Origin of the sequence: Brevibacillus sp. AY1, assembly GCF_029870785.1 — a bacterium.
GTDB lineage: Bacteria > Bacillota > Bacilli > Brevibacillales > Brevibacillaceae > Brevibacillus > Brevibacillus invocatus.
The window spans coordinates 1-56,858 of sequence record NZ_JAFLPN010000025.1; the positions used below are offsets into that span (position 1 = coordinate 1).

At 50.0% G+C, this 56,858-nt stretch carries 61 protein-coding genes and 3 pseudogenes (1 of these 64 running past the window's edge); 11 read left to right on the forward strand and 53 right to left on the reverse strand.

The genetic code is table 11. The features are described 5' to 3' along the window. Positions 1-323 (reverse strand): IS110 family transposase (locus JZI27_RS17760; protein WP_280208487.1); only part of this gene is annotated, 323 nt, incomplete at its 3' end. Between the two features lie 198 nt (positions 324-521). Between JZI27_RS17760 and JZI27_RS17765 the strand changes: the two genes are divergently transcribed. Continuing rightward, positions 522-893, forward strand: a complete 372-nt coding sequence (locus tag JZI27_RS17765; protein WP_251244367.1) for a hypothetical protein — start codon at positions 522-524, stop codon at positions 891-893. Between the two features lie 380 nt (positions 894-1,273). Here JZI27_RS17765 and JZI27_RS17770 read toward each other — a convergent pair whose 3' ends face one another. The 3 genes from JZI27_RS17770 to JZI27_RS17780 all read right to left on the reverse strand — a co-directional run bounded on the left by JZI27_RS17770 (position 1,274) and on the right by JZI27_RS17780 (position 2,856). Continuing rightward, complete coding sequence (locus JZI27_RS17770; protein WP_280208488.1) at positions 1,274-1,618, reverse strand: DUF3139 domain-containing protein; 345 nt, start codon at positions 1,616-1,618, stop codon at positions 1,274-1,276. Positions 1,619-2,007: 389 nt separating this feature from the next. After that, entirely contained in the window at positions 2,008-2,352 is a 345-nt protein-coding gene (locus JZI27_RS17775) for a hypothetical protein (protein ID WP_251244365.1), read from the reverse strand. A 129-nt stretch (positions 2,353-2,481) separates the two neighbouring features. After that, the gene (locus JZI27_RS17780) at positions 2,482-2,856 is read right to left on the reverse strand and encodes a hypothetical protein (RefSeq protein ID WP_251244364.1); all 375 of its coding nucleotides are present in this window, start codon (positions 2,854-2,856) and stop codon (positions 2,482-2,484) included. Positions 2,857-3,028: 172 nt separating this feature from the next. On the opposite strand from JZI27_RS17780, the gene JZI27_RS17785 reads away from it, so the two are divergent. After that, positions 3,029-3,166, forward strand: a complete 138-nt coding sequence (locus JZI27_RS17785; RefSeq protein ID WP_251244363.1) for a hypothetical protein — start codon at positions 3,029-3,031, stop codon at positions 3,164-3,166. A 917-nt stretch (positions 3,167-4,083) separates the two neighbouring features. After that, entirely contained in the window at positions 4,084-4,299 is a 216-nt protein-coding gene (locus JZI27_RS17790) for a hypothetical protein (protein WP_251244362.1), read from the forward strand. A 161-nt stretch (positions 4,300-4,460) separates the two neighbouring features. Here JZI27_RS17790 and nagA read toward each other — a convergent pair whose 3' ends face one another. The 7 genes from nagA to JZI27_RS17825 all read right to left on the reverse strand — a co-directional run bounded on the left by nagA (position 4,461) and on the right by JZI27_RS17825 (position 11,208). Beyond that, positions 4,461-5,624, reverse strand: a complete 1,164-nt coding sequence (nagA, locus tag JZI27_RS17795; RefSeq protein ID WP_251244361.1) for an N-acetylglucosamine-6-phosphate deacetylase — start codon at positions 5,622-5,624, stop codon at positions 4,461-4,463. 58 nt (positions 5,625-5,682) lie between these two features. Next, positions 5,683-6,750, reverse strand: coding sequence for an NAD(P)H-dependent flavin oxidoreductase (locus tag JZI27_RS17800; protein WP_280208550.1), 1,068 nt, complete (start codon positions 6,748-6,750; stop codon positions 5,683-5,685). Between the two features lie 2 nt (positions 6,751-6,752). Continuing rightward, positions 6,753-7,805 carry a VOC family protein gene (locus tag JZI27_RS17805; protein WP_280208489.1) on the reverse strand — a complete coding sequence of 351 codons (1,053 nt, stop codon included), beginning with the start codon at positions 7,803-7,805 and terminating at the stop codon, positions 6,753-6,755. A 75-nt stretch (positions 7,806-7,880) separates the two neighbouring features. Next, positions 7,881-8,588 (reverse strand): aspartate/glutamate racemase family protein, encoded by a 708-nt coding sequence (locus tag JZI27_RS17810; protein WP_251244359.1) that lies wholly within the window; start codon positions 8,586-8,588, stop codon positions 7,881-7,883. A gap of 20 nt (positions 8,589-8,608) precedes the next feature. Continuing rightward, complete coding sequence (locus tag JZI27_RS17815; RefSeq protein ID WP_280208490.1) at positions 8,609-9,076, reverse strand: SDR family oxidoreductase; 468 nt, start codon at positions 9,074-9,076, stop codon at positions 8,609-8,611. A gap of 3 nt (positions 9,077-9,079) precedes the next feature. After that, positions 9,080-10,795: an ABC transporter ATP-binding protein gene (locus tag JZI27_RS17820; protein ID WP_280208491.1), complete on the reverse strand. Its 1,716-nt coding sequence runs from the start codon at positions 10,793-10,795 to the stop codon at positions 9,080-9,082. A gap of 38 nt (positions 10,796-10,833) precedes the next feature. Continuing rightward, positions 10,834-11,208 carry a stalk domain-containing protein gene (locus JZI27_RS17825; protein ID WP_280208493.1) on the reverse strand — a complete coding sequence of 125 codons (375 nt, stop codon included), beginning with the start codon at positions 11,206-11,208 and terminating at the stop codon, positions 10,834-10,836. A gap of 61 nt (positions 11,209-11,269) precedes the next feature. On the opposite strand from JZI27_RS17825, the gene JZI27_RS17830 reads away from it, so the two are divergent. After that, the gene (locus JZI27_RS17830) at positions 11,270-11,455 is read left to right on the forward strand and encodes a hypothetical protein (RefSeq protein ID WP_251244356.1); all 186 of its coding nucleotides are present in this window, start codon (positions 11,270-11,272) and stop codon (positions 11,453-11,455) included. Positions 11,456-11,512: 57 nt separating this feature from the next. On the opposite strand, the gene JZI27_RS17835 is transcribed toward JZI27_RS17830, so the two are convergent. From JZI27_RS17835 to JZI27_RS17910, 16 genes and pseudogenes are all read right to left on the reverse strand, one after another. After that, complete coding sequence (locus JZI27_RS17835) at positions 11,513-11,758, reverse strand: hypothetical protein (protein WP_122908778.1); 246 nt, start codon at positions 11,756-11,758, stop codon at positions 11,513-11,515. 12 nt (positions 11,759-11,770) lie between these two features. Continuing rightward, positions 11,771-12,517: a PIG-L deacetylase family protein gene (locus JZI27_RS17840; protein WP_251244355.1), complete on the reverse strand. Its 747-nt coding sequence runs from the start codon at positions 12,515-12,517 to the stop codon at positions 11,771-11,773. A 21-nt stretch (positions 12,518-12,538) separates the two neighbouring features. Further along, complete coding sequence (locus tag JZI27_RS17845; RefSeq protein WP_280208498.1) at positions 12,539-13,528, reverse strand: N-acetylglucosamine kinase; 990 nt, start codon at positions 13,526-13,528, stop codon at positions 12,539-12,541. Further along, positions 13,525-15,036 carry an argininosuccinate lyase gene (argH, locus tag JZI27_RS17850; RefSeq protein WP_280208499.1) on the reverse strand — a complete coding sequence of 504 codons (1,512 nt, stop codon included), beginning with the start codon at positions 15,034-15,036 and terminating at the stop codon, positions 13,525-13,527. Before argH ends, JZI27_RS17845 begins: the two co-directional genes overlap by 4 nt. A 145-nt stretch (positions 15,037-15,181) precedes the next feature. Beyond that, positions 15,182-17,713, reverse strand: coding sequence for an NEW3 domain-containing protein (locus tag JZI27_RS17855; protein WP_280208502.1), 2,532 nt, complete (start codon positions 17,711-17,713; stop codon positions 15,182-15,184). A gap of 113 nt (positions 17,714-17,826) precedes the next feature. Next, positions 17,827-19,560: an ABC transporter permease gene (locus tag JZI27_RS17860; protein WP_280208504.1), complete on the reverse strand. Its 1,734-nt coding sequence runs from the start codon at positions 19,558-19,560 to the stop codon at positions 17,827-17,829. A gap of 12 nt (positions 19,561-19,572) precedes the next feature. After that, positions 19,573-20,649: an ABC transporter ATP-binding protein gene (locus JZI27_RS17865; protein WP_280208506.1), complete on the reverse strand. Its 1,077-nt coding sequence runs from the start codon at positions 20,647-20,649 to the stop codon at positions 19,573-19,575. Between the two features lie 103 nt (positions 20,650-20,752). Next, a complete protein-coding gene (locus JZI27_RS17870; RefSeq protein WP_481752824.1) occupies positions 20,753-21,916 on the reverse strand; it encodes an extracellular solute-binding protein in 1,164 nt (387 codons plus the stop codon). A 1-nt stretch (position 21,917) separates the two neighbouring features. Further along, positions 21,918-23,099 carry an ROK family protein gene (locus JZI27_RS17875; protein WP_280208508.1) on the reverse strand — a complete coding sequence of 394 codons (1,182 nt, stop codon included), beginning with the start codon at positions 23,097-23,099 and terminating at the stop codon, positions 21,918-21,920. Between the two features lie 297 nt (positions 23,100-23,396). Beyond that, the gene (locus JZI27_RS17880; RefSeq protein WP_338068341.1) at positions 23,397-24,467 is read right to left on the reverse strand and encodes an aromatic acid exporter family protein; all 1,071 of its coding nucleotides are present in this window, start codon (positions 24,465-24,467) and stop codon (positions 23,397-23,399) included. A 48-nt stretch (positions 24,468-24,515) separates the two neighbouring features. Continuing rightward, complete coding sequence (locus JZI27_RS17885; protein WP_280208510.1) at positions 24,516-26,753, reverse strand: S-layer homology domain-containing protein; 2,238 nt, start codon at positions 26,751-26,753, stop codon at positions 24,516-24,518. A 77-nt stretch (positions 26,754-26,830) separates the two neighbouring features. After that, entirely contained in the window at positions 26,831-27,043 is a 213-nt protein-coding gene (locus JZI27_RS17890) for a hypothetical protein (protein ID WP_280208511.1), read from the reverse strand. Between the two features lie 228 nt (positions 27,044-27,271). Beyond that, complete coding sequence (gene hemQ, locus JZI27_RS17895; protein ID WP_122911199.1) at positions 27,272-28,024, reverse strand: hydrogen peroxide-dependent heme synthase; 753 nt, start codon at positions 28,022-28,024, stop codon at positions 27,272-27,274. A 107-nt stretch (positions 28,025-28,131) separates the two neighbouring features. Next, positions 28,132-28,896 (reverse strand): glucosamine-6-phosphate deaminase, encoded by a 765-nt coding sequence (gene nagB, locus JZI27_RS17900; RefSeq protein WP_280208513.1) that lies wholly within the window; start codon positions 28,894-28,896, stop codon positions 28,132-28,134. A gap of 15 nt (positions 28,897-28,911) precedes the next feature. Further along, on the reverse strand, positions 28,912-29,757 hold the full coding sequence (locus JZI27_RS17905; RefSeq protein ID WP_280208515.1) for a MurR/RpiR family transcriptional regulator: 846 nt from the start codon (positions 29,755-29,757) through the stop codon (positions 28,912-28,914). Between the two features lie 227 nt (positions 29,758-29,984). Further along, a pseudogene (locus JZI27_RS17910) lies at positions 29,985-30,384 on the reverse strand (SDR family NAD(P)-dependent oxidoreductase). On the opposite strand from JZI27_RS17910, the gene JZI27_RS17915 reads away from it, so the two are divergent. Continuing rightward, a complete protein-coding gene (locus JZI27_RS17915) occupies positions 30,383-30,778 on the forward strand; it encodes a 2,4'-dihydroxyacetophenone dioxygenase family protein (protein ID WP_280208520.1) in 396 nt (131 codons plus the stop codon). The pseudogene JZI27_RS17910 and the gene JZI27_RS17915 overlap by 2 nt on opposite strands. A 121-nt stretch (positions 30,779-30,899) precedes the next feature. On the opposite strand, the gene JZI27_RS17920 is transcribed toward JZI27_RS17915, so the two are convergent. After that, a complete protein-coding gene (locus tag JZI27_RS17920) occupies positions 30,900-31,253 on the reverse strand; it encodes a DUF1516 family protein (protein ID WP_122911204.1) in 354 nt (117 codons plus the stop codon). A 220-nt stretch (positions 31,254-31,473) separates the two neighbouring features. Between JZI27_RS17920 and JZI27_RS17925 the strand changes: the two genes are divergently transcribed. Together JZI27_RS17925 and JZI27_RS17930 are read left to right on the forward strand one after the other, a co-directional pair. Next, on the forward strand, positions 31,474-31,914 hold the full coding sequence (locus JZI27_RS17925) for an MCP four helix bundle domain-containing protein (RefSeq protein ID WP_280208522.1): 441 nt from the start codon (positions 31,474-31,476) through the stop codon (positions 31,912-31,914). Then, entirely contained in the window at positions 31,893-32,273 is a 381-nt protein-coding gene (locus JZI27_RS17930) for a methyl-accepting chemotaxis protein (RefSeq protein ID WP_245997331.1), read from the forward strand. Before JZI27_RS17925 ends, JZI27_RS17930 begins: the two co-directional genes overlap by 22 nt. Before the next feature lie 57 nt (positions 32,274-32,330). On the opposite strand, the gene JZI27_RS17935 is transcribed toward JZI27_RS17930, so the two are convergent. Then, positions 32,331-33,197, reverse strand: a complete 867-nt coding sequence (locus tag JZI27_RS17935) for a YitT family protein (protein ID WP_122911207.1) — start codon at positions 33,195-33,197, stop codon at positions 32,331-32,333. 166 nt (positions 33,198-33,363) lie between these two features. Here JZI27_RS17935 and JZI27_RS17940 point away from each other — a divergent pair, with 166 nt between their 5' ends. After that, on the forward strand, positions 33,364-33,663 hold the full coding sequence (locus tag JZI27_RS17940; protein WP_280208525.1) for a Fur family transcriptional regulator: 300 nt from the start codon (positions 33,364-33,366) through the stop codon (positions 33,661-33,663). A 67-nt stretch (positions 33,664-33,730) separates the two neighbouring features. Here JZI27_RS17940 and JZI27_RS17945 read toward each other — a convergent pair whose 3' ends face one another. The 14 genes and pseudogenes from JZI27_RS17945 to speB all read right to left on the reverse strand — a co-directional run bounded on the left by JZI27_RS17945 (position 33,731) and on the right by speB (position 46,626). Continuing rightward, positions 33,731-34,570 (reverse strand): serine hydrolase, encoded by an 840-nt coding sequence (locus JZI27_RS17945; RefSeq protein ID WP_280208526.1) that lies wholly within the window; start codon positions 34,568-34,570, stop codon positions 33,731-33,733. Positions 34,571-34,652: 82 nt separating this feature from the next. Then, a pseudogene (locus JZI27_RS17950) lies at positions 34,653-34,924 on the reverse strand (cupin domain-containing protein). Positions 34,925-35,024: 100 nt separating this feature from the next. Next, positions 35,025-35,636: an alpha/beta hydrolase gene (locus JZI27_RS17955; RefSeq protein WP_122911209.1), complete on the reverse strand. Its 612-nt coding sequence runs from the start codon at positions 35,634-35,636 to the stop codon at positions 35,025-35,027. Then, on the reverse strand, positions 35,633-36,583 hold the full coding sequence (locus JZI27_RS17960) for a ring-cleaving dioxygenase (protein ID WP_280208528.1): 951 nt from the start codon (positions 36,581-36,583) through the stop codon (positions 35,633-35,635). The genes JZI27_RS17955 and JZI27_RS17960 overlap by 4 nt, the downstream gene beginning before the upstream one ends. A 30-nt stretch (positions 36,584-36,613) precedes the next feature. Next, positions 36,614-37,240, reverse strand: a complete 627-nt coding sequence (locus JZI27_RS17965; protein ID WP_280208530.1) for a nitroreductase family protein — start codon at positions 37,238-37,240, stop codon at positions 36,614-36,616. Positions 37,241-37,486: 246 nt separating this feature from the next. Beyond that, the gene (locus JZI27_RS17970; RefSeq protein ID WP_280208532.1) at positions 37,487-37,819 is read right to left on the reverse strand and encodes a hypothetical protein; all 333 of its coding nucleotides are present in this window, start codon (positions 37,817-37,819) and stop codon (positions 37,487-37,489) included. Positions 37,820-37,834: 15 nt separating this feature from the next. Beyond that, positions 37,835-38,320, reverse strand: coding sequence for a pirin family protein (locus tag JZI27_RS17975; protein WP_280208533.1), 486 nt, complete (start codon positions 38,318-38,320; stop codon positions 37,835-37,837). 168 nt (positions 38,321-38,488) lie between these two features. Continuing rightward, a complete protein-coding gene (gene nadR / locus JZI27_RS17980) occupies positions 38,489-39,526 on the reverse strand; it encodes a multifunctional transcriptional regulator/nicotinamide-nucleotide adenylyltransferase/ribosylnicotinamide kinase NadR (RefSeq protein ID WP_122911214.1) in 1,038 nt (345 codons plus the stop codon). Then, entirely contained in the window at positions 39,523-40,212 is a 690-nt protein-coding gene (pnuC, locus tag JZI27_RS17985) for a nicotinamide riboside transporter PnuC (protein ID WP_280208535.1), read from the reverse strand. The genes nadR and pnuC overlap by 4 nt, the downstream gene beginning before the upstream one ends. Positions 40,213-40,245: 33 nt before the next feature. After that, a complete protein-coding gene (locus JZI27_RS17990; RefSeq protein WP_280208537.1) occupies positions 40,246-41,136 on the reverse strand; it encodes an NUDIX hydrolase in 891 nt (296 codons plus the stop codon). A 444-nt stretch (positions 41,137-41,580) separates the two neighbouring features. Further along, complete coding sequence (locus JZI27_RS17995; RefSeq protein ID WP_280208538.1) at positions 41,581-41,820, reverse strand: biotin/lipoyl attachment domain-containing protein; 240 nt, start codon at positions 41,818-41,820, stop codon at positions 41,581-41,583. Next, positions 41,795-43,930, reverse strand: a complete 2,136-nt coding sequence (locus JZI27_RS18000; RefSeq protein ID WP_251245120.1) for a sigma 54-interacting transcriptional regulator — start codon at positions 43,928-43,930, stop codon at positions 41,795-41,797. The genes JZI27_RS17995 and JZI27_RS18000 overlap by 26 nt, the downstream gene beginning before the upstream one ends. A 105-nt stretch (positions 43,931-44,035) precedes the next feature. Then, the gene (locus JZI27_RS18005) at positions 44,036-45,508 is read right to left on the reverse strand and encodes an aldehyde dehydrogenase family protein (RefSeq protein WP_122911219.1); all 1,473 of its coding nucleotides are present in this window, start codon (positions 45,506-45,508) and stop codon (positions 44,036-44,038) included. Between the two features lie 185 nt (positions 45,509-45,693). Next, a complete protein-coding gene (speB, locus tag JZI27_RS18010) occupies positions 45,694-46,626 on the reverse strand; it encodes an agmatinase (RefSeq protein ID WP_251245119.1) in 933 nt (310 codons plus the stop codon). Between the two features lie 334 nt (positions 46,627-46,960). Here speB and JZI27_RS18015 point away from each other — a divergent pair, with 334 nt between their 5' ends. Beyond that, positions 46,961-47,137: a hypothetical protein gene (locus JZI27_RS18015; RefSeq protein WP_412850243.1), complete on the forward strand. Its 177-nt coding sequence runs from the start codon at positions 46,961-46,963 to the stop codon at positions 47,135-47,137. 3 nt (positions 47,138-47,140) lie between these two features. Here JZI27_RS18015 and JZI27_RS18020 read toward each other — a convergent pair whose 3' ends face one another. The 6 genes from JZI27_RS18020 to JZI27_RS18045 all read right to left on the reverse strand — a co-directional run bounded on the left by JZI27_RS18020 (position 47,141) and on the right by JZI27_RS18045 (position 52,794). Further along, a complete protein-coding gene (locus JZI27_RS18020) occupies positions 47,141-48,133 on the reverse strand; it encodes an ROK family protein (RefSeq protein WP_280208539.1) in 993 nt (330 codons plus the stop codon). Between the two features lie 2 nt (positions 48,134-48,135). Beyond that, positions 48,136-49,107 (reverse strand): 1-phosphofructokinase family hexose kinase, encoded by a 972-nt coding sequence (locus tag JZI27_RS18025; RefSeq protein ID WP_280208540.1) that lies wholly within the window; start codon positions 49,105-49,107, stop codon positions 48,136-48,138. Beyond that, complete coding sequence (locus JZI27_RS18030; RefSeq protein WP_280208541.1) at positions 49,107-50,201, reverse strand: bifunctional phosphoglucose/phosphomannose isomerase; 1,095 nt, start codon at positions 50,199-50,201, stop codon at positions 49,107-49,109. Before JZI27_RS18030 ends, JZI27_RS18025 begins: the two co-directional genes overlap by 1 nt. Positions 50,202-50,224: 23 nt before the next feature. Then, positions 50,225-51,088, reverse strand: coding sequence for a class II fructose-1,6-bisphosphate aldolase (gene fba, locus JZI27_RS18035; RefSeq protein ID WP_280208543.1), 864 nt, complete (start codon positions 51,086-51,088; stop codon positions 50,225-50,227). Between the two features lie 21 nt (positions 51,089-51,109). Further along, on the reverse strand, positions 51,110-51,874 hold the full coding sequence (locus tag JZI27_RS18040; protein WP_251245115.1) for a DeoR/GlpR family DNA-binding transcription regulator: 765 nt from the start codon (positions 51,872-51,874) through the stop codon (positions 51,110-51,112). Positions 51,875-52,245: 371 nt separating this feature from the next. Continuing rightward, positions 52,246-52,794, reverse strand: a complete 549-nt coding sequence (locus JZI27_RS18045; protein ID WP_280208546.1) for an MFS transporter — start codon at positions 52,792-52,794, stop codon at positions 52,246-52,248. Here JZI27_RS18045 and JZI27_RS18050 point away from each other — a divergent pair. After that, positions 52,725-53,282 carry a hypothetical protein gene (locus JZI27_RS18050; RefSeq protein WP_280208555.1) on the forward strand — a complete coding sequence of 186 codons (558 nt, stop codon included), beginning with the start codon at positions 52,725-52,727 and terminating at the stop codon, positions 53,280-53,282. The two genes, JZI27_RS18045 and JZI27_RS18050, sit on opposite strands and share 70 nt — an antisense overlap. A gap of 626 nt (positions 53,283-53,908) precedes the next feature. Then, entirely contained in the window at positions 53,909-54,307 is a 399-nt protein-coding gene (locus tag JZI27_RS18055; protein WP_148038808.1) for a hypothetical protein, read from the forward strand. A gap of 86 nt (positions 54,308-54,393) precedes the next feature. Here the strand turns inward: JZI27_RS18055 and JZI27_RS18060 are convergent, their stop codons facing one another. The 4 genes and pseudogenes from JZI27_RS18060 to JZI27_RS18080 all read right to left on the reverse strand — a co-directional run. Then, a complete protein-coding gene (locus JZI27_RS18060) occupies positions 54,394-54,888 on the reverse strand; it encodes a hypothetical protein (protein WP_122911396.1) in 495 nt (164 codons plus the stop codon). 184 nt (positions 54,889-55,072) lie between these two features. Then, a pseudogene (locus tag JZI27_RS18065) lies at positions 55,073-56,117 on the reverse strand (Tn3 family transposase). A 471-nt stretch (positions 56,118-56,588) separates the two neighbouring features. After that, on the reverse strand, positions 56,589-56,777 hold the full coding sequence (locus JZI27_RS18075) for a hypothetical protein (RefSeq protein WP_122911398.1): 189 nt from the start codon (positions 56,775-56,777) through the stop codon (positions 56,589-56,591). Positions 56,778-56,799: 22 nt separating this feature from the next. After that, positions 56,800-56,858 carry the 3' portion of a hypothetical protein gene (locus JZI27_RS18080; protein WP_122911399.1) on the reverse strand. 127 nt of this gene lie beyond the right edge of the window, so the window shows 59 of its 186 coding nt (coding positions 128-186); the start codon falls outside the window, past its right edge; it ends in the stop codon at positions 56,800-56,802.

Consider the following 56,858-nt stretch of genomic DNA (forward strand, 5'->3'; position numbering starts at 1 on the left):
TGATGAGGATTCACGATAACGACTTTGATGTTTTCTCGATGCAGAAATTCGGCCAGTGGAAACCAGTAGTGTCCAGTTGGCTCAATGCCCAAGATGATGTCCGTCTTGGCGTATTGCCGCTGAAGCTCCTTCATCCACGAAACGAGTTTCGTCAGGCCAGAATGGTCATTGCCGAACACGCAGTCCTTACCAATCTCGATTCCGCGGAAATCGACAGCTCTGGCAACATGCGTTTTCTTGGCAATATCTGCACCGACAACAAGGGTTAATTCGGTAATTTGTTGAATACGTTGATTCTGCTTTTTCGATTGCCTATACTTCATTGTGGAGTGCCTCCTGTACGGGTAATTGTTCTTTGGGCGGAACGTTTCCCAGTTTACAGAAGGTGCTTTTTTTATTCAAACCCCAAATTCATTCATTACAGGAATGGCTCCTTTATGGACTAAATATTACCATCTAAAACCGTAGGAGGAAAGAAAACGAGCTCAATCGCTTTACAAAATGTGTAGGAGGTAAAGAAAATGTCTAAAAAACCAGTAGCGATAGAAAGTCCGTTTGCAGCGATGCGCGAGGTGAAGTCCCTGCTTGCAGATAATGACGAGGCATTCCTTGTTTATTCTGGCTATAGTGAAGAGTTTTACGTTTTAGAAGATGAATATGATGTCGGTGAATTGATCGGTAATCATTTCGACCGATCTGGCTATGACATCGAGGCCGAAAAGTTTATGAAAGAATACAAAATCTTGCAATATGTCGATTCCGATAGGGTTTCAAAATATCCAATCCTCTTTGAAAAAGCTGAGCAATCGAAATTGCACGGTGGCAAGAGTTATCACAGAAGCCCGAAAGAGGCAGGCTGCGAATACAGTGTGAGTTTTCACATCGCAACTTAACACGATAGTTAATGTGATAGACATAGTTACTCTCCGATTAGGTCAAGCAACGGCTCAATTTGCGACTTGTACAGCCAAATACTTATTGCTAAACACGTACAGAATGAAATCAGCAGGAAAATACTACTCTTCACAAACCTCTTCTCGAAAAAAGCAATGATTAATAAAGGAGCTCCTATCATAAAACAAACGAGTCCCAGCAAAACAGATGCAAAGAAGAAAAAAATTATCAACTTTTGATTTCCTTTCATAAATGGATAACAAAATAATAGCAAATTTGAAGATACTGGGGAACTGAGCGCCACTTATCTCATCGGTAAAATGAAAGACCGCCCCTCGTAGTTTTTGGGCGGCTTGAGACGACATTATTTGCTGTTAGTTTATTCCTTCTCTTCGTGTATAAACTGTCTCAATGGTTTATCAGTAATATCAAAAGCATATACCTGCTTAACGGTATTACCTCTCTTCTCATAATGGTATATAACATCAGGTTCATCTTGAAAAGTGACCTCAGCAACATAACGACCAGTAGCCTTAGAAAAATGTGTATTAATCGTCTTAATTTCATTTACACCATATTCTTTCTGGAGGAACAAGTAATCTTTTACAGAGGCATCAACAAAATATGATGAGATAGGGTTTCCCGTAAAGTTGTTCCATATGGCACCAACTATGATTAATAGCAGTGCGAGACAAAGCAATAAAACTTTTCTACTTCTTTTCATTAAATCCATTTCTCCCCTTGAATTTAGTAATTATTTACAGATAGTAGTTAAGACGGCAATTTAAATGAAAGGTTTCACAAAACACACGATTTGTTAAATGGGGGGCATGAAATGTTTAACGTTTACGATATCGACGGCTGTGAATTTGTAAAATGCTCAAGTGCCGGATACATGCTAGTTTCTTTCGATAGTGACGATTTTGGATGTCTAACGGGCAAGATTCGCGTTGTATACGCCGACGGTTCAAGCACAGCAATTAGTCTCGAAGAAGCCCAAGAGAAATTTAACTCGGGACATTGGAAAGTCATCCGTTGAACAAAACAATCGATTTGATAAGTGCCATAGATTGTTGTTAGCGAAAGGAAAAGATGAGATTGGTTCACTGGATATTAATCGACATTAATCATAGATCTAATTTCATCTGCTAGAGCTAACAATGTAGTCCATCTTGTAGAGGTTCTGAAAGCCTTTAAACTCCATTCATTTTCTTTCTGTAATTCCAAAGCCAACCGTCTTAATTCAGAACTTCTTTGCATCGTTTCGATATTGATAAACCCAGCATTCAATAGTCGTAGTAGGCTGCTTTCATGAAAAAAAGAAACTACACCAATATCGAACTGCTCAAATATTTCATACCCAACAACATCATCAGATGAATTGCGTAGATAGGAACCACAACTTTCAAGGGTATCAAGATAGAGATGAAAAAGTGCTTCAGTAGTTATTTCTCTCATCGTAATGTTACCTCCAAGATCTCTAACAGATAGTTTAGGTTTCTGTAAGAAATTTAATATTCCTCTGTTAACGATCAACATGTGAATCTTTTGAAAGGAAAATGTACACAAGGATTGTTTAACACAACATTACTTGTGGTAATTGAACCACAGCTCTTGATTAACCCAAATATCGTTTTGCTTGATCACCTTAGCAGTGGCAGCGCATTTAATCCCACTGTATTCATATGTAGCGATAACAGTATAGCTGCCGTCACTATTGTGAGTCACAGTTACGATATTGAAATTTTTGAGCCATTTATGGCCGCGAGGAATTTTCCATGATTCGTGTGCCTCACATTCATGCCTAACATGTTGCTCAAGTGTCCAACCTTTTCGGATCCAGTGATCGATCGAGTTGATGATGTCCCTGACTGGTGGCTTGGGAGGTAACACTATTGCATAAGTGTTTGTGGTAAAAAACGAAAACAAAAAGATGCCCAATAAGATAATCAATTTCCGCATCGAAAAGTCACTCCTTCATCAGTAACTTTTCCGGCTGCAAAGGAAAATATCAACAAAATCATTTAACAAAAGAGAAATTGTGATGAGGAGGATTTATTTCACCGTATCATTTTCGATGTAATTATGATTTGTTGTTCATAATAATCGATTGATTGGAAGGAGGAAACGATTCGTGGCATTAGACGAGCTAGGTAATGTACTGCGGGCAAAGGAATTGACAGGAATCGGTTCAGTTAACCCAAGGCGAATGCGAACGCTAATCCAGGTAGTAAAAGACCCTATTCACCCTGGAGAAAAGATTTTGCATTGAAGGATTCGGTTTCGCTTCTTAGCAAGCAGTTCAGAAAGGCGGGAATGACTGGGGAAAGCGAATGATGCTTGATGCTCGTGGGTTACAGTAGTATGAGCCTGCGCCAAACTTGATCAAGGAGGTCGTAGGAGTGGCATGTTGGGCAGGAGAGAAAGGAACAAGCGCCGTTTACAGGGCAAGGAGAAAAAAGATGGGGTCAAAAAAGCTGTGCGACAACTATATACCTTCTGCCATCCGAGCGACAACGTATAACGATGCGTAATTAAACTTCTGCTGACAAATGCAGAAGTGCTTTTTGAAAAACTTCAATTTTTGTATGGGCTGTCGCGAGCCAATGTGAACCATACTTCTAGGGATGATATTGGCTCTTACTGGCCGAAAATGGAGAACAATCGACACAATCATAAAATAGCCTTTTGCAGCGCTCTCACAAGAATAACTCGGAGTCCAGGATAAAATTTTGTTTATGATTTCTTGATCAGATTTCTTGGACCTGTGTGTTTCGAGAGATACAATAATATCCATAATTTCATTGTAATTAGTGGACAAACTTCCACCCCCTAGGACAGATATTCACATAATAATCAAAAAAGAATTTAACATCTGAGTGGGGAAGAGGAAATTTAAGGTATCATGCTCACTTTGGGTTATATAAACTTACCTCTTCAAGTTCTGACCAAAGTCCCTTTAAGCCAAAGGGTTGCATGTACTTTTTGAAATTAAGGCAATTCTCAGCAATTATCTCATGAGTGTTCCACATCGTGTCACATTCGTCACATATTAAAATCACTGAGCTTGTTGAAATTACCTTGGCTTTGTAAATAACACCTTGACCATCACAAAAAGGGCAATAAACCATTTGCAAAGCTCCTGATCTTATCACAATAGTTAGGGTGGAAAATGGATGCGTATCTTGAGTGAAGATTTTTCCCGAAAAAGATAGATGGTGTGTTGATCTGAAACCATTGCAGGGCACCATGGGAGCCGATCAAACTGCTGTCCCAATTTTAGAAGAGTTTCTCTCTTTTCAATATCATGACGGGTTACCCATATCAGATGAATTAGATGAAAAAGAGATAGAACATTTAGCTGAGCAACCACTGATGGTGTTTGTATATCACATCGTGAAATGAGTGTTACGCTAACGGATTCAAAAACAACAGCGGCAGTCTAAGACTTTTTTTCAGATCTTAGGTCACCGCTGTTTCATTTTTAGGTTTCAGTCTGCACCTTTATTTTCATAGAACACCCTTTACTCTACTTCGCCTTCCACTTCTTAATCTCTTGTATTTCTCTACCTACGATAGACTTCTTGCCCAGCCACAATCGTCAGGGTACTCTCAAATCGGTCATTCAGGACGGTTACATCTGCATCGTACCCCGCAGCCAGACGCCCTTTTTTTCCATCGATTCCGAGGATGCTTGCCGGGGTTTGCGAGGCCATCCGCACCGCTTCTGCCAATGGAACACCGCTTTTCTCAACCATATTGCCGACGGCCTGATTCAGTGTCAAGATACTGCCAGCCAGCGTCCCATCTGCCAGCTTGGCTTCCCCGTCACTGACATGCACCTCCTGGCCGCCCAAGTCGTACGTGCCTGCTCCGAGTGCAGCCGCCCGCATCGAGTCACTGATCAGCGCCAGCCGCTCCGCCGATTTGATCCGGTACAGAATCCGCATCACGGCAGGGTGGACATGAATACCATCCGCGATCAGCTCGGTGCTGAGCTGTTCATGAAACATCGCTGCCCCCACTACACCCGGTTCGCGATGATGGAGGCCAGTCATGGCATTGAAGCAGTGAGTAAAATGTCGGACGCCTGCATCAACGGCCTGCTTTGCCTGATCAAAGCTCGCCCCGGTATGACCAGCCGAGACGATCACTCCCTGCTCTCTGAGCCAGGAAATCGCCTCCAACGCGCCAGGTTGTTCCGGTGCTATCGTTACAACCTTGATCAGACCGCGCGCGATTTCATACAGATGTCTGACTTCTGCCAGGCTGGGCGCAGCAATATCCTTTTCATTTTGCGCACCTTTGTAGCGAGGATTGATCCAGGGTCCTTCCAAATGAATGCCTACGACCTCTGCCCCGTCCAGTCCCTTTTCGTTTACCGTGACGATATTTTGTAAAGCTCGCTCCAACTGATCATACGAAGCCGTCATCGTTGTAGCCAAAAATGATGTCACCCCGTAGCCCGTCAAAGCCTTCGAGATGGCCTGCAGGGACTCAGGTGTCGCATCCATCGTATCGTGACCTGCTATTCCATGCATGTGGATATCGATGAAGCCGGGACAAATCCATCCTTCTGCCACGTCAATGATCGAATCCGGCATTTCTCCCACGTAGTCGTCAGCAGTCCCTGCATATTGAATACTTTTTCCATGTACAAGTACCAAACCGTCCAGAATCTCTTTTCCGTCGGTTACGACCTTGCCCCTGAGCGCGTATATTACGTTCATTCTCCAACCCTTCCTCTCGCTGCCCATCTATCTATTCCGTTCAGCTGGATGTTGTTAACTACAATCGACTCCGTACCTGCTCAGTCTCTTCCACCAATCGCTGGATCAGTTCTTTGGCCGTGCAAGCCTTTGCCAGCGATGCTGCTTGCCCCGCCCACATCGACAAATACTCGCTTTTCTGCTGCTTGCTCGCGGCGGCACGAATGTCGCGGGTCAACGCGTTTTGTACTGGATAAGAAGGGAGCTCCTTCTCCAAAGGGGCCAACAGTTTCATAAAATGGTTCGAAACGCCCCTCGCTGCTTTTCCTGAAAAAGCGCGTGTGATCACTACGCTCTCATCGCTGGCTTCGAGGACTGCTCGCTTATGCAACGAATGGGCACCGCTCTCGGTACAGGTCAAAAAGACAGTACCCAGTTGAACGGCCTGTGCTCCCAATGCAAACGCAGCAGCGATTCCACGACCATCCATGATTCCTCCAGCTGCAATGACTGGAACGTTCACCCGATCCACGATCTGCGGCACCAACGCCATCGTCCCGATCATATTACTGGGAGCATCCGGCAAAAAGGAACCGCGATGTCCGCCTGCTTCACTTCCTTGTGCAGTCAGCATATCGACTCCGCTTTCCTCCAGCGCCACTGCTTCGCGCACAGTCGTTGCTGTTCCGATCACGGTCACGCCCTGCTCCTTCAGCTTTTTCATCCAGGCCTGATCCAGCATGCCAAAGGTGAAGCTGAACACAGGAACACGCTCTTCCAAAACGATGGCCATCTGCTTCTCGAACGGTTCCGTGAAGCTAGCCACGTCCGGATCCAGGGGAATGTCCAATTGGCTGCGGACTTCGTTCATGACACGGGATACCGACTCGGCGACCTTCTGATGGGCGTCAAATGGTTCGGGAATAAACAGGTTAACACCAAATGGTTTGTCCGTCTGTTCGCGAATGGCCCGAATGGCCGCGCGTATCTGCTCGGCATTCATATAGGCCGCGCCCAGGGTTCCTAGTCCACCGGCCTGTGAGACGGCAGCAACCAGCTCAGGAGTCGTCGTCCCTCCGGCCATGCCAGCCTGGATGATCGGCCATTGTATGTGCAAACGCTTTGCCAGTTCACTGTTCGACCACATGCTCATTCCACTCTTTTCCCCCATTCATGCGGCAATTCGTACTCCTCAATCAGTTCTATGAAATGGGCGAGCACCCGAGCTGTCATGCCCCAGATCACTCGTCCGTCGATTTCGTAAAAGAGATGCTCCAACTGGCCTGTACGCCACGGCGAGCGTCTCCCGCCAGGAATCAGATGAAACGGGAAATCCTTCTCTGGTTCCATGAACATCGTCACCCGATGTCTGGCTGGCTGCATGGAGCGGAACGTATCCAGCGGGATGATAAACACCTCTCCGACTTCATCGGGATTGGGATTCATCCCCTCGATCTGTTTCAAATATCCGACAAATGGATAGACACAGGAAGATCCTGGTCCCAGCAAGATATCCAAAGCTCCTATATATTCAATCTGATCCATCGGCAGACCAAGCTCTTCACTTGTCTCCCTCCGGGCAGTCGCCCAATTGGATTCGTCATCCTCTTCCTTGCGCCCTCCCGGAAAGCATATCTCATCTGCTTGTCTGCGCATCGTACTCGCCCGTTTTTCAAACAAAATACCCAGACGACCATCGTCCATCGTTACTAGGGGTAGCAGGACACTGAAAAAGCCCAGGCGCTGTTCTCCCATGATGCCTTGCTCGCGGTCTTTGAAGAGCTGGGCGATTGCCGTAGCCTCGCCACCTACTGCCGAAAAAGAATCCAGCTGATTTGCGATTTCGATGAGATTCTCATCCGGGTCGCGCAGATAGATCGAGAGCAGCGGCGCTTTTGCTCCCGTGCGCTGTACAGGTCCTTCGACGATTTCGACTCCGCATGCCGTTAGGTGCTGGAGCAGCTTCTCCATCGGCCATGAGGAGAGCAAGCACAGGTCAGCCGAGCCTGGTACAGGATGCTGAGCTTTTGGCTCCCATTCCTTGCCTGCCTGATGAAGGTTGATTTTTTGATTGCCGAACAGTAAAGCCTTTCTGTTTTCACCAAACGTGATCGATGTCATGCCCAGGACCCGTTCGTAGAATTGACAGGTAGCTTCGATATCTCGGACCGTGAGAACCAAGTGATCCAGACTGTCGATCATGTCATCATCTCCCATTTCCACCTACTGATCCTATTATAGCAGAGTTAGAGAATGAATCAGGTGCGATGACGTACCTTATCTCACGTTCTCAACAGTCAAAGCAGCTTCCACAGCCAGCTCCGCATGAATCGTCGTCGAATCAAAGACAGGAACAGGACAATCCTCCTGCGAGATCAAAAGCCCGATTTCCGTACAGCCGAGAATGATGGCTTGCGCTCCCTCGTCGATCAGTCGACGGATGATGGCTTCATACTTTTTCTTGGAGTCTTCCTTGATCACACCTTGGCACAATTCGTCATAAATAATCGCATGCACTGTCTGTCTTTCCTGTCCATTCGGCAGCAAGACCTCCAGTCCATGCTTGTCACGAAGCCTTCCTGTATAAAAATCCTGCTCCATCGTAAATCGGGTGGCGAGAAGACCGACTCGCTGATGCCCATCTCTCAAGATAGCGGCAGCTGTCGCATCCCCGATGTGCAAAAACGGAAGAGGAGTCGCCCCCTGAATAAAGGAAGCCAGCTTATGCATGGTGTTGGTGCAAAGCACGATGAAGTCGGCACCTGCCGCCTCCAGGCTTCGTGCAGCTTCCGCCATGCGCTCTCCAGCCTCGTCCCATCTTCCCTCTTTCTGCATGACTTCAATTTCGGCAAAATCAACGGAAAACAAAATACACTTGGCCGAGTGCAGTCCGCCCAGCTTTTCTCTGACAGCACGGTTTACCAGTTGATAGTACAATTGCGAGGATTCCCAACTCATGCCACCGATCAATCCTATTGTTTTCATTGTTTTCCCTCCCGACTGTTTTATCTCGATGTCTGACGAAATGAACGCGTCAGCATTCGCCGTGCTTTCGTGGTATCCAGGGATGTGTCCAAAGGTATTCCCAGCTTGCGCGCTTCGTCGGGCGCAAGTTGATTGTTTTTTATCAGTTCTTGATTCAAGCCTAGCATCCCTGCCATTTTCCAGTGAAACGAGTAGTAGCTTTCTTTTTCAGATGGGCCCAGATGGATCGTCCCGGTATACTCGCTATCAACCAACTCGTGCAAGGCCGCTGCCAAATCCTCTACATGGATAAAGCTTTTATACAGATTGCTTGTCCGCACTATTTCCTTGCCTTCCCCCAATAGCTGCATCATGGCTGACGTACGCTTGTCCCACAGTCCATTGCTGTTTTTCCCATAAATAGGCCCAAAACGCACGATAATATGATTTATATGCAGCTCGCGCATGAATTTCGTCTGTATAGGAAGCAAATCCTGCCTGAATCCCATCCCTTAACTCGAGTACTGCGCTTCATGGAGTCTACTGTAGATTCCACCGGAAGTGATCAGCTCCTGATGGTTGCCCTGCTCCGCAATTCCTTCCTTGTTGACAACGATGATTCGGTCAGCATTTTTGATCGTGGTCAGACGATGAGCAATCACAAGTGTCGTACGTCCTTCCGACAGCTCCGAGAGAGACTGCTGAATGAGGGCTTCAGTCTCGGTATCCAGAGCAGAGGTCGCCTCATCCAGTATCAGAATCGGCGGGTTCTTGAGAAACATTCGGGCAATGGACAAGCGCTGCTTCTGACCGCCAGAAAGCTTGACTCCGCGCTCACCGATGACCGTATCCATGCCATTTGGCAAACTGCGGATGATGTCCTCCAAAGATGCTCGTCTCGCGGCTTCCCAGATCTGCTCCTCGCTGGCGCTCAGATCGCCATAAGCGATGTTTTCTCGAATCGTTCCGGAGAACAAGAAGACATCCTGCTGGACGATGCCGATGTGCTTGCGCAGCGATTGCAGCTTCATATCGCGAATGTCGATGCCGTCGATGGTAATTCTGCCTCCTGTCACTTCATAAAACCGCGGCAGCAAACTGCAGATCGTCGTCTTCCCTGCACCAGAAGGACCGACGAATGCAACCGTCTCACCTGCATAGATCCTCAGGTTGATTCCCTTCAAGATGTCTCTTCCTTCATCGTAGCTGAAGGAAACGCCCTCGTATCGGATTTCACCTTTTACCGCATCCACATCCTTCGCATACGGGGCATCTGCGATCTCCGGCTCCGTATCCATGATTTCCAGATAGCGTTTGAAACCGGCAATTCCTTTGGGGTAGCTTTCAATGACGGCATTGATCTTTTCAATCGGACGGAAGAAGATATTGGACAAGAGCAGGAAGGCCATGAACTCTCCCATTTCCAATTTGCCCTGAATGAAGAACCATGCGCCGCAGATCATGACAAAGACCGTGATGAGGCGCATCATCATGTAGCTGACGGACATGCTTTTCGCCATGATTTTGTACGCCAACAGCTTGGTGTGACGAAATTGTTGGTTGTCGGTAGCAAACAGCTTCGCTTCGTGGGCTTCGTTGGCGAAGGATTGCACGACCCGAATGCCGCCTACGTTGTCTTCGATTCGTGCATTGAAGTTTCCGATATTGTCAAACAGCCTTCTGTAGGTCTTGGTCATGCGTCCGCCAAAAACGATGATCAGCCAGCCCATGACCGGGACGATGATGAAGGTCAGCAAAGCCAGCTCCAAATTGATATACGCCATGAGCGAGAACGAGCCGATCAAGGTCATGACGGCGATGAACACATCCTCTGGTCCGTGGTGGGCCAGCTCACCGATATCGTTCAGATCGTTGGTCATGCGCCCGATCAAATGTCCGGTCTTGTTGTTGTCAAAGAAGCGAAAGCTCAGCTTCTGAATATGCGCAAACAGCTTTCGCCGCATGTCGGTTTCGATGTTTACACCCAGCATGTGGCCCCAATACGTCACGATATAATTCAGTGCGGTATTAAACGCATAGATGGCGAGCAATGCCAGGCAGGCCAGCACGATGAGCGGCCAATTCTGACCCGGCAGCAGCTCATCGATAAATTTGCTGACGGCAATAGGAAAAGCCAGCTCTAACAGCCCGGCCACAATCGCACAACAAAAATCCAGTAGAAAAAGTCCTTTGTACGGTCTGTAGTAAGCAAAAAAGCGGCGCAGCATGTTGATTCACTCTCCCATTCGTTTCGACGCAGCCGTCCTTACTTGTCTATGATTCTTGCCTTGCTCGTCTGCGGGTCCCATTCGACCTGCATGCCCAGTGCTTCAGCGATGGCACGCAACGAAACCATTTGTTTTCCTGCAATCATTCGCGTAGGCAGCCTCGTGGTAATTCCTTCAGCAGTCATCTGCTCAGCCCCCTGCCGGGCAACGTCAGCATTTTTCCATGAGCGTACAGCCCGGATGATGCTCCACCATCCATATTCCCAAGGCGGCTTGTACGCCATAAGAAAACCTTTATCGGGGCGAAATTCAAGTCGTACATCGTTCAGGTTGATGCGGACGAATTGTACCGTTCTTTTTCCCGATGTGGTCGCAAAAGTTTGGAATCTTCCCACTTCAATAAACCAAACCATCTTAACACATTTTTCCACATATGATAATATGTCAGAAAAGGTTTAAAAAGGGGGGCTTACCATGCCCATGTGGGTGTTCCTCGTCTCAGTCATCGGTGGCATTTTGATTTTTGCTGTCAGCTACGATTGGTTTGCCCGACGATCGAAAAAAAGACCAAAGCTTCCTCCAGGAAAGTATGATCACGTATACACGGAACAATTGCTCCATGATTCCCGAGAGCAGATCAACAGAAATGAACTGATCTGATAAAACGTAAACGGCTGCCTTTTCACGGGCAGCCATTTCTTTTTGTATGTGCAGCGCTTAGCTTTCAAAAATCGCTGAAAGTGCTTTGTGTTCATCTTCTGCTTTCACGTAAATATCGTACTGAATGTGATCGGTCAGTGGAAAAAATTCTCTGTTATGCCCTCCGTAATCGCTAATCGTTCGCGTTCGAAAGCTCACCCCTGCTGCTTTTAGGCGGTATGCGACACGAAAATACGCCTCACTCCCCATTGCCGTATAAATCAGGCATTTATGCGAGGAGAAAAAACGAGCAAACAGACTCATTCATTCACCTCCTTAAAACTCGATCAGCGGAATGGCTTCCTTCCCTCTCTTCGGGTTCACGGGTTGGCCTTTGGAGCGGACGAGTGTATAGTACTCATAGCAGCCGATGACCCCGAAATCCCCATCGATTACGCCTGGATAAGCGCGATTGACCGAATAGACCTGACTCAGATGTGCGCGCAGCGCTTCCCCTTTTTGAAGGCGGAAACCAGAAATATCCACCTTGCCTGTAATTGGAACAGCAGGCTGCGGTCCTTTATCCGAACAATGATCATAGTAATGAGGAATAGAAACGTAATACAGATCGGGATACTCCTCTGCGGTCAACCTCCGCTCGGCCCGTTCTACCGCCAGCGTCGTGGCATGACAGGTAGCGATATGGTCTGGATGCCCAGTCACACCATCAGGTGGAAACGTAATGATCACCCCTGGTTTCCAGTCAAGTATGACATGCTCTATTTTCTCCGACAGCTCTTGAGGATCTACCGTAGCAAGTGAACCGTCTGGATAGCGAAAAAGCTCCAGCCTGCTGATTCCCAATACTTCGGCTGCGCGTCCCAGCTCCTGCTCACGATGTCGCGCAAGCTTCTCTCGGCAGGAGATGTCGTATGTCCCTGAACGCCCTCTGCAGCCAGATGTTACACAGATTAGACAGGTTTCCTGACCACGCTCGCGACACAGGGCCAACGTCCCTCCGCAGGCAAAAGACTCGTCATCCGGATGAGGAAAAATCATCATAATCTTCTTACATGCTGACATCGTTAACACCTCTCACACGATTCAAGGCTGGCGATCCAAGTACGCCCATCCTTGTGCAATTACCCCATAAATCGGATCATGCTGTGCATCTTCATACACGACTTCAGGCGCATAGCTGCTCATTTTTGCCATGATGCTGCTCCGTACACGCTCGTCATTTTGCAAGACGCCCCCCTGCAGGATCATCTGGAAACGCTCTTCTTTCATCCCCAACTGATCGATGACGGCCGTGGCTGCCAGATACAGCTCATCCCCCGCGCTTTGCAAAATGGCGATAGCCACCTCATCACCTGCATCTGCCGCCTGACTGACGAGCACAGACAGCTCGCCTACCTTTTCGATCGAGTAATGCTGGCTATACGTCCAATTAAACAATTCGTCGACTTGATTCAAGCCTACATAGGGGAGCAGCAGATCTGTAAGTGCCGTCTTTTTCCCTCTTCCATCCGCTGCTTTCAGGACGGCCATGATTGCCTGTTTGCCGATCCAATAGCCGCTGCCTTCATCTCCTACACGATGACCCCACCCCCCTGATCGGGAGGTTTCCTGTTTTCCATTGACTCCATAGGCGATGGAACCTGTGCCCGCGATCACCAGAACTCCCGGCTTGCCCCCCGTCGCTCCCAGCAATGCAGCGAAGCCGTCATTCTCCACGACGAGGTGCTGTACTTTTATCGAGAGTTGCTCAAGCACTTCTTGTACGATTCCGGTGATCACCTGGCGATCGTATTCCGTATCCAGACCAGCAATTCCCATGACGGCACATTCTACTTCCCAGACAGTGCCGGGAGCCGTCGAAGTTTCGTCCTGACCTTGGGCAAGAGCCTGTTCCTGCGCTTGCTGGATGGCGGATTTCAATTCCCGAACCGCTGCCTCCACGCCGATCCCCTGATAATTGCATGAACCTGATCGGCCAGTACCTACCACTTGTCTGGATTGATCCATCAGTACCGCCAGGCATTTGGTACCCCCACCATCTACGGCAAGAAGAGGAATCCGCACCGCTATCATCCCCCCACACTCCATTCGGCTGTGATCTGATCCAATTGCTGCATCGCATCTGCACAAGCCTGTCTTGCCTGCTGAAGCCACGCGCTTTCTGCCTGCAGTTCTTTTCTTCGCGCTGTGATCACTCGTCTGATCTCATCCGCATTCGGTCCTCCAGGCAATTTGCGAATCTGGACAAAATGGACAGGATCCAGCGCAAGGCGCAGCTCTTCCTCCGTAAGAAGCAAGGACTTGCCGATCACTTCTTTGGCTGCCTGATTCACCAGCTCGAGGCTGATCTGATCGGCTCGCAGTCCCGCCTGCATCGCTTCCTTGACGACGCGGCTGACGATGTGATGAGAGCCGCGGAATGAAAGGCGATCTGTTCGTACCAGCGTATCAGCCAATTCTGTGACCGTAGCAAAGCTGCCCTGGGCACGCTCAAGCAGTCCTTCCTTGTTCACTTCCATCGTACCGACTACACACGCCATGAGTCTGTACATCTGCTCCAGAACCGACATGCTGCGCCAGGCGTAGGGCTGCATGTCATCCTCTGTATCCACGATGTCGCCAAACGGTGTATTGTGCATCATCGTCAGAACTGTCGTGGCATTGCCGATACTGCTGGATAATAGGGAGCGCATGTGTTCAAAGGAGACGGGATTTCGCTTCTGCGGCATGATTGAGCTGATCTGTACGTAGGGCGGTGCCACCTTTAGAACCGCGAACTCCTGCGTACACCATTGCAGCATATCCTGGACGACCCGTCCCAGGTTGATCGCTGCGAGCTGCACTGCAGTAGCCACCTCGCCGAGATAATCGGCTCCGCACACCGCATCGTAGGAATTTTCCACCAATTGTTCAAACCCGAGTAATTCTTTCATCCGTTCGCGGCTGATCGCAAATCCGGATGTCGTTAAGGCTGCCGCCCCCATCGGACTGCGGTTGCAGGTTTGATAGGCATGAACCAAACGCTGGATGTCCCGACCAAGCATATCGGTTGCCGCCATCATGTAGTGGGCCAGTGTAGTCGGTTGGGCTTGCTGCGTATGGGTATACCCAATCATGATCGTCTCCGCGTGTTCCTCAGCGAACAACAGCAGGTGTTCTTTCAGATAGAGGGCCGAAGATAGGGTAACCAGCAGCTTTTCCCGCAGCACCATGCGGTAGATCGTGATCCCCATGTCGTTGCGGCTTCGAGCCAGATGCAGGTTTCCTGCTACATCCGGGGCCAACTCTAAAAGGCGACTCTCTACCTGAAAGAACAAATCTTCAAACTGCCCTGTGTACGTTGCACGGCGCAGCTCATCCAGTTCTAGCCCGTTCAGGGCACAAGCAATCCTTTTCGCTTCATTGTCTGTGATCAGTTCCTGTTCGCGAAGCATGATCAGATGCGCTTTGTTGATCGCCATCATCGGTCCAAGCAAATGGTTTTTCGCCTCGTTAAAGGCGGGCTCCAGCACCGCTTCCACATACGTTTTGCCAGGAAAGCCTGCTCCCTCTTGCTGAAAAATGCGCTCTTTGTAATTCATTGCTATTCGCATCTCCTCTCCTGCTCATGTCGGCTTGTATAGGAGGAGGGGCGACCATTGACGGACGCCCTTCCCTTGAGCCATGCGCTGCTACAGCTATCTCGCAGGAATCTCTCGTTTGATTTTTACCATGCAGGAAAACAGCTTACTGCTGAAGACTGACCATGTTGACAAACATCCGTATCGCGCCTGGCACCAATGCCGGAATTTCGCGATACCAGACAATGGAGCTATACGTGTAGGTTCCCTTGCCGTAGTTGGCAGAAAGGAATGTACCTGTAAATTCGTTTTCACCTGGATCCCCATTGCTGATCAGTTCGGTGTACTCCTTGCCCCATTCAGCAGGGTTGTAGGCGGAGCGGTCCTGTATCCAATGATTCCAGTCTTCGTCGGTTATTTTGTTTGGCACGTTGAACAAGGGGTGGTCTGGAGCCAGCATGTTCACTGAAGAATTCTCATCCGTGACTCGCCATTGGATCAACGGAGTACCGATCTTGATTGGATATGGAGCCAGTTCCGGCTTCCACTTGTCTTCCGGCTTATGGTACTGCACGACGAGATTACCGCCGTTCTCCACGTATTTCAGCAGACGGTCATTGCTCGACAACAGCTCGGGACGGAAGCCGTACGCCCGGATGCCTAGGACGATGGTATCGTACTCGCTGAGGTTGGCGGATTCGATGTCCTTGGCCGTAAGATTGGTCACATCGACTCCAAACTGGCGCAGATACTGGTCAATGTTGTCAAAGCCGCTGGATACGTACCCAACCTTCAAGCCTTCCGGTACCTGAAGGTCAAAGGCCTGGATCGTCACAGACGCTGGCTTCACAAAGTAGGTCGTTCCGATGTGCGGGTAGCGGATGATCTGAGCTCCATGTCGGCTTTCTTTTCCATTGCCGCTGGCAACAGCCGTAATGGTATAGGTATCCGGCTTGACCGAAGCGCCAGCCGTGACCGTAAAGGCAACAGACTGGGTCTCGCCCTTGGCTGCAAAATAAAGCGATGCTGCATTCGGCTCCACACTCCAGCCAGCAGGCACCTTGAGGGAGATATTCGTCTTGGCCGCCCCTGGCGTGTAATTTCTGACAGTTACCTTGACCGGAATCGGTTCCTTTGGTTTCAACGTATTCAGAACGGTCGCTTCGGGACTTAGTGTCATGGCATAAGGTGGCAATAGAGCTACTGTATCGGCTGGTGTGATTTTGCTGGTCGCTTGCGCTCCGGCAAATTCATAGGAGACATCTGCCGTCACAGCAGGTGCAGCGTAAGGCTGGAACAGAACAGCGTCAGCCGGAACCGATACCTCGTACGTCGCAGTCGCTGTCTGGTTGTAGCCCAGTTGCGCGAATGTAGTCTCCGTCACGGCTTTTGCTTGCCATCCTCGCGGCAGGTTCAGCTTCAGATTTACCTGATTCACCGGCACCTGTCCGCCGTTGTAAGCTGTCACGCTAAACTTCGTCGACTGCCCTGCCACCAGCTCAGTTGTCTCCGGTTTTACCTTGAGCACCAGGGATAGCGCCTCGGCACTCGCTTTGTTCAACTGCGCTTTCTTGACGTCAAGACGGTGCAGCAAATCTGTTTTCATAGCTTCATCCAGCTTGGAAGCCTGCACTTTTGCGCTCGCTTGGTTCACATCGACCAGCATTTCGTGCACTTCTCTGGCAACGTCGGCAAAGCGAGGGAAAGCGGCAATGACGTCATCGGCGTCCCGCTGCAGTTTTTTCAGATCTGCTACGATCTGTCCCGCGCCTGGCTGTGCTGTCACCTCTCTCGCCAAATCGTCATAGGTGAAGGCGATGCCGTCAAAAAAGTCCACTTCCTTCTCTTTAGCGACTCCGCTTGTTTGATCCAGCTTGTAATAGTTGAACCGCGGTCCTTCGTCGTAGTGACGACCCATGCCCTGGCTCTTGTGCATGAACCGGGATTCCTCGCCCAACTGCAGGTAGGAAGCGCCGTACAGCTCGTCGTAATCCCCTACCGGAACGCGCACGGTATGCGAATCTTCCTTTGCTGGCACATACAGCTTTTTCACCTGCCAGGGCGTGATGCCTTCTCGCGCATGCTGTGGAAAGACAGCAGGATCGGCAGCATCGGAAAATGCTCGAACTGTTATGATATTGATGGCACGATGGTGGCCGTGTGTAGAGGGTTCGTTCAGGAATGCGGGAATGACTACATCGGGACGCAACGTACGGATTGTGCGAATCAGCCTTTCATACGCCACTTGCTCTCCCCATTTTTCCAGTGTTTCGTCCGGGCTTTTGGAGAACCCGAAGTCGTAGATGGGGTCGTTGATTTGCTGGCTCAACATTTCCAGATGAACGTTCGTTACCTTGGAAGCCTCTTGCAGCTCGCGTGTGCGGATGATGCCAAGCGCATTGTCCAGCTCGCTGCCGATCTCGTTTTGTCCACCTTCGCCGCGATTGGCGATGATACTGGATGTGTCCACGCCTTTGCCGAGTGACAAGTAAGCCAGTGTCGCACTGTGCTCATCATCGGGATGAGCCCCGGTATTCATCGCACTGGCAATGGTCGTCAGCGGTTTGATCGCCTTCCACAGATCGACCACGCCTCTGTCGGCAAGAGCGGTCTGTGGTGCGGCAGGCCAGATCATACTCCCGACGAGCGCTACTGCTGTCGTGAGCGTGAACAGCTTGGTGAATTTCCCATTCCTCATGAACGTTCCTCCATTCCCTGTTCGAAATTGAACTCTATTTCAATCACGGCTCATGCTGTGCGCTTCCTGCTGCAGCCGAGGATTGACTGTAGATACGGGAGACTTTGGTTGGTTTACACGGCAGTGTTTACCTTGTCACCAGCCACCTTGCGCGAAAGGAACAGAACGATAATAATCACAGCAATTTGCAAAACGCCATAAGCGCAGGCTGTGCCAAACTCAAAGCTGTACATGCGTTGATAAACCGCTACAGACAAAGGCATCGTGCGCGGTGTAAAGATCAGGATCGAGGCGACAAACTCTCCGATACACTGGACAAAGGCAAGCAACGTCCCGGCCAAGATGCCTCCCCACGCCATCGGAAACACCACGCGTCGGAAGCTGTACCACCATGAAGCCCCCAGGTTGCGTGCTGCTTCTTCCACCGAAGGGTCCATCTGCATCAAGGTTGCGGAGGTTGAACGAAAGACAAGTGGCAAATGGCGGACGAAGTAAGCCAACGGTATGATCCAGAACGTCCCGATCAGCACTTGATTGAGGCTAAAAACGGTAGGTTCGCTAAATGCAGCGATCAAATTTACCGCTACGACCGTACCAGGGAGTGCCCAAGGCAGCATGATCAAAACGTCCATCAGCGTTTTTCCCTTGAAGTTCAAACGGACCATCGCATAGGCTGCCGCTACTCCGAACAGCACGATCCCAACCACGGCGACGGCTGAAAGCTGCAAGCTGTTGGCAATCGGTCGCCAGGTCTTGCTGTCCGTAAACAGATCAATATAGTGCTCTAATGTGTACTGAGGCGGCAGGATTTGCACCGTCCATGTTCCATCCACTGAAAACGAGATGAGCACGAGAACGAGAATCGGCAGCATCAAAATAATCGTAGCAATGAACGACAGGACCATCGTGATGGTACGGCCAGCCTTGCTTTTGATCTCGGTCCGATGCACGCTGACGCCTTTGCTCAGGTTCTGGTAGTTGCGAGCACCCTGATACCAGCGCATGATCAGCAAAAATGCGACGGAGACCACGGACAGGATCGTCGATTGCGTGGCGGCCATGTCCAGATCACCATTTGTTCGTGACAGATAGATCTGCATGGTCATTGTCCGGTCGATCCCGAAGATGAGCGGTGCCGTATAGGATGCCATGGAAACCATGAACACCAATAGAGAGGATGCAATCATGGCCGGCGTCAGCATCGGCAGGATCACGCGACGCCAGACGGTAAAGCGATTGGCTCCGAGATTGGCTGCCGCTTCTTCCAGCGAGGGGTCTAGCCCCTTGATCGCCGCAGTGGCAGTCATGAAAAAGTACGTGTACATGGTAAAAGTATGGACGACCACGACACCCCAAAAACCTTTCAGCGAGAACGGAACCTGGGCCAGTCCAAAAAATTCCTTGATGGCGCGCGGAAAGATCCCGCTCTCTCCGTATAGATAGGTGAAGGACAATACGCCAATGAGCGGCGGCAAGGCCATCGGCACCAAGGCGAGTACCGAAAGAATTTTCCGTCCGGGAAATTCGTAGCGCTCCAGCAAAAAAGCCATCGTCACGCCAACGATTCCACAGGTGATGACACTGAGGATCGATATGTAAATGCTGGTCCACAAAGCCTCCAGATTGGCCGTGTGCTCCAGGCTGAAAAAGCGTGCGTAGTTTTTCCAGGTAATCTCTTCGTCCACGTTGACACTCGCGATAAACGTTTCATAAAGAGGGTAGATCACATAGGCCAGTAGGATGAAAAAGAGCGGCGATACCAAGACATAGACGAAATAAGGTGAAGCGGTGATCGACTTTCGTCTGGCTGGTGTTGGTGCCGGCGCATGCTGCATCTGCGTACTCATCGCTTCTCCCCCTTATTCCGCAAAGTAAATACTCTCTTTGGGTATGTGCATCCCGATCGATGCGCCACGCTGTTTGATCGATCTGCCCAGATTGATCGACATGCTGCGCAAGGGTTCTGAGCCTACCTGTGCCACGTAGTTGACGCACGCCCCTGTGAATTCGGCCATCTCGACGGTGCCAGTCACGACATTTTCTCCCTCTGACACCAGACTCTCCTGGATAGACTCAGGACGAATCGACATCAGAACGCTTTCCCCCACGGCGATCCGGGAGAGCGGTGAGGCATTTTTGCGCAATCCGCACAGCAGCTGTCCGGAGGAAGTGCGGACCTGCACCTCATCTCCCTCAACTGCTACCACGGTTCCCGTCCAGAGATTGGTCTCTCCGATAAAGGAAGCGACAAAACGATTGACAGGAGCATGGTAAATGTCATGGGGAGTGCCGATCTGCTGCACGACGCCCCCCTGCATGACCATGATCCGGTCCGACATGGACATCGCTTCAGCCTGATCGTGTGTGACGTAGATAGTAGTGATGCCCAGCTCCAGCTGAAGGCGTTTGATTTCAAAGCGCGTTTCTTCACGCAGCTTGGCATCCAGATTGGACAGCGGCTCATCCAACAGCAGAATCTGCGGCTCGATGACCAGCGCCCGTGCCAGTGCAACCCGTTGCTGTTGACCGCCGGAAAGCTGATCGATCCTGCGCTCTCCGTAGCCCTCCAGTCGAACTAGCCCCATGATTCGCTCCACGCGTTCTTTTGCCTCTGCCTTGGACACTTTGCGAACCTGCAAGCCAAACGCAATATTTTCAAACACCGTCATATGGGGGAACAGCGCGTAATTTTGAAAAACCATTCCGGTGTTGCGCTTGTGTGGCGGCAAATCGGTTACATCCTGACTGCCAAAGCGAATATTGCCTTCACTGGGATAGTAAAAACCTGCTATCATTCGCAATGTCGTCGTTTTTCCGCAACCACTGGGACCGAGAAACGTGAAAAATTCGCCAGACTCAATGTGAATGTGGACATCTTCGACCCCTTTTGCCGTGCCAAACCTTTTGTGAACATGATCAAGTGTTACGCTGCTCATCCGATCTTGTCTCCTCCTTCGTACGAAAGCTGCAGCAGGCCAGACAAGCGACGAGACGGAAAGGAACGATCCTTCCCGCCTGTAGCTTGACTGTTTTGCGGTTCTATTTGCCTTTGCCCTTGATGTTTTCATCCCAATGCTGCATCCATTCTTTTTCCTTCTCCGCCATAACATCCCAGTCGATATCCAGCGGCTTCAGCTCCAGAGTTTGCATGAATTCAGGCAGCTGATCCTTGCTGATATCGCTGCGCGCCGGGAACTGGAAGCGTTCCTTTGCGAGCTCGGAAGCCATCTCTGGGCTCATCAGGAACTCCATGAAATTCTTGGCTGCCTCTGTGTTTTTCGCGCCTTTGACGATTGCGATTCCATCGACCAGGATCGGTGCCCCGCTCTTCGGATAGATAAAGTCGTATGGATGATTGTTTTTCAGGCCCTGAATCAAGACGTCCTGCAGGTTCCACAGGGAGATTACGCCTTCCTGACGGTCCAGCTTGAGATACAGGTTGGTCGGGTCTTGTGTGTATTCCTTGGTGTTGGCATCCAGCTTCAGCAGCCAGTCATAGCCTTTTTCCGGTGTATCTGCACCCTGACGATAGATCATGGCAGAGTAGATCGTGCGCATCGTACCGGAAGGAAGGACGTTGCGGATGACGATCTTGTCTTTGTATTTCGGATCAAGCAGATCATCCCAGTCTTGCGGCGCTTCCTCTTTCTTGAGCGCATCCTTGTTGTACATGATGACCTCTGGCAACAGCATCTCACCGATCCAGCGGTATTCTTTGTCCTTGTACAGATCAGGGATCTTGTCGGCAAAAGTCGGCTTGTATGCTTCCAGCAGTCCTTCATTTGCCGCCGTACTCAATGCAGACTGTGTTCCACCCCACCAGAAATCAGCCTGTGGATTCGCTTTTTCGGCACGGACGCGCTCAAGGATTTGCTGAGCTCCCATCTCCAGCGTTTCCACCTCGATATTGGGGTACTTTTCGTTGAATTTCGGCAGGACCAGCTCAAAGATGTTTTTATCCCGGCCCGTGTAAATAACCAGTTTTTGCGGTTCACTCGATGGAGCTGGCTGTGCCGCCGGTTGCGTAGCAGCCTGCCCCGAGCTCCCGCTTTGGCCTCCTGTATTGGAATCGGCTGGTGCTGGCTGCTGACCTCCACTTGAACAAGCGGCCACTGTCAGCGCCAATGAACTGACGAACAAACCCTGCATCCATTTTTTCATGTTTCGTTGTACCTTCTTCAATGCATACTCCCCCTTTTTCATCTCACGCTTTGTCCAGCAGTCTTGTCGATGGAAAGGCTTCCAAAACGCAGTGCACGGCTCCGATCAAGCCCGCCTGTTCACCGAGTGTCGCCTTTTTCAGACAAGGCACGTTGGGTACCCATTCGGTCAACCACTCCTGAATTTGTTTCACCCCTTCGTCGTCGATATGGACCATCTCTCCACTCAGGATTAAGAGCTCCGGGTTTAAGATGCTGACGATGTTGGCGATTCCGTACGCCCAGTGCCGGTAGACGTCGTCGAGCAACCGTCTTGCTGCATCATTTCCGCTTCTGGCATGACAGATAAGCTCTTCTATGACACTCGACCCTTCCTGAAGGTCAGAGAGGACTCCCTTCGCCTGCTGCGAGATACCGGATGCCGAATAATGCGTCTCGAAAACGCCTGATGCTCCATTGCTGCGGCTGTGCTCCGGCCCGATCATCATAAAGCCGATCTCGCCTGCTGCTTCTCGGCTGCCTCGGTAAAATTGACCGTCCAGAATGACGCCTGCACCTATTCCTGTGCCTACGTACATGTAGACGACATGGGAATGGCCGACCCCCACTCCTCGAACGTATTCTCCGAGCGTCATCAGGTTTACGTCATTGTCGATGATCACCGGAACTCCCAAGCGTGCCTCCAGTGCCTGCTGAATCGGCGAATCCATCCAACCCGTACTGGGCGAAAAGCTGACCGTTCCGCTGCCTCTTTGGGTCACACCCTGCAAACCGACACCCATGCCGAGCAGTCTGTCATGCGACATGCCGCTTTCCTCAAGCAAACGGGTGAGTCCAGAAGCCAAATCCTCGATCACTCGCTCCCCATTTGCTGGCTGTACGAGCCTTTTTCGACAACGTGCCAAAAACTCTCCCTTGAGGTTGGCGATGGTCATATCCAGTGTGGAGCCCTCGAAAATCGCCCCAGCAATGACGTAAGCATCGTAGTTGTACTCCAGCAGGATCGGTTTGCGCCCGCCTCTGGAATCCCCCATCCCTACCTCCTGAAGCAGTCCTTCCTGGATCATCTCGTCAACCAAGGAGGAAACACACGGACGACTCAGCTGTGTCTGCTTGGAAATGTCGGCGCGGGAAATCTGACCGTGCTGGATCACCTGTTGCAATACCTCTTCCTTGTTCAGCTTTTTCACCAGTTTGCTGCTGCCGGTCTTTCTTTGAACACGCACGCCTTTTTGCTCACCACCAGACTGTTAGTTAAACTTACTAACAAAGTTATCCAGATTATACCTGTCACTACCAGAATAGTCAAACTATTTACAACTATTCCTCACTTCACTTTTCCTGTGTATATTTGGCCGTGCTGTGGAGGAGAGGCTCAATCAACATTAGAAAACTTGGCTACGCCAAGCTTTTGGCGGAGCCTTAGTTGCACTTATACTATCTTCCGCTAATCTTTTTAGCGCTTTAGCGCACTCAACACTTTCCGATAGTATAAAAAAAGACTGAGCGTTATCTCTAACGTCTCAGCCTTTGCTCTTGCTAACAGCCGCTTCTATTTGTTTTTTTCCGGATGAATCGTCCCGGTTCTTGCCCAACTCATGCTTGATGTACAGGTAGTTCTCGATCTCTCTCAAAAGATAAAATAACGCTGCCCGCGTCTCAAACTCTTCCCTTGTTTGGGGCAATGGCGTTTCCTTGATCTCCTGGCGCATCAATCGCAGCTGATCGAGAAACCGATACGCTGTATTGCCCGGATGGACCGAATCGCTCAGATGGTCGAGAAAATCGGCGATCTGCAAGCCTTGCGGGACTTGCGAATTCAACGTAGAGACAATGGGCATCATGCGTTCCAACAGTTCGAACTGCTTTTCCCGCATGACAAAGTACGAACGGTAATAGTCATCGCCGCGCCCCAGGCGGTTCTCCACGTCACGCGAAGCCAGCTTGATCGCTTGCTCCAACAGGCTAGTCGTCTCAATCAACTCGCGACCATCCCAGGTGCTCTCCCCGTGACGAAGGTAGTAGCTGAACTCCTTGAGGATTTTGATGAAGTTGTCCTCTACCCGCTGCTGCATCGCCTTCAGTTCTCTTTCCAGGCTCGGCATGTAGAGATTGACCAGGAGAGCGACACCGACACCGATCACCAAAATGGACAGCTCGTTCGCAATAAAGGCAAGATCGGTCCGCTCCTCTGCGTACAGATGCATCAGCACGACCATGCACGTGACAAAGCCTTCCTGAATTTTGACCCGGACAGCCAAAGGCATGAAGACGAGAATAGTGACCAGCAGCGCCAGCGGTGTAAACCCCAGAACCTTGAACCAGACCACGCCCAGGCCAATTCCCAGAAGGCTGGCCAAAAAGCGGTTTATCGCCGTCCGAAATGATTGCTTGACTGTCACCTGAATACACAAGATGGTGATGATCCCCGCTGCCGCGTAATACATCAAACCAAGCTGCTGCGCGATGAAGATGGAGATGGCAGTCCCAATCGCCGTTTTGATGGTCCGATTTCCGATGCGAAATGAAAAAAAGCTCAGTTTTGTTCCCCTCCACGGATGGGTTCTATTTCCCCATTCTTTCCTTTTCTCCACTGTAACAAAAACGGGTGGGGAACCAAAGAAAAGAGTTTGTTAATTCTCTTACTGTTTTTGTTTCTGCAGGTCCAGTAAAGCTTTGAGCAATTGAGCGATCTCTGCCTTGGTCACTGAACCCTCTGGATCAAATTTGCCTGCTGAACTGCCTGGGATTACAATCCCTTCTGCGTGCAAAAGCGTCACTGCGGGAATCTGATTTTTCTGCAGATCGCTGTAGGAAGGGACAAAAATCTCCGGCTTGTTCAGAAGGTCTCCATATCCGAGCATACGTGCAGCCATGTCAGCCAGCTGAGCACGCGTGATCAGCTTGTCAGGTTCAAAACGCTGCCCTTCCTTGGCAATCACACCATGCTGCAGATTTTTTTGAATGACGCCAAAGAGCGGGTGTTTGGCGTCTACATCCGAGAAGCTGAACATTTGTACAGGTTCATCGCTGAATCCGAAATAGCTTCTGCTGCGGAACTCGACGCGATCCAGCGCACGCGCCATGATCTGGGCAGCCTCACCGCGAGTCAACTCTTTATCAGGCTCCAGCTTTCCGTCTGTCACGGTCATGAAGCCGTAGCGGATAGCCAGCTCCAAAGCCTCTTTTTGCGGGTGATCGCCGATATCCTGAGGTCCCTGGCTCTTGCTCTGCTCGGCATAGCTGATCCACTCTCCGCTGACGGCATCAACTACTCCTGCATCTCCTACGTAGCGATAGACGAGAATCGGCTGCTGCTTTTGCTCAAGGCGGTAGCTGATATAAGGGTCTGGCTGATAATAGGTCAGCATCATTTTCTTTTGATCCTGCTCTGCTTGTTTTGCTTGTTCCACCTCTACAATATCGTTGGTTGCGGATTGAATCTTCTCATTCTCGTAGTTGTCTGTACGGATATATTCCACTACCCCTGTCGCTGCAGACACATCCACATAGAAATAAGAGTCTTCTACAGGCACTCCGTTCTTGAGCCAGCCAAAGGAGAGCGAGTACGGTTGCCCCTTCTCCAATTGATCTTTGATAAAGGCTTCTGTAGGCTTTTGCGGTTGGTAGTAGATTTCACCCAAGCTGTCAGAATACAGTGCCTTGACCAGTTGAAGCGCATTCTTCTCGGCCTGCTCCCACGAGACGGGCTGCTCGATTTTGGCTCCTCCTATTCTTCTAGTGCGCTCGGAAAACTCGTACCCAACTAGTTCGCCCCGATCTCCGATACTGATTTCAAACGCGTTTTGCTCTTTGGCGTCTCCTTGCAGCGGCGAGTATTCAAAATTCCATCGCCGTCTTTCAACGCCGTCCGGACCACTGCTAGATCCCCCTCCTCGGCTTCCCTCCGAGCGATAGCTGCCAGAAAGCCTTTTCGCTATTTGATCAGCGATGATTTGCGCTTCTTCTTTGGTGATCAGCTTCTCCTGCTTTTGGGAGATGGTAGTCCCCAAAGGTTGGATCTTCACGGGCTGTGCCTCTGTTCCTTGTGCGTTAATCATATCTCCTGACATCGCATCAACGAATTGGGGATCTGTTCGGTTGTATTGATAGACCAGCTGATACTGGTATCGATCGTCCAAATAGTTGCCTGTAATGGAAGAAATGGACTTGTAGACGAGAGAAGGTGCAGCCTCCGACATTTTTTCTTCAGCCTCTTCAAGAGAAAGGGCTGGCTTGGAATCTGGCAGGGTATCTTCATACCAGTTTCGAGAGAATTGAACGACCTCTCCCTTTTCGTCTACGACTACCCGAAAACCGTTCTCCAGGAAAGGGATATCGTTTTCGATACGTACAAAATAATACGGATGATGGACAAAACCTGTAGAATAACTCAGTCCGATCCCGTACTCATTAGCATCCGACAGCTTCTCCCGCTCCTGGTCGCTCGTTACGTCCTCCAGGAATTTCTTTGCAGCTTCCAACGCCACCGCTTCGCTTACCTTTTTTACTGAGGGTACAGACTCGTCTCCATAACGCGAATATTGCAACAGTTTGCCTGTTATCGCATCGATTGTTACGTAGATCCCGGCATCGCGTTCGCCACTCCAGGATAAATTCCAAGTCGACTGGGAGAGAAAAGGATAACGCTCGGCACCTTGAAAATTGGCTCTCTCCAGCTTGAATTGCGATGGGATCGAGATCAGCTTTTGCACGCGTTGGATGGCCTCTTCCTTGGAAAGCTCTTTGGTCTGCTGCACGGCAGCATGTACGGTCGAGGTGACAGCAAAGGGATGGCCTGGTGTAGAGAAAGCGGGTACCAGCAGGATAGCTGATGCAACCCCTGCCGTAATCATCCACGACTTTTTCCGTATATTCACGGAACGATCACTCCTCTCTTGTATCTGTACTCCTATCTACCATAACATTTTTGGTAACAATTACAAAATATTGATAACTAGTGATTCTGGTTTCGAAAACTATCGGGAAGCTGAATCATTTTCTTCACCTGCCGAGCGATGTTTTCCTGCGTTTGCATCGTGACTCTTTGCTCCGCGGCCCTCAGCTGCGACATCGAGTCTGGGACTCCAAAGCAAAAAATAGCCGCAGTCAACAGAACAAACGTCGTCTTCCGGGATCGCCAAACCCCAAATATTTTCTGTTCTGCCACGTCGTCTGCACTCCTTTTGGATTCAAAACCCCCTCCACTATACCATTTTTTTCAAATTAGAAAACTTGGCTACGCCAAGCTTTTGGCGGAGCCTTAGTTGCACTTATACTATCTTCCGCTAATCTTTTTAGCGCTTTAGCGCACTCAACACTTTCCGATAGTATAAAGAAAAAATCTGCCAGCGAACTTTCCGCTGACAGATTCTTCTTCATTGCACGTTGTGACTATTTACACTTCCAGCAAGCTTTCCAGAGACTCGCTGTTCAGTACATTCCCCACAAGGAAGTTGCCAAACTCGCCGAAACGCGCGCTCACTTCATCAAAACGCATTTCATAGACGATGTGCTTGAACTCCAATGGATCATTGGCAAACAGGGTCACGCCCCACTCCCAATCGTCGAAACCGACAGAACCGCCGATGATCTGTTTTACTTTTCCTGCGTACTTGCGGCCGATCAGTCCATGTGAACGCATCATTTCCTGGCGCTCCTGCATGGTCAGCATGTACCAGTTGTCTTGCAGATCCCGCTTTTTGTTCATCGGGTAGAAGCAGATGTGCTCCCATTTTGGCAGGATCGGGTAGAGACGATCACGCACATGCGGATTCGCCTTTGGATCTTCACCAGGATTGTTGACGTAGTTGCTCAGCTCGACTACGGACACGTAAGAGTATGGTGCCTCGGTGAAAGCGGCAAAACGCGTTTTGTTAAATGCGGTTTTGATAGCATCCAGCTCCTGAAGGGTCGGACGCAGGAACATGAAGACAAGGTCAGCCTTGTGGCCCAGAATGGAATAGACAGCTGTACTGCCTTCCTTCTGCTCCTCATTTGCCTCCCACGTGCGAATCAAGCTATGTAGCTCGTCCAACGCCGCCTTGCGCTCCTGCTCGGATGCGGCTCTCCATTTTTCCCAGTTGATGGTGCGGAAATTATGATACGTATACCAACCTTCCAATGTAAGCAACGCTTCGTTTGCGCTCATCGAAAATCAGCTCCCTATGAAAAATCTGGTTACCAGACTGCAACATTCCCAGTATAGCATAAGCGATGAGCGGATATTCGGAACAGATTGGTGAACAAGCGCATCTGCTACTTTCTGGTCGTCACTGCTCCACCGATGGTCGCAGGCGAAAGCTGGGAAGCTGCCTGCTCATCCACCACGACCGTAACATCCGGGTGACTGCGCAAGAGAGAAGCTGGCACAGCAGGCGTCACTTCTCCTTCCAGCATGTTTCGCACTGCTTCTGCCTTGGCCACGCCGCTCGCCAGCAACACGATTTTTTTGGCTGACAAAATCGTCTGTATCCCCATCGAGATGGCTTGTGTTGGCACCTCATCCACTGCTTCAAAATACCTGGCGTTGGCTTCGATGGTGCTCATCGTCAGTTGAACCACGCGAGTCCTTGTGTCTGGCGCAGAACCCGGTTCGTTAAATCCGATGTGGCCATTATTTCCGATACCTAACACTTGTATATCAATGCCCCCTGTAGCAGCTATCGACTGTTCGTAGCGGGAACATTCCGCTCCCAAATCCTGCACATCGCCACGTGGAATATGGGTTCTTCGCGGATCGATATTGACCTGTCCGAAGAAGTTTTCCTGCATATACATCCGGTAGCTTTGCGGATGCTCAGAAGAAAGGCCCACATACTCATCCAGATTAAAGCTGGTCGCCTGCGAGAAGTCCAGTCCTTCCTCCTGATGCATCCGGATCAGCTCCGCATACATGCCCACCGGCGTACCTCCTGTAGCCAAACCAAGCACCAGATCAGCCTTGCTTCGTACCTCTTGGGCAAAAAGCTGCGCCGCTACTTTGCTCATCTCCTGATAGCCCTCGACCAACAACACTTTCATCCAAACTCACCTCTGTCAGTATTTTCGTTCCAATACAGCCTTGGCTGTCCGTTCCTTGTAAAGAATGGCTTTTTCCTTGATGCGCATCGACAATGCAGTGAACATCACATCCAGCACGTGCAGCTGAGCGATTTTTGCTGCCAATGATCCTCCCTGTAGCGGTCCTTCCTGTGCCGCCGTCAGCAGGGTGATGTCGGCGACACGCGTAATGGGAGAGCGCTGGTAATGCGTCATGCAGATCGTGGTGGCTCCTGCCTCCTTGGCAAGCTGCAACGCATCAATCGTATCCTTGGTGCTACCTGACACCGAAAGTCCAATGGCTACATCCTCAGGACCCAATGTTGCTGCCGCCATAGCCTGCAGATGAGATTCAGTAAAAGCATCTACCCGCAAGCCAAGCCGCAAGCAGACATATTTGGCATCCTGTGCAGTGACAGCTGAAGTCCCCACCCCGTAAAAATGGATGATCTGAGCGGTTCTCATCAGCTCTACACAGCGCTCCAGCAGATCGGTATCCAAAAGCACATGGGTATCTTTTACCGCCTTTTGATGAGCAGTCGCTACCTTTTGGCTGATCACGTTCATGGAATCGTTCTCGTCCACCTCGCCAAGCAGGTTTTTGACGGGATGTACCAGCTCTTTGGCCAAGGCAAGCTTGAACTCCTGATATCCGCCAAACCCGATCTTTCGGCAAAATCGAAGCACGGTTGTTTCTCCGACCTCCGCCTTTTCCGCCAGATCGATGATGGATGTGTAGATCACTTGTTCCGTCTGAGCCAGTACAAGATGCGCTATCTTTTGTTCCGATTTTGTAAATGAGGGAAACAGGCTTTGGATCTGCAACAGGGTGTTCATCTCCATAGGAACGCTCCTCACACAATCAGACGGCTTCATCAGCAACGATGAAACCGTCTGGATTCAACTCCCGTCATTATACACCAAAAAGGAGAAATACTCCTTTTTTCTTTTTTAAAATGGAGTTCATTTTCAAAAACTCAAAAAAGCGACTGCTCCCCGGTTTCATCCCGAAAAGCAGTCGTGGTAAAGCAACACTATTGGTTTAAGCCTTGGAGGATTGACCCAACGCATCAAGCATGACTTGATCCATCTCGTTGAACAGATGAAAGCCTCCATCCAGCCAGTTTTTTCGCCGCTGCTTCAGTCAAACCGACGATAGCATATTTGGCTGCTCCGTAATGGGAAAAGCCTGCCAAAGAAGTCTCAGCCGCCAGAGAGGACATATTGATGACGCGCCCATAGCGATCTCTCATCATTCGCTTCGACGCCTCTCGCAGACAATAGAACGAGAATATCGACCCGCCCACACGCTTGATCCACACTTTCAAAAAAGCGTGCAACCCCCTCCGGATCAGACACATCCAGGCGGTAAGCAGTAGCCTGATTACCATTTTCCCTGATTTCAGCTACGACGCGTGAAGCGCTATACTCATACAGGTCCGCAACCCATACATGCACGCACTCGCTCATGCCTGGAACTTATTTCAAGCTGCTGTTCTGTGACTTGGTCTCGGGGAATTTTACCCTGCTGCTCAAAGTAGTTCCATACATAAAAGCTGCGATCCACTGGCATCTTCATAACACGGAAGCGTACATCATCGAAGGTGGGTTCTATTATGAGGATGGCGATGACAAGGGCTATGCCGGATATTATACCTGTGAGTCCGCAGGGGCCATCCATGAGCCCTTCACTGCACCGGAGGGTGTCACGATGCTTGCCATCTCACACGGCCCTATTGGCGGCTACACAGACGACGGCCAGCTTGCCCTCATGGCAGATGCCCGCTTGCATTATCTGATGGCACGCGAAAACGGTGCAGTCGAATTTACGACCTTAGTCGACTACACGCACGGTTCCCTCTAAATCTAGTCATGCTTGCGACCTTCTCCCTCTGGTGGAAGGTCGTTTTTTTGCACAAAAAAGCCCTCTCCCACCATACTACCCATGAGAGAAAGCCCTTTTTCTTGTGCTGCACGATGATGAACTATGCGAAAATTCGATAGCCGAGCAGAATGACCAGCACCAATACCACAAGCGCCCCGATAAAAAAGCCGATACTCGGTTGCTTTCTGGATGCCCTTCCCATCGACATTTCCATCAAACCAAATGCCACGATCGCGAGAATCGCCTTTACATAGTAATAGAAATCGCTTGCATGATACGAGAAGAGCAGACCCGCACCCGATAACAAAACAATGACGATCATCAATCTTAAGAGCATATGTACGATTTTGCCTGCTTTAGCTTTTCCCACTCGGTACAAAATGTAGCCAATGATCAGCAGGACAAAGGCTACTTCCCAACCGCCAACATGTGATTCCTTTAACATGTTGTACATGATCCGTTTCAACTCCTACATTCAAAATGGTTTATCCCTATCATTATAGCAGAAGGGAGTATGAAATCCATTCTGGCGACACTTGTCAGTTTTGTGACTCGATAAAAGAGATGCGCTGATCATTAACCAAACCGCACACCTTTATCCAAATATTACTATAACCACTCGGTTACTGGGTTTTTATCTAGAGTGACAATTTCACTTCTGGGAGGAAACAAACGTGAACGTCCAAAAAAAAATACTGCTCGGGTTTCTTGTACTTCTCTGTTTCGTGATTGTCAGCGGCGGCTTATCCATTTTTCAAATGAAACAAATGGGTAATAAAACAGAAGAAATTCAGGTCAATTGGCTTCCTAGCGTTGCGATATTAGGAGAGATGAATGGTCAAGCCACGAATATGCCCCGGCTTCTAAACCGTTTGGGCTTGGAGAGCGACACTACCATCATGAATGAAGTGGAGCAGGAAGCGATCCATACTCTTGAACGAATCGACCAGCTTTTAGTGGAATATGAGAAATTGATCACCGAAGAAAGCACACTGGAGCATCAGTATTTCGAAGATTATAAGAAAAGCTGGGAGGCATATAAAAACGATGTGCCTGCAATCCTCTCCATTGCGAAAGAATCAAATACCAGTTTATTGTCGTTGCCGATTCCGTAGGCAAGTTAGCCAACCAGAGCGGAGAGGCGACCAAGGAAATCATTCTGTTGGTGCAACGCATGCAGGAAAGTACGCAAGACACCGTCGAAACGGTTCGCTTGGGCAACGAGCTGATTATGCATGCCGGCCATTCCTTTACGGAAATTATTGAGTACGTCAACAATTCCGCCGAAAGAATCACGGAAGTAGCCGCTAGCTGCGAAGAACAGGCTGCCCAGACAAATGAAATTTTACAATCCGCACAGAACATCGCGGCAGTGACAGAGCAAACCTCTGCCAGCACAGAAGAAACAGCTTCGGCTACAGAAGAACTCGCCACGATGGCTGAAAAACTAAATCAACTGGTTGGCAAGCTGTAAGTCATACAGGGAGCAGGCAATCGTCCTGCTCCCTGTTTTTTCTACCTGCGCTTCATCCTAAACCGGTCGAAAGCCCTCGCCAATGACTTCATGTGCCGGACACAAAATGATGAATGAATCGGGATCAACCGAGCGCACCATCATTTTGAGCTTGCTTACTTCACTTTGGCTGACTACCGCCATCAGCACCTTGCGTTCATCTCCCGTGTACCCGCCAGCAGCGTCCAGCAAGGTTACCCCGCGATCCAGATCGTACAGGATTGTCTCTCGCAATGTCTCCGTCTCGTTGGAAATGATATAGGCCACCTTGGTCGTGTTCCAGCCCATCTGGACGATATCGATTGTTTTGCTGGTCACAAACAGCGCAATCAAAGCAAACAAAGCCCTCTCCGCATCAAACACAATGCCCGCCAATGCAATCACCAGGCCATCGAAAACTGCCACGCTGGCTCCCAGGCTCAACCCGGAGTATTTATGCAGAATTTGTGAAGCGATAGCAAAACCGCCTGTAGACCCTCTTCCCCGAAAGACGATACCGATGCCGAGTCCAACACCAATGCCGCCGTAAATACTGGCTAAAAGCGGATTTGTCGTCAATGGCTGAAGCTGACTGGTCAGCATGACGCACAGTGGAAGCACGACCGAGCCCACTGCCGCCTTCACGCTCGTTTGCTTGTCCAGCATTTTGAAGCCGATCAGCAGCAAAGGAATATTCACAGCCCATTGCACGATTGCTGGAGGCCACCCCAACAGATTGTACAGGATCGTCGAGAGTCCCGAAACTCCCCCTGAAGCGATTTGATTCGGATTGAGAAAAAGGTTGAAACTGGTAGCGAGAACCAGTGAGCCAATGATGAGCATGAAGTATTCCATCACTTTTCGCCGTGGGCTGTCCATCGGGATGATTGCTCGTTTTTTTCGCATGCTTGCTGCTCCACTCCTGCCATTCATTGAATAAATAAAAACCGCCCATACATTACCATAGTTCTGCTAAAAAAGAAAATAGCGAGGAAGGGGATTGACGTTTATCCAAAAGGAAACGATAATAAAAATTATATAATAATTATTTTAAAAAGAGGTGACCTGCGATATGGAACAACAAATTTCCAGTGTCACGCAGCAGGTAAAACATCTGGGTAAGCGTTTAACCGTTCAAAGGCGAGCCGTTCTCTTGTATTTGCTCGCTGATGTCAATTGCCCTACCGCGAAGGACGTTTACATTGCTTTGAAAGCCGATATGCCGAATATTACCCTGTCAACTGTCTATACGGCTTTGCGTTTTTTTGTAAAAATCGGAATCGTCAGGGAGCATGCGACTTCCTCGGCCACTCGGTTTGAATGTGTCATCTCTCCTGCTGCCCTTGACCTTGATCTGCGAATAGTCATGTAATGTGGTAATCAAATAATCCAAAGAAGAAGGGACAGCAAATAGCTGCCCCTTTCTTTTTTGCTCCCCCTCAACAACCGCCACAAAATTCGTCCCGCTTTGCAAACTCATACACTTCCCTGCCTACGCAAGCAAGCGTATGCAAGGCTTCCTCCGCCTCTACGTCCTGGGATAAAGCGGTGATCGCAAAGCAGCGTCCCTGCGTGTAGAGCAGCCCCACATCATGCTGTCTTCCTGTATCCCAGCCAGACTTGCTCGCGATTTCCCAATCTGTCGCAAGCTCCTCTTTACCGTTATGATCAGCTACCGGCAGCATGGACGGCAAGCCATTTCGAAACTGCTGCTTTTTCATGATCGCGACCATGTCTTCACAGGCATGAGCATGGATAAACCGACCAGTTGCCAGCCTGTTTAGCATTCTCGCCACATCACCCGCTGTAATCCTATTATTCGCATCGATATCCGCCGGGTAGATCATCAGCTTGCGAACGTATTTGCTCTGCTCCATTCCCAGCTCGAGCATGGTCTGATCCACGCATTCCTTGCCGACCAGATCAATCAGGATGTTGGTTGCGGTATTGTCACTTTGGATGATCATCAGCGTAACCAATTCTCGAACGGAAAGCTGCAGGCCTGGCGACAAGGCAAACAACAAGCCGGAACCTTTGACGAGATCTTCTCTTCGCAGCGGGAGTCGATCATCGAGTGAAAAAGCTCCCTGATGGGCTTGTGCAAACACAGCCGCCATGATCGGGACCTTAATCACACTCTCTGCTATGAACAGCTTGTCAGGAAGATGCTCGAAGCAGATCCCTTTCCCGATCTCCTCCACCACGACTCCCCAAGTACCCTGTGCATTCCGGATGATCTGTTCCAGTCTGCCTTGCAGCGTTTCAGCCTGTTGCATCATCGTCCCCTCAACCTTCCTTTGATTATCGACCTTGTTTGTTGCGGAAAAATTTCGACAACCACACATCTGAATCCTGCCGAACTTAAATCTGGGTGAGGTCTGCAACCGTCCGTTCATTGACCTGATTTCCGGTATTCAACGTGGTTTTGGGCTCCAGCAAAAGCACGAGAACCTCTTCGTTCACGACTGGCATATGCTCTACTCCTTTGGGAACGATGAAAAATTCCCCTTCCTCCAGCCAGACATCCCGGTCACGTAATTTGATCAGCAGCCTTCCTTTTACCACAAGACGATTTTGGGATTCCAGTAGTCTTGAAATAACGAAAACTTTTGATGAAGGTTGACCTTTTCCAAACAGCAACACCCTCTCCTTCCAGCTATCTCTATTTTAAACGGATGGCTATCCGCAAAAAAGAGCGTTTCTGGAAGAAAAGGGTGATCCAAAAAACGGTGATTAGCTGAAGAATTGTTGTTTGAACCAGACTGCCGAAGCTTGCACTTCTCTTTCCGTAAGCTGATGGCCGTAGGATTCCCAGTGCAACGTCACGGGAGCACCCGCCGCTTCGAGCAGTTGGGATAGCTCCTCCGTCTCAGGCAGTGGACAGATCGGATCATTCTTGCCCGCCCCGATAAACACGGGTGTCTGGGTCAAATCCGGCAGTTCCACACCCCGGCGCGGAACCATCGGATGATAAAGAATCGCGCCCTTTAACGCATCCTGGTAGTGGAAGAGCAGGCTCCCTGCTATATTGGCTCCATTGGAGTAGCCGACGGCGACGACATTCTGACGGTCAAATCCGTGTTCCATCGCCGCCTCGTCGAGAAAGGCGTACAATTCATCGGTACGGAAAATCAGATCCTGCTCATCGAAGACACCTTCTGCCAACCGTCTGAAAAAGCGGGGCATACCGTTCTCCAGTACGTTTCCTCGCACGCTTAGTAGCGAAGAGCCTGGGTTGATCATTTGGCCGAGGGGCAGCAGGTCACGCTCCGTCCCCCCCGTCCCATGAAGCAATAGCAACGTCGGAGCACCCGGATCGCTCCCTTTTTGAAAGAGATGGTTCATTCCTGATCCTCCTTCAGCACCCTGACTTCAAATGGCAGGAGTCCTTGCTCGATCTGCTGGCGATAAGGCTCAAACCATTCGGGCAGCATCAATTTTTCCCCCAGGCTCTCCATCGGCTCGTCGCGGGCAAAGCCTGGCGGATCAGTAGCGATTTCGAATAAAATCCCGCCATTCTCGCGGAAGTAAACCGCATTAAAGTATTGACGGTCCACGATATCAGTAGGATGAAGCCCATACTCGGAGACGGCCTCCTGCCATTTTCGATGATCCCGGTCGTCCTTTGCCCGCCATGCGATGTGATGGACGGTTCCCGCGCCTTCCTGACCGCGCTGCATCGGGGCTGCATTGATATCAATCACATTGCCCAGATCGCCTGCCGCACGAAAACGAACCAGTCCAGCCTCTTCCCCACTTTTTTCAAGCCCCATCAGATTTTCCAAGACATGCATGGTTTTCTCCGGCTGCATGCTGTACAGAACGGCTCCTCCAAAGCCCTTGATCGCCTTGTCGGCTGGAATACCACCAAACGCCCACTTGCTGTTCGGCCCTTCCTCCCGTTCGACGATCTCCAGCTGCAATCCATCCTTGTCTTGGAACTGCAGATAGGTCTCACCAAATCGCTGATTGTGGTAGTAGGTCATTTTGAACTTGCGCAATCGCGCTTCCCAAAAGGATAAAGCTCCCTTCGGCACGACGTAGGTCGTAAAGCCAACTTGTCCTCCGCCCACTTGACCGGAGCGCGCTTGCGGCCAGGGGAAGAAGGTAATCGCTGTGCCTGGACTTCCCTGCTCGTTTCCAAAGTACAAGTGGTATACTTCTGGCGCATCAAAATTGATCGTTTTCTTCACCAAGCGAAGTCCCAGAAAACCAGCGTAAAAATCGACGTTATCCTGTGGATTTTTTACAAAAGCGGTGATGTGGTGAATGCCTGCAGTCCGTTGTTTCATCTTCTATCATTCTCCCTTTATCGTACTTGATCAAAATGCATTGAAGCTGACAAACTCCCCGACTGGCTTGCGATAGCCACGCACATGTTGAGAATTTTCGTCATCCTTGCCGATTGCGATCAGCATCGTCGGTACGTAAGCATCCGGCACGTTTAGAATGCGGCTGACCTCATCCGGATCAAATCCAATCATCGGGCAAGTATCCCACCCTTTGTGTTTAGCTGCCAGCATAAAAAGCATGGCGGATAGACTGGCATTGCGGATTGCCTCTTCCTGTTGGAAAACCTCTCCTCGGGTTTCATAGAACGACTTCACGGTAGAAACAGTTTGGTCGAATTCCTGTTGATGAATGACCCCCAGCTGCAAGAGACCCTCATTCATTCTTTCAACTTGGCGGTAAGCCTTCTTGTCTCCCAATACGAGAATCACCGCTGAGGCTGTTTTGATCTTATATTGTCTGTTAGCTGCCTCATAAATGCGCTCCTTCACATCTGGCTGATCGACTACTACGTAGTGAGGGTGCTGAAGATTGAATGCGCTGGGAGCGAACTTGACCAAAGAAAAAATCTCGTCCAGCTCCTCGCGGGGAATTTGCAGACCGGGCACAAACTTGTTCACAGATCTTCGTTGCTTCACAATACTCGTAAAATCATTCATCTCATATACCCCTTTCCAGGCGACCATCGTTTCATTATCTCTAATTTGAGATATCTACCGATAAAGACAGCGGACTTTGCATCAATCGCTGCACGCTGGTCCGTTATCCAACTTTTCGATATCTTAAATTTGAGGTATTTCTCCAAAAAGGAAAGGACTCCTTTTTTAATCCCTTAAATTTAATATCTTAAATTTAAGATAATTGTAATCCAACTTTTGTCCGCTGTCAACTATTTGCTTTGTACATTAATGAAGAGAACCAAAAGTATCCGGGATGTATTCGATACGAGAGTCCGCTTCAATGGTCAGCTCCTCTTTGGCTTCGTCATACATAACCTGGCCCTCTTTGATGTAAAACCAGATTTTTTTCATCGGCTCACCTGGTACCTGCTGAAATAAAAACAGATTCAGCTCATCCTTCCATGTGAGAATCTGCTCGATGCTTGCTTTCGACAGTTTGTGTACGATCAGTCTCCAGCCCGATCCCGACTGTTCCCATTGATAAGCGACTGGCTGTTTGTCGGTATCCAAAAATGTCCGGCCACCGACTGCATGCTTGATCAGCAAGGTTTCTTTCATGGTCATCCTCTCCTTTTACGGCAAATCGATCAGCATATACGTCGTATCTTCCTTTGCTGCCAGCTGCAGATGAGGCTCGTTTTGAATGCGGGCGGTATCTCTTGTCTCCAGCACATGCCCCGAGACTTCTAGCTGGCCTTCGATGATAAAGAGGAAGACACGTCGTCCTGCTTCTTGATGGAAGGATAGCTCATTTCCTCTCTCTAATCGGCTCAGGTAGATCGTCAGGTCCTGGTTGATCGATGCGACCTGCTCAGAGCCCGTATGGGAAACAACTGGCAAGACCTGACCGCGCAATACCACTGTGACGATCTCCATGTCACTGTGTGGATGAGGGCCAAATCCTTTTCCTCCTGCTACCAGGTCGTCATTGCACACCCGCATGACCCCGAAAGCGGTGTTCTCTGGATCAAAGTACTCGCCAAACGAAAAACTGAGGCCGCTGCGCAGCCATCCCAAGTCGACTAAATATCTCGAATTTGAGGGATATACCTGAATCATCTTCATCTTCCTTTCTTTTGGAAAGAACGCGTACACCTATTTTAAATGCTTTTGGGCTGCAAAAAGAAGCTCAACCAATCCTTATACCGATCAGTTGAGCTAAAAAGCAAAAGAGGAGTAAACAGGACAGCTATACCTATTGGCATAGCCTCTGTCGGAGATTGTGGATCAAGTTTTTTCAACCATTTCATTCACGTAACGAATGGCCTGCTCCAAACGCTCCTGATAGTTTCCGGAAACCGTCTTGCAGGGGATATCAAACTCGCGGAGCAATTCCTTGAGCAAAGCGTTGTTCTTTTCACGAACTTCCTGCTCGCCAAAGGAACGGGTGCCATCATCGACCCACTTGACGTCCGGCTCCAGAAACAGCCATAGATCGTACTGCTGCAGTCGGGCAATCTCGTCCAGAATGGGCTGGCGCTCGCCGATGTAGAGCATGGAAAAGTACTGGGTAACGATCGCTTCGGTGTCGATAAAGAGCAATTTGTTCGCCTTCGCCAGCTGCTCCTTCTCCTGGTACTTATGCTCGAACGCAATCTCCGGATAGTCCTGGGCCAAGGTGATGTTTTCACAGTTTCCCAGCCTTTCGTAGTACGTTCGTCCCCATTCCTCCACGTAATTCGTGTTGTACAGATTCGCCAGATTGCGAACCAGCGTGGATTTTCCACAGCTTTCTGTCCCCACTACCACTACCTTTTTCACGAAGTAGGGCTTTACGATTTCCGGCAGCATCTGCCAGTGCTTCATGACACCCTCGGTCCGAAGCATGGTACCCGAGATCGGATAAGCGACCCGTTTGGCATCGATCACCACATGCTGGGCTTCCGGATACAGGTCGCGAAAAATATCGGTGTACCCATGCTCCGAGCTGAATACCGTGTCGATTGGCTTGCCAATCGCGGCCTTGATCCCCTCTGCACCGCGCTGCCAGTCTGAAATGTGCCCTGTTTGCTGTTCATAGACCGCATGAACGTGTACGTGCGGCATATCTTTGGTCAGCTGTGTCCACCAGCGCAGGCGGACACGTACGGGGATATGTGGGATCAAACCGTCCGCACACAGCTTTTTCTCGTGTTCTTCATCAAATGCAACGACAACATGCAGTTCATCCACCATCGTGGAAGCCCGTATCATGGCATACACGTGTCCCATATGGGGACAGGGGAGAAATTTCCCCCCGTACATGCCTACCGTGCCCACTTTCATTGTGTTAACGCCTCCTGACCTTTACTCAGCCTGATCCAGTTCACATAGCCGTAAATCGAGTTGACGAGGAAAGCTGACCACATTACCACCATGTTCAGGTCATTGCCTCCTTGGGTAATCAGTGTGACGACCCATAGCGAGATCGACAGCACATTGACTGCGATCCAGAGTGCCCACTGCTCGGCGTAGCGCTTGAGCATCAAAATTTGGGCAATGATCGAGAGGACGACGGCAGCAGAATCCAGTCGAACGGCCTGACCGCCGATGTAGTGCAGCAGCTCCGCGTACAATAAGCTTCCGACAACCGCGATGAGGATCAGCACCATCCATCCCTTTTTGCTCAAACGCTTGACGGCAACATCCTCACCTCGCATGCTGCGCTGGGTGCGATTCTTCGACCACATGTACAAACCGATAAACTGCACAGGCAAGTAGAATAGGCCGTTCAGCATCGCTTCTCCGTACAGCGAGTAGCCGTACGAAATGTACGCGTACGTCGCCGTCTGCACAATCCCGAAATAGTAGTTGGATATCTTTCCTTTCGCAACCAATACGACGCAAAGCATTCCCGATAACGAGGAGATCAGACCCAGAAGCGAATCTTCAAACGCGAAGAACAGATAAATGTTCACAACCGTGAATAATGCCAGCCATACTTTTTCAAACAACGTCCAATCTCTTAGCATGTAAATACCTCCCTCAGATTTTGACCGCTTCCCTTACAATTCATCGTCCCAATTCGGATTGTATTTGTATAACTTTGCTGGTCGGTGACCGGCGCTTCTGCGAATGTGATTGGTCTCCAATACCTTATCCGCGATTTTTCGGCGGAAGGCAGCGGCCAGCAGCTCCTTGCCCAGGATGACTTCAAAAACCTGTTGAAGATCGGACAAGGCAAAATATTCTGGCAGCAGATGAAATGCGATGTCCGTGTAATCCACCTTGTTGCGCAATCTCTCCAGCGCATACAGCACCATCTTGGCATGATCAAAAGCCAGATTTTGCGAGTCCACGATTTCCTGTGTGACTTTGGAGTGACCATTCTCCACTGTCTTGGTGATTTTAACGGTCGCTTGTGCCCGATCCGTATCGTTGGTGAGACGCAGCTCTACCCACTTCTCAGTCAAGAAGCCGTTGTCCGTGACGGTTGTCTTTTTTTGTGTCCACTGATCCTGGACGTGAAACCATTTGGCATCCTCTGCACCTGCTCCTGGCTGTACCGGATACAGATCGCTGTTGATCAGGGCCATGTAGGAGCAGCTGATCACCCTTGTTCGCGGATCTCGGCCAATATCCCCCCATGTGTACAGCTGCTCCAGATAGACATCACTTACATTCGTTTCTTTTTTCAGTACCCGGATCGCGGCCTCGTCGATGCTTTCGTGAGCGGAAACAAACCCGCCCGGCAACGCCCACTGTCCCTGAAACGGATGGTCCTTTCGCTTGATCAGCAAAATTTTCAACGCTTTGTCAGATCGCTTGCGGTAATTGTCCGTCTCTTTGTCTACAACCGTGAAGAGCAGCAGATCCACGGTCACGGAAGGCCTCAAATACTGGTTGACATCATACTCCTTCAGGAACTGTTGTTCCGCAGATGAATGGTTGTTCATGTTATTACCCCTCTGATATTATCATTATGTTAATAACAATTTGTTAATAAGATGATAATGGATGGTTTTTCCTTTGTCAACTGGGAAAACACCTTTTGCTCGTGCATGGGTGGAGATATTACTTTTTACAATTAATTCAATCCATATAAAAAAGGCTAGCCAGAAACCTTCTGACTGCCTCATTCTATTTAGACTATCAATCCCGTTAGTCATCCAACCACTCAAACCTGAAGATACCAAAGTCAGGCTCTTGACCATTTTCGGATAAACGAGTTCCGTTCACTTCCAAAAACCCAGATCTAATAGATGGTGTAATTTCCATTTTTTATCATCCCATCACCACTATTTCATGCTATTTTTTCTATGTCCAGAATGTTCACGTGATGGACAAGTCCATCGCTATTACACTCATTCTGTTCCGTTCTTCTACACCACATGAAGCTTTTAATCCATATAAACCACCGTCAAAATCATCCCTGCAATCACGTCTTCCCCCAGCTCGACTTCCAGCTCGCCTACTTTGCCGCTGACACGCGAAATCACTGGGATTGTCTCGCCTTCCTGGCTAACCAGTACAAACAGCGTCTCCCCCTCTTGCACGTACTCGCCAGTCTGACACGAGATTTGCTGGATTGTTCCGGCCAACCGAGCTATGATTTCATCCTTTAAAACCAACCTGCTCACCCCGACTTCTCTTCTCCTGAATCTCCTGATACTTGCGGCTGATCGTGGATTGACTGACGCCCAGCATCTTGGCGGCCAGCGAGGTCGTTTTGTATTCGTCCATCGCCATGCTGATCAGCTGCTCCTCCATGGCTCGCGTGGCTTCCTTCAACGGCATGATCTTGGTCAAACGCTCTTTGAACTTCCTTTTCTTCTCCTTTTTCAACATGGGACTGATGTGATGCGCCTCGATCAGCTCTTCGTCAGCTGTGACGACCAGACGCTCGATGATGTTTTGCAGCTCCCGCACGTTGCCCGGCCAGGAGTAGGCCTCGAGTACATCGAGTGCATCCTGGGAGAGCTGTGTCGACCGCTCGTATTTCTCATTGAAGGTGTGCAAAAAGTGAAGGCTGATCAGCGGAATGTCCTCCGGCCGCTCGCGCAGTGGCGGAATGACGATCGGAATGACAGTCAGCCGGTAGTACAGGTCCTCGCGAAACAGCCCTTCTTCCACCATGCGCTCCAAATTTTTGTTGGTAGCCGCTATGATTTGTACGTCCACCTCTACAACCTCAGAGCCACCGAGCGGGATCATCTCGCGCTCCTGCAAGACGCGCAAGAGCTTCACCTGCAAGCCGAGCGGCAGCTCTGCAATCTCGTCCAGGAATAGCACCCCTTTGTGCGCCATACGAAAATATCCAGGCTTGCCGCTCGTGCTGGCTCCGGTAAATGCGCCTTTTTCATAGCCGAAAAGCTCGCTCTCCAAAAGCGTCTCGGGGATTGCCCCACAGTTTACTTTGACGAATGGCTGACTGCGCCGCGCTCCCCATTCGTAGATCGTGCGGGCGAAAACCTCCTTGCCCACTCCTGATTCCCCAGTCAACAGGACGGTCGAGGAGCTTTTCGCTACCTTGCGAATGTAGTTCATCAGCTTCTCCATCTTGCTGCTGGCATAGATCAATTGGCGCTGCTTGGCTGACTGCTGCTGATCGCGCAGATGCTCCAGCTCCTGCTTGTACTGTGCAGACATCTTTTTAGCTTGCAAAAGCTCCTCCTTGAGCATCACCGTTTCTGTAATATCCCGCAGCGCGATGACGATGCGCTCCAGCCTGCCCGACTCGTCCACGATCGGATTGCCTACAGCCAGCACATTTTTGCCTGAGCTGCTCTTTTGGGTGACAGAGACCTTGCGCATGCGCTCCATGACTTTTTTCACAATCGCTGTAAAAAAGGTTCCCTCATCCTCCAGCTCCATCAGATTAAGTCCGATCAGCTGTTCTTTGTCATTCGCCCAAAAATCCTTGATCAAGCTGCCACTGTATCGAAGCAGGACACCTTTTTCATCCAGCACCAGAATTTCGTCATAAATAGAGGAGAGAATGCCTTGCAGATCGGTGTTCAGGTTTTTGACGGCCTCCATCTCCAGCGCCATCTTCTCGATAAATGGCAGGTCCTGGAGCACGATGATCGCACCCGTAATATGGGCATGCTGATCTCGAATTGGCGCAAAATCTGCCAGAACCGCCATGCTATCCGTCATGATGATCTGGTTGAGAATGACTTCACCGTTGTTTATGACCTTGCGAAAAATGTGCGGGTCGAGCAGTTCATTTGCTCGGGTATCCCGGATTTTTTCCGGGGCCACACGCACCATCCGCACGACTTCTGCATTGAAGTTTTCGATCCGCCCCTCTGGATCGGTAATCAAAATCCCCATCGGAATCGAATTGAGCAGGGAGCGCATCCAATCGGTATGGGCAGACTGGCTGGTCAGTAAATAGTAGAGAATATCCTCGCGCTGCAGATAGCCCTCTGGCTTTCCCTCCTGATCCTGCACCAACACAACCTCTTCGCCAAACACCTTGAAGAAATCGAGGACGTCCGCTTCGCGTTGGAAATAAGTCAGATCGGTATGGAAGGGCAGCTCCCGCACTTGTCTTTTCTCCCATTCGGGGTCATGCAAAAATGGCATCACATCGGTATTGCGAATGTAGGCGACGATTTTGTCCTCTACCGCATCGGTGATAAAAACAACCCGTTCCTTCCAGTGCGACATGATTTCCCACAATTCATTGACAGAAGATTCAAACGATAAGGTGTGCGCTTTTCTGACAAACCATTTGGAAACCATAGTTCCTCCCCAATCGCTTTGTATGCTCCTATTATACTTGGGCCGCGATGGGGACGGAAAGCGGAAAAGAAGACTTGAGAGACAGTCTTCTTTTCCATGTGAATGCTATTCTTCAAACCAACCGCTCGGCTGCACCTGCAAGTTGATATTGATCTGCTTCACTTCGGTAAACTCCTCGTAGCCGTATGTGCCAAGACCGCGCCCGATCCCGCTCTGCTTGTATCCTCCCCAAGGAGCTTCATTGTAGGTCGGATGGTAGCAGTTGATCCAGGTGATTCCCGCTCTCAGCTTGCGGATGACGCGCATTGCTTTGGCTCCGTCCTGCGTAAAGACGCCACCAGCCAGACCGTAGACCGTATCGTTAGCAAGGCGAATAGCATCAGCTTCATCCGTAAAGCGCTGGATGGCGAGCACAGGTCCGAATATCTCTTCCTGCACGATTTTCATCGAAGGCGTGGTATCCGTGAAGATCGTAGGCTCCACGAAATAGCCGTTTTCCAATCCAGTGGCCGTGATCCGATTGCCCCCGCACAATAGACGCGCCCCTTCGGATTTGCCCAGCTCGATATAGTGCAGAACCTTTTCCATATGCGCCTGACTGACCAGTGGCCCCATCTCCGTAGACGGGTGGTCGCCAGCACCAACGCGGATTTTTTTCGCCCGCTCCACCAGCCGCTCCACGAAGCGGTCATGGATGCTGTCTTCCAGCAGGAGCCTGGAGCCTGCCGAGCATACCTGTCCCTGATTGGCGAAAATACCGAACAATGCATAGTCTACCGCTGTGTCAAAATCGGCATCGGCAAAGACGATATTCGGAGATTTACCGCCCAGCTCCAGCGAGATTTTCTTGATATTCCCGGTAGCCGCGCGCATGATGCTGCGGCCTGTGGCTGTCCCGCCAGTAAAAGAGATCTTGTCCACGAGATGACTTTCTGCGATCTCATTGCCTACTGTTGCCCCCGCTCCCATCACCAGATTGGCTACGCCTTTGGGCACGCCTACCTCTTCTAGAATGGCGAACAGCTTTTGTGCTGTCACCGGTGTGACCTCAGATGGCTTAAACACAATGGTGTTGCCAGCGGCCAATGCCGGAGCAATTTTCCAGACAGCCATCAAAAGCGGATAGTTCCACGGTACGATCAGGCCACACACTCCGACTGGCTCGCGCACGACCATCGCCTGCACAGGGTCTGCCACATGATAGGTCTGTCCATCGGGCTTGCTCACGATTCCCGCGTAGTATCGGAAGCACGCTGCGGCATCTGCCACATCAAAGGCCGTTTCACGCAGGGGCTTTCCGTTGTCCAGCGTCTCCAGACGTCCGATCTCCTCGGCCTGCTGCTCCAGCCTGTCTGCCACAGCCAGTAGCATACGTCCGCGCTCTACAGCAGGCAGCTCCGACCAGATGCCGCTGTCAAAGGCTTCTCTTGCTGCCTGGATCGCATGGCGGGCATCCTCGACGCCCCCTTCTGCGGCAAGCGCAATCGTTTCACCCGAAGCCGGGTTGACGATCACACGCGTGTTTCCCGACTGGGCATCTACCCATTCCCCATTGATATACATCTTCAGGTTCATCATGCTACGAATCCTCTCCCTTATCGCGGCTTTGTGCTCCATACATGTTCAGAGCAAGTCGCATGCCAGTCTTGGACATGCGGTGAAAGCTGTCAATTTACTTTAAGTCGTCCGTTCAAATTTTGCAAAAATTCATAATTTATGCAACCGTGCATAATTCGCAGCTTGACACATCCGCTGATTTCCCGTTACATTCTGCTGCGGATCGCCACCAGGGCGGCAAAATCATGGATCAAGGTAGCCGCCAAAAGAGAAGTGGTTTGCGCAGGATCGTAAGGCGGGAGCACCTCGACCAGGTCAAAGCCGATGTAATGAAGGTCTTTCAAAGAGCGAACCAGCTCTAGTGTCTCAAAGCTGGTAAAGCCGCCGACCTCGGGAGTTCCTGTACCCGGAGCGAACGCGGGATCGACAAAATCAATATCAAAGCTGAGGAAGCACGGGGTATCGCCAAGCTGTTGCTTGATTTGCGCCACGACCTCCTCCACGCCTCGTCTACGCAGCTCCTGTGTGGTGATCACGTTGTAGCCCAGCTCCAGGCTGGCGTCGAGATCCCCAGGATGGTTCAGCGTTCCGCGAATCCCCAGCTGAAACACTTTGTCCGGTTTCAGCAGCTTTTCTTCGTAGGCGCGGATAAAAGCGGAGCCGTGCCAGTATTTTTCGTCGTAGTAGGTGTCCCAGGTATCCGTATGGGAGTCAAACTGAATCAGTGCAACCTGACCGTAAACCTCCTTGGCCGCACGCAGCGTTGCCAGTGTGATCGAGTGGTCTCCTCCCAGCCCGATCGGCACGATTCCTTTTTTCATCAGGTCAAGCATAGCAGCCTGTATGCGTTCATAGCTGCGATGAATATTGTGCGGAATGACCGATACATCCCCGATATCGATGGCGCGCGTGTCTTCAAACGGGTAGACCTGGTGGATCGGATGGTAGGGAAACAGCAGCATGGACGCCTGGCGGATCGCCTGCGGCGCAAAGCGGGCACCTACCCGAAAAGAAGCCGCTGTATCAAAAGGCAGACCGACAATAGCAACCTTGGCGTCCTCTCTGCTGTACGGCAGCCGCATAAAAGAACCTGTCGTGCAAAATTCCGGCTGGATATCAGGTGTCAGTGGATATTGCATGGTATTTCTCCTCCGAACTCGCCGCCTGCTCCACGATCGACGGATGCAAGCGCGCTGTTTTTCATGGATCGGGGTCAGGAGCAAATACGCTCGGACGACAGGAGCATCGAAAGCAAGACGGCAATCAAGAACATTTGATTTGGCATGGTATTCTCTTTTACCCTCCTTTCCTTTCGGCGACTTGCCACCTCGCTCATGCAAGAGTTGTTTTATGCATGAATAGTGCCAGCATGGATTTCGAGAGTAAACGATGGAATACAGTGTTGAACATCGTAGTGAAGCACATTATACTTATTTTCTCTTTGCTGACTTTGAGACTAGGAGGGAGCATCCCATGATCATTCAAAAACAGGATTGTATTGTGAATGGACTGCACTATGCTGTCAGGTCTGCCATCGAGTCCGATGCAATGGAATTGTCGGCCTTGCGACAGCAGATTGATGGGAAGATGGAAGGAAAAGACCCTTTAACGCATGGGCGCAAGGGTCTTCTCTTCTGTTTTTACGTCTAGATTCTAGGAACGGATAGACAAGGAGTTCTTGCTGTACAGCGCCAAGGCCCCTGCTCCGATCATCCCGGCGTCCGCCCCCAGCGCACTTTGCACGATCCTTGTTTTTTCTTGCCCTGCTTTCATCACATGCTTTCTGACACTTTCTCGCACAGGAGCCAGCAGCCATTCACCTGCCTGCGAGACTCCGCCGCCGATCACCACCAGCTGAGGATTGAAGAGATTTAGCACCAGTGAAATTGCCCAGCCCGTCACCTCCCCTACCTCACGCCAGACAGCCGTTGCAATCGGGTCCCCCAGCTGTGCAGCCTCTGCAACATCCCAGGCTGTGATTTTTTGCGGGTCACCCGAGACTCTTTGCCACAAGGGAAGCATCTTTGCCTCATCAGGAATTGCATGCATGGCTTGGGTCAAGCGTTCCCTGGCAATTCGAACGATCCCTGTGGCGGAAGCAACTGTCTCCACACATCCCTGTTTGCCGCAATTGCAGACAACCGTCTGACCTGGAACCGTAATATGACCCAGCTCGCCAGACAATCCTCCTCCTCCGCGCAAGAGCTGACCATGGACGATACTGCCGAGTCCGATACCCGTGCCGATCGAAATGAAAGCGAGATGCCTGAGTCCTTTCCCTGCTCCAAAAACCGCTTCACCCCAGGCGGCCGTGCGAAGATCGTTTTCCATAGCCAAAGGCAAGCCGATGAGCGTGGCGAGCGGTGTGCGTACATCGAGCTGGTGTAGATTGAGGTTGGGAGAATGGATCGAGACACCCTTTTTTCCGTCAAACGGGCCGGGAAATCCAACCCCAACTGCCTCGATGGATACCGCTGAACTGGCCCTAAGCTCGCCAACCAGATCAGCCATCCTTATCAAGAGAGGCTCCAGACTGCCTACCCGGCCCGTCTCCCTGACTGCTGTATCCAGAATCCGTCCCGTCTCATCCATCACTGCGCCTTTCATCGTCGTGCCGCCCACATCCAGACCAATGACGTGGCGCATGATCACTCTCCCCTTTCATCTGGACACGACTCTTCGTGCGAGATCCGCGTGCCCTTCACTTGCTGCCGCAAGCTCTCCACAAGCTCCAGTTCCACCTGTCCCGCGCCGATTGAGCAGGCATTTGCTGCACCGCAAGCCATTCCCAAGCTCACTGCTTCGTTCCACGCCATGCCTTGCAAACGGCCAGCTACGGTCCCAGCCAAAAGAGAGTCTCCGCAGCCGACCGTATGAATGGCCTGTGGCAAGCGGACAGCCTCGTAGCTCCAGATCTCCTCCGCACTGCCGAACCACGCCCCTTCCTGCCCCAGTGACAGCAGGACATGCTCCGCTCCCATGCTGATCAGATCGATGATCGCCTGACGTTTTTCCAGATCGCTTTCCAGTCGATAGCCGAGTAAAACCTCCGCCTCTTCCCGATTGGGTTTGATCGCATACGGTCGGCCTTCCAATCCGATCCGTAAACCCTCTCCACTGGTATCCAATACGGGTAGCGAGCCGGCATCCCGCACCAGCTGGATCAGCGTGCGATAGGTGTCGCTTGGCAGTCCGCCTGGCAAACTTCCGGAGAGGACGACACAGCTGGCCGATCTGGCGAGTCTTTCCAGCTTGGGTTTCAGTTGCTCAAATGCTTCTTCCGATACTACCGCTCCCTGTTCCAGCACCTCCGTCACGCTTCCGCTCGCTTCATCGACAAAGGCAAGACAAGTGCGGGATTCCCCTGGCGTCTCCATAAAATCAGGCTGAATGCCTTCCAGCTCACAGCCCTGGCGGATATAGCGACCGTTTGCCCCAGCGACAAATCCGGTGGCAATCACCTGCTCCATCCCGAGTCTTTTCGCTACTCGCGCGACATTGATCCCTTTCCCTCCAGCCTGAGTCTGCACAGTCCGTGCCCGATGCACCTCACCCAGTTGAAACCGAGGCAGCAGGTAGGTTTTGTCCACAGCAGCGTTCAAGGTTACCGTAACCAGCATCACGGACGCACCTGTACCTGAACCAACGGCTGGCCCAGCTTGGATTTAAACAGGTTGATGACTTCTACCGGCGTCGGGTCTACACCGCGAATCAATGCCGTGTACAGCGAAACGTAATCGGCCAGATAGACAATGGAAAAGAGACGCGCCATCCGCGAAGCTCCCTGCGAGTGGACAACACGGACTGCGCCTGCGCGCTCGCGTAAGATCTCCGCGCTGATCTCGACGCGTTTTGTCATGCTGTCGCTATCTTCGGCATCGCGGATCAGGGTAAAGTGAAAGCCTTTCAGCATCGCGGCTGGAGCGTCCCAGCCGACCGCTTCATCATGGTGCAAACTGGGAATCGCATTCCAGAAGGCCATCACCTTGCTGTTCTCTCCGAGCTGATTTTTCCAGCGCCATGCCGGTGCATCGAAAAAAGGCAAGGTCCCGTAAATGACCGGAGTGAGGCCGTCCATCTCGCTGGCGATCTGCTTGGCAAGGTTGACAGCCATCGGGTTCTGTACATGGTACAGTTCGCGAAGCTTCGAGAACAGGGAGATGGTTTCTGTTACTTCACCGCTCTTGTCCTCCACAAGTCCCAGCTTGGTCAAAACTGCCAGAATCGGCAGAAAAATATACCCGAGGACGATTCGCGGCATCATCCCTCCCGGAACGAGCAGATGGGCGTGTCCATGTTCGCGAGCCAGCTCCAGCACCTTACCGCCTGCCGTGATCGCAGCGATTTGCGCCTTGGCTGCGATAGCCTGCTCGTAGGCGCTGACCACCTCTTGCGTATTGCCGGAATGGCTGACCACGATGACCAGTGTCGTCTCCTTGACGCAGGCAGGAAGAGAATAGCCCTGGTTGAGCTGAATGGGAACCGGAAGCTCGTCGAACAAATACGATTTGACCAGGTTGACGCTTGCCGCTGAGCCGCCTCCCGTCCCCAAAACGAAAACGCTTTCAATCGGTCCTTTTATCGAAGAGACGTCCAGTGATGAAGCGAGCTCCCATCCTTCTGCAAACTGCTTGTCATAATCGTCTGTATCCCGCAAAGCACGAACCGTATCCAGCTTTTGCAGCGTCAAAGCATCATCCAGATTGACCCGCATCCTTCCACGTCCTTCCCATCCCTTTAGTGGTTTGCCGCCTTCCCTACACATCCGCACATCCTCATTTTATCGAGGGCAATCTCCTTCACAGCCTGCTTGGCCAGCTTCATGTAGTGGCGCGGATCATTTTCTGAGGGACGCTCCGCAAACGATTGCTTGAGCGACTGTGAAAAGGCAATCCGCAGCTCCGTCGCCACATTCATTTTCGCCATCCCGAGTGCGACAGAACGCTTTACCTGCGCTTCCGGTATGCCAGACCCTCCGTGTAATACGAGCGGAATCGGAATACGCTGCGCGATCTGCGCCAAACGTTCAAAAGCAATGCGCGGCTCACCCTGGTACATGCCATGAGCGGTTCCAATCGCTACAGCCAAAGTATCGACGCCAGTAGCCGCTACAAACTGCTCGCACTCATTCGGATCAGCCAGCAGCGCATCCTCCTTTGCGACGATCCGCTCATCCTCGACACCTCCCACCTTGCCCAGCTCCGCTTCCACATTCACCCCTGATCGATGCGCCAGCTCCACTACCTGCCTAGTCAGCTCCACATTTTGTTCAAAGGGAAGCATGGAAGCATCCATCATCACGGAGGTGTAGCCTGCCTGAATGCAGCGCTCGATCAAGCCATAGTCGTGACAGTGATCCAGATGCAGGGCGATCGGGATCGATGACTGCTCAGTAGCGACACGTACCATCGCCGTCACATAGCCGACCCCCAGATGCTTGATCGTCCCGACTGTCGTTTGCAGAATCAGCGGAGATAGCGCTTCACAGGCAGCCTCCACGACAGCCTGAAGCATTTCCAGCGTATGCACGTTAAATGCAGTGATGCAGTACCCTTCTCTACGCGCCTGTTGCAGCATTTCGGTCGAAGAGACCAGCGGCATGAGCTATTCACTCTCCATCGCTTATTTTTGCGCTACATCCACCTGTATTCCTTGGTCGAGAAAAGCTTCCAGCATTTCTGAATCGAATGAATCTGTAATGATCCGATCAACCTCTGCCAGCTCGGCAAAGCGGCTGAACTGCACCTCGCCAAGCTTGGAATGGTCGGCCAACAAATACACCTTGCGGGCGCGCTCCATCATCACCCGGTTTACACTGCCCTCCTGCACGGACAAGGTAGATATTCCTTCGTGCAAATGAACGCCGTCTGTCCCGATAAAGCACTTGTACACGGACAGCTTCCGCAGGTTTTCCTCTGCAATCGGACCCACGACTGCATACGATTTGGCTCGCATCTCGCCGCCGATCAAGATCACGTTGTGAAGTTCGTGGCTATGCAACTCCATCGCTATATTGACCGCATTCGTCACGATGGTCAGCCCTGTCACCTGCCGAAGCAGCCTGGCCAAGGCCATCGTTGTCGAGCCTGCCCCAAGGATCAAGGTGTCACCCGGCTCTACGTAGATGAGCGCCTGTCTCGCAATCCGCTCCTTTTCCTCCATGCGCTCTCCCTGCTTCTCCGTAAAGCTGCGCTCCACCGGTAAAAAACGGGTCGTCGTCGCTCCTCCATGCGTGCGGGAGAGCAGCCCTTCGTTTTCCAGCTTGATCAGGTCCTTGCGTATCGTCACTTCAGATACGTCCAGGAGCTTGCTCAATTGGGCTACGGTCATCGTCTTCTGCTGTTCCACCTGTTCGAGAATCCTGCTGTGTCGTTCTGCCGCGAGCATCGTGGATGATCTCCTCCAGTAACTTTCGATTCATTTCGTTTACTTTCATAACATTTCGTTTTATTAGCTATATCGTAGCACTTCCTCTATTTTCCTGTCAAACCAAAATGTTCTGGATACTCGAACGAATAAACTTACAGTAAATAGCCTAAATCGGAACAATCGTTCTGACTTAGGCTCACTACAGCATGATAGTCTTCAATTCCCGTTATCTTTTCAAACCTTTGTTTTTTTATATGGCTTACCAAAGGGATGGATCGACATCTCTTGTCCTTTCTCCTGGGATGGACGGAGTGTAAATAGAGCCAGTAACGTTGATAGCACACTAACCCCTGTCATGGTCCAAAAAAGAGTCATTTGCGTAGCTTTCATTAATATAGAAACGATTGGGGACCAAGTGCAACGCCGATGAATCTCATACTGCTGTAAATCGCCGATATGGTACCGCGCTCCTCTTTCTTTATACTTTCCGTAATGAAAGCGTCCAGACAAGGCAGCGCTACGCCAATTCCAATTCCACTGAAAAACAACGCGACAACGATCCAAGTGATACTGCGGACATAGCCTGCTTCCAGCACTGAAACGGATAGGATGAGCAGCCCGAGAAACGTCAGCCATTTCATCAGAATTTTATTTTGACCGATTTTCTTCCCTGCAACATAAGAAGCCAAGCATAAGGAAGCGAGTGGAATTGCGAGAATCAATCCTTTTTTTACTCCCTCGATGCCAAATTGATCTTCCAACCGGGACGATAGGTAAAATAGAACGCCAAACACTACAAACATACATATCGCCCCGATAACAAAAATGGCGTACAACCAACGTCCTTTTTGTATAAAAATCTCTTTTATTGTTCCCAGGAACGTGTGAAAATCTGTTGCAGGTCGTGGAATCCAAGCGTGGTCGCAACGGATCGACATCCATTATCCTGGTTGAACAAGCGAACGAGGCGTTTATCCAGGAAGCTGCAGCTGCGAAAAATCCGGATCAAGAAAAGAGCCAAATTGATAATACAATAGGTGAGGCGGTGGGTGGGGCTGCGACCGTTTCGTTGCCTGGTTCTGCTGCTGACCTGATTGGTTTGCTGGCTTCTCTAAACGCGCCTTACCCTTCTTCTTTGCCTCTTTACCTTGCGGATCTCTACCGCGATACTGTGGCGGTTTGGGCTTTACCTTCTTCTGATCCTACCTACGCTCAGGATGCCGCGACTCATACTTGGCTTCTTCTCAAGCGCACGCTCATGACTTGTTTGCGCGCTACTAAGCGTGAGGGCATCGCTAACTTGACTGCTTATGTGCGCCAGGTTATGGCTGCTGCGTTACTTGAACTGGTTGAACATGGCTATAGCGTGGATCGCTTGCCTGCGTCTGTGGTTTGGCAGCTAGATTCTGGTCGTGGCAGCTCTTAAAAAATCCTCCCCTATCAAGGGGGCAAATCATGTTTTGCTTTTGAACGCGTTTGGGCTTCTGGAATCCACAACTACCGCCGTCACCCGTAGGGACGAAACGCAGTGGAGGGCGGCCCTCGCCGTTGACGAGCGCGGAGATCCACGACGCTCTTCCGTCAGGGTGGGCTATGCCCATCCCTGCGCTCCCTTTGGGCGGGGGGTTGGTTCGGATTTTTAGCTTTTGGCCATCAACTGGCTCTTAAAATCATTCGGATTTAATGGCTGCACTCCTGGTTGGCCAACGAGCTGCAGCGTGCCTTTTTTTCGTGGAATCCGAACGAAGAGAAAACCAGAGAAAAACGAAGCTAGGGAGAGATCGCGGTTTTTGGAGGAAAAGGAGAGTTTGTCTTCTCTACGTGGACATATGGGAAGGATCGCCCGAGCGGTAATCGCTGAAAACGGCGAAAAACGCCCGAAAATGAGGATTCGGACGCTATTTTACATAATGTATATTTTCGGACGCAGTTCCAAATTGAAAGAAATCTATCATCCGACAATACTAGACAAAATATTCTTGCATATTAATAGAGTCACGTATGTTAATATTTACCTAATATAGGTATAAAAAGGAAACGGAGGGATTTGTAATGATTAAAACCATAGCAAGCCGTTCAAAAAATCGTTTTGTACTTGCGATTGCTCTAGCATTAACATTGTCGATAGGTGTAGTACAAGCTTTTGCAGCGCAATCATGGCTTTATATGACTCCCAGTGATGAAACAGTTGTAGGTGATTTAGAATTTGTACCCGCTGGAACTAGGATTTACTATGAATGGCAAAATAACGGTAGTATACACGGTGTTGGAGTAGGAGTTTATTACTTTGATGGTCAAAGTAGTACGTTAATGTCAAATAAAACTGCTGCTTACGGTGATGGCGGTACCTTTGGTTCATTCCAAGCACCATATAACGGTTATTACTTTTTACGAGCGAAATGCGGCGGGAATGGACAAACAGGATGCAAGGGTAGTGGATTTATGGAATAAATCAAGAGAAAGGCTCCCAGGAGTGAAATTACCCCAGAGCCTTTCTCTTTTTTTTGACGTAATTTAACTTTCGTAGTCCACCCCTACTACTGAAGCGAATTTGCAACTTTTATTAGAGCGTCCAATCTTCTCCCCTTTTCTTGTTTTAAAATTCCTATTTCATAAGTAAGGTTATTTTTCTTAAAACGAATAAAATCAGCTATATATTTGTCGGAATGTATATACTTAGCAATCGTGCCATCTGCTAAGGTGACAATTTCGGGTTTATTATTTTTATCGCTACTTTCTTTTAAGTAAACAGATATAGATAGAAGCTCATTAGTTTTTTGGTTCAGGTAATCGATAGTTAACATCTGTAGCAATTTATTGTAATGACCACCTGTATGTGTTGGGGTAAAAGGTATGTATTGAGGAAGTGAAATTTTTTGTTTATTTGTGTTTTCAAATTGTGATACCGATACTTTAATCGGGGCAACATCCCCGAGTGGTTTACTTGGATCAGAATTTAAGGGATCTTTCGGGGGAATGGAATGAATAATACTTAGACTTAAAATTATAGGAATGAGCTTATTGAAGAACATGGATTTTAATCTCCCCTTTCTTTTGATTACTAGAGTCCCCATTTTTTAGTTTTATATTCCAGCACGAATAGCCCGATCAACGTCTCGATCAGGCTAAATCCCTTTGCTACGGGGTACCGCCAACAAAGTGCGGATTTTGTACGCTAAGCCCTGATTTACAGAAAAAACGCCGGTATCCTGTACGCTAAAGATTACCGGCTTCGATTTTTCCTTGGATGAGTGGTAACAATGACCTTAGGTCGGCATTTCGCTTTTGATCAAATGTATACTCACCAAGAAAGTTGATATGTTCCCATCCTAAAGGCAAAATGTGACTTAACAGATTTTCCTGAAGAGATCCCTTTTTGCTTCAATAGCTTCGTTGCTTCTGTAAGATAAACCGTATTCCAGACACTAATTGCATTGATGAGAATATTCAACGCACTTGCCCGTTGAAGCTGATCTTGTAAGGCACGCTCACGTAATTCTCCACGTTTTCCAAAAAAGAGTGCTCTGGCAAGAGCATTCATTGCCTCGCCTTTATTTAGACCACGCTGTATGCGACGTCGCATCGATTCGCTAGAGATGTAATCCAGAATAAAGATCGTCTTCTCGATCCGTCCCATTTCCCGTAGAGCTGTAGCTAAACTATTTTGTCTTGCATAAGAACCAATTTTCCCCATGATAAGAGATCCAGAAACTTTCCCTTCGCGAATAGAATGGGCTAAACGTAAAACGTCATCGAAGTTCTCCTGAATGATCTTCGTATTGATCCGACCGCGGAGTAGGTTTTCTATCTTTGGAAAGTCGCCTACCTTATCAAAAGAATATAACCTTGAATCAGACAAATCCCGAAGCCGTGGAGCAAAACGGAATCCGAGCAAATGACATAAACCAAAGACTTCAAGTTCTTTGCTTTTATTGACGTGATGAGGATTCACGATAACGACTTTGATGTTTTCTCGATGCAGAAATTCGGCCAGTGGAAACCAGTAGTGTCCGGTTGGCTCAATGCCTAAGATGATGTCCGTCTTGGCGTATTGCCGCTGAAGCTCCTTCATCCACGAAACGAGTTTCGTCAGGCCAGAATGGTCATTGCCGAACACGCAGTCCTTACCAATCTCGATTCCGCGGAAATCGACAGCTCTGGCAACATGCGTTTTCTTGGCAATATCTGCACCGACAACAAGGGTTAATTCGGTAATTTGTTGAATACGTTGATTCTGCTTTTTCGATTGCCTATACTTCATTGTGGAGTGCCTCCTGTACGGGTAATTGTTCTTTGGGCGGAACGTTTCCCAGTTTACAGAAGGTGCTTTTTTTATTCAAACCCCAAATTCATTCATTACAGGAATGGCTCCTTATTCATTTTACATATAATACCACCTGGTGTAACGATGGGCAATTTTGCAGTAGTGAGATTTCGTCAGTAAAGCTTGGATTTATAGTGCTAAAGTTACATAATGCTTATTATTGGGATCCATCATAACGAAGCTTCTATGCTTCAGCTGGCCTGAAAAAAAGCCCTTTGTCAACAAGGGCTTTTGGTCATTTCTTCAAGGTTTTCAGTTCTTTACACAAACGCTGCTGACTCATCAATACTCCAAACAGTACACCTCCCGATACAAGAAGTAACACTGTTATGATTGTGGCCATGTTCGTTCCTCCTTTTCATTTGATATAATAGGAACAGAAAGAAAGTGCCATTTTCTTTCTGCAAATTACTTTTCCATGGAGGGATCCGATACTTTGGGTTCTTCTTTTTTTGGGCTTTCTTGCTCTTTATTAGCTTGTAAGGACACGTTTACAATGTCACGGATTTGAATGGTTAAACTTACATGTCGGTAAATAATGCAGATGGCTAAAACTGCAATAAGTCCAGCAATTATGGTGATCGTTGTTTCATTCATCCTTCCTCCTCCTTTTTCCTGATCATGATGTGATCAGTTCCAAAACTGCTAAATGTAAATTTTGCAGAGTGTCTTCGGGTG

Coding starts and splice junctions, on each gene's coding strand:
- JZI27_RS17765 (WP_251244367.1), top strand. CDS start 522: ATGTCTAAAAAACCAGTAGCGATAGAAAGTCCGTTTGCAGCGATGCGC.
- JZI27_RS17770 (WP_280208488.1), bottom strand. CDS start 1,618: ATGAAAAGAAGTAGAAAAGTTTTATTGCTTTGTCTCGCACTGCTATTA.
- JZI27_RS17775 (WP_251244365.1), bottom strand. CDS start 2,352: ATGAGAGAAATAACTACTGAAGCACTTTTTCATCTCTATCTTGATACC.
- JZI27_RS17780 (WP_251244364.1), bottom strand. CDS start 2,856: ATGCGGAAATTGATTATCTTATTGGGCATCTTTTTGTTTTCGTTTTTT.
- nagA (WP_251244361.1), bottom strand. CDS start 5,624: ATGAACGTAATATACGCGCTCAGGGGCAAGGTCGTAACCGACGGAAAA.
- JZI27_RS17800 (WP_280208550.1), bottom strand. CDS start 6,750: ATGTGGTCGAACAGTGAACTGGCAAAGCGTTTGCACATACAATGGCCG.
- JZI27_RS17805 (WP_280208489.1), bottom strand. CDS start 7,805: ATGATCGACAGTCTGGATCACTTGGTTCTCACGGTCCGAGATATCGAA.
- JZI27_RS17810 (WP_251244359.1), bottom strand. CDS start 8,588: ATGAAAACAATAGGATTGATCGGTGGCATGAGTTGGGAATCCTCGCAA.
- JZI27_RS17815 (WP_280208490.1), bottom strand. CDS start 9,076: ATGGGATTCAGGCAGGATTTGCTTCCTATACAGACGAAATTCATGCGC.
- JZI27_RS17820 (WP_280208491.1), bottom strand. CDS start 10,795: ATGCTGCGCCGCTTTTTTGCTTACTACAGACCGTACAAAGGACTTTTT.
- JZI27_RS17825 (WP_280208493.1), bottom strand. CDS start 11,208: ATGGTTTGGTTTATTGAAGTGGGAAGATTCCAAACTTTTGCGACCACA.
- JZI27_RS17830 (WP_251244356.1), top strand. CDS start 11,270: ATGCCCATGTGGGTGTTCCTCGTCTCAGTCATCGGTGGCATTTTGATT.
- JZI27_RS17835 (WP_122908778.1), bottom strand. CDS start 11,758: ATGAGTCTGTTTGCTCGTTTTTTCTCCTCGCATAAATGCCTGATTTAT.
- JZI27_RS17840 (WP_251244355.1), bottom strand. CDS start 12,517: ATGTCAGCATGTAAGAAGATTATGATGATTTTTCCTCATCCGGATGAC.
- JZI27_RS17845 (WP_280208498.1), bottom strand. CDS start 13,528: ATGATAGCGGTGCGGATTCCTCTTCTTGCCGTAGATGGTGGGGGTACC.
- argH (WP_280208499.1), bottom strand. CDS start 15,036: ATGAATTACAAAGAGCGCATTTTTCAGCAAGAGGGAGCAGGCTTTCCT.
- JZI27_RS17855 (WP_280208502.1), bottom strand. CDS start 17,713: ATGAGGAATGGGAAATTCACCAAGCTGTTCACGCTCACGACAGCAGTA.
- JZI27_RS17860 (WP_280208504.1), bottom strand. CDS start 19,560: ATGAGTACGCAGATGCAGCATGCGCCGGCACCAACACCAGCCAGACGA.
- JZI27_RS17865 (WP_280208506.1), bottom strand. CDS start 20,649: ATGAGCAGCGTAACACTTGATCATGTTCACAAAAGGTTTGGCACGGCA.
- JZI27_RS17870 (WP_481752824.1), bottom strand. CDS start 21,916: ATGAAAAAGGGGGAGTATGCATTGAAGAAGGTACAACGAAACATGAAA.
- hemQ (WP_122911199.1), bottom strand. CDS start 28,024: ATGAGCGCAAACGAAGCGTTGCTTACATTGGAAGGTTGGTATACGTAT.
- nagB (WP_280208513.1), bottom strand. CDS start 28,896: ATGAAAGTGTTGTTGGTCGAGGGCTATCAGGAGATGAGCAAAGTAGCG.
- JZI27_RS17905 (WP_280208515.1), bottom strand. CDS start 29,757: ATGGAGATGAACACCCTGTTGCAGATCCAAAGCCTGTTTCCCTCATTT.
- JZI27_RS17915 (WP_280208520.1), top strand. CDS start 30,383: ATGCCTGGAACTTATTTCAAGCTGCTGTTCTGTGACTTGGTCTCGGGG.
- JZI27_RS17920 (WP_122911204.1), bottom strand. CDS start 31,253: ATGTACAACATGTTAAAGGAATCACATGTTGGCGGTTGGGAAGTAGCC.
- JZI27_RS17935 (WP_122911207.1), bottom strand. CDS start 33,197: ATGCGAAAAAAACGAGCAATCATCCCGATGGACAGCCCACGGCGAAAA.
- JZI27_RS17940 (WP_280208525.1), top strand. CDS start 33,364: ATGGAACAACAAATTTCCAGTGTCACGCAGCAGGTAAAACATCTGGGT.
- JZI27_RS17945 (WP_280208526.1), bottom strand. CDS start 34,570: ATGATGCAACAGGCTGAAACGCTGCAAGGCAGACTGGAACAGATCATC.
- JZI27_RS17955 (WP_122911209.1), bottom strand. CDS start 35,636: ATGAACCATCTCTTTCAAAAAGGGAGCGATCCGGGTGCTCCGACGTTG.
- JZI27_RS17960 (WP_280208528.1), bottom strand. CDS start 36,583: ATGAAACAACGGACTGCAGGCATTCACCACATCACCGCTTTTGTAAAA.
- JZI27_RS17965 (WP_280208530.1), bottom strand. CDS start 37,240: ATGAATGATTTTACGAGTATTGTGAAGCAACGAAGATCTGTGAACAAG.
- JZI27_RS17970 (WP_280208532.1), bottom strand. CDS start 37,819: ATGAAAGAAACCTTGCTGATCAAGCATGCAGTCGGTGGCCGGACATTT.
- JZI27_RS17975 (WP_280208533.1), bottom strand. CDS start 38,320: ATGATTCAGGTATATCCCTCAAATTCGAGATATTTAGTCGACTTGGGA.
- nadR (WP_122911214.1), bottom strand. CDS start 39,526: ATGAAAGTGGGCACGGTAGGCATGTACGGGGGGAAATTTCTCCCCTGT.
- pnuC (WP_280208535.1), bottom strand. CDS start 40,212: ATGCTAAGAGATTGGACGTTGTTTGAAAAAGTATGGCTGGCATTATTC.
- JZI27_RS17990 (WP_280208537.1), bottom strand. CDS start 41,136: ATGAACAACCATTCATCTGCGGAACAACAGTTCCTGAAGGAGTATGAT.
- JZI27_RS18000 (WP_251245120.1), bottom strand. CDS start 43,930: ATGGTTTCCAAATGGTTTGTCAGAAAAGCGCACACCTTATCGTTTGAA.
- JZI27_RS18005 (WP_122911219.1), bottom strand. CDS start 45,508: ATGATGAACCTGAAGATGTATATCAATGGGGAATGGGTAGATGCCCAG.
- speB (WP_251245119.1), bottom strand. CDS start 46,626: ATGCAATATCCACTGACACCTGATATCCAGCCGGAATTTTGCACGACA.
- JZI27_RS18015 (WP_412850243.1), top strand. CDS start 46,961: ATGATCATTCAAAAACAGGATTGTATTGTGAATGGACTGCACTATGCT.
- JZI27_RS18020 (WP_280208539.1), bottom strand. CDS start 48,133: ATGCGCCACGTCATTGGTCTGGATGTGGGCGGCACGACGATGAAAGGC.
- JZI27_RS18025 (WP_280208540.1), bottom strand. CDS start 49,107: ATGCTGGTTACGGTAACCTTGAACGCTGCTGTGGACAAAACCTACCTG.
- JZI27_RS18030 (WP_280208541.1), bottom strand. CDS start 50,201: ATGCGGGTCAATCTGGATGATGCTTTGACGCTGCAAAAGCTGGATACG.
- fba (WP_280208543.1), bottom strand. CDS start 51,088: ATGCCGCTGGTCTCTTCGACCGAAATGCTGCAACAGGCGCGTAGAGAA.
- JZI27_RS18040 (WP_251245115.1), bottom strand. CDS start 51,874: ATGCTCGCGGCAGAACGACACAGCAGGATTCTCGAACAGGTGGAACAG.
- JZI27_RS18045 (WP_280208546.1), bottom strand. CDS start 52,794: ATGTCGATCCGTTGCGACCACGCTTGGATTCCACGACCTGCAACAGAT.
- JZI27_RS18055 (WP_148038808.1), top strand. CDS start 53,909: ATGATTAAAACCATAGCAAGCCGTTCAAAAAATCGTTTTGTACTTGCG.
- JZI27_RS18060 (WP_122911396.1), bottom strand. CDS start 54,888: ATGTTCTTCAATAAGCTCATTCCTATAATTTTAAGTCTAAGTATTATT.
- JZI27_RS18075 (WP_122911398.1), bottom strand. CDS start 56,777: ATGAATGAAACAACGATCACCATAATTGCTGGACTTATTGCAGTTTTA.